At 71.6% G+C, this 56,155-nt stretch carries 51 protein-coding genes and 2 pseudogenes (1 of these 53 cut by a window edge); 24 read left to right on the top strand and 29 right to left on the bottom strand.

What is annotated here, in order from left to right; translation table 11 throughout:
* Positions 1-1,207 carry the 3' portion of a polyprenol phosphomannose-dependent alpha 1,6 mannosyltransferase MptB gene (mptB, locus tag ACFWXC_RS13945; RefSeq protein ID WP_384478066.1) on the top strand. The gene continues 188 nt to the left of window position 1, outside the view, so only the last 1,207 of its 1,395 coding nucleotides appear in the window; the start codon falls outside the window, past its left edge; it ends in the stop codon at positions 1,205-1,207.
* Positions 1,204-2,547: a glycosyltransferase family 87 protein gene (locus ACFWXC_RS13940; RefSeq protein ID WP_384478063.1), complete on the top strand. Its 1,344-nt coding sequence runs from the start codon at positions 1,204-1,206 to the stop codon at positions 2,545-2,547. The genes mptB and ACFWXC_RS13940 overlap by 4 nt, the downstream gene beginning before the upstream one ends.
* A 41-nt stretch (positions 2,548-2,588) precedes the next feature.
* Here the strand turns inward: ACFWXC_RS13940 and ACFWXC_RS13935 are convergent.
* A pseudogene (locus ACFWXC_RS13935) lies at positions 2,589-3,482 on the bottom strand (D-alanyl-D-alanine carboxypeptidase family protein); the annotation flags it as partial.
* Positions 3,483-3,576: 94 nt separating this feature from the next.
* Positions 3,577-4,725, bottom strand: coding sequence for a transcription termination factor Rho (rho, locus tag ACFWXC_RS13930; protein ID WP_384478060.1), 1,149 nt, complete (start codon positions 4,723-4,725; stop codon positions 3,577-3,579).
* 257 nt (positions 4,726-4,982) lie between these two features.
* On the opposite strand from rho, the gene ACFWXC_RS13925 reads away from it, so the two are divergent.
* The 5 genes from ACFWXC_RS13925 to ACFWXC_RS13905 all read left to right on the top strand — a co-directional run bounded on the left by ACFWXC_RS13925 (position 4,983) and on the right by ACFWXC_RS13905 (position 9,136).
* Entirely contained in the window at positions 4,983-5,168 is a 186-nt protein-coding gene (locus ACFWXC_RS13925; protein ID WP_384478057.1) for a hypothetical protein, read from the top strand.
* A gap of 124 nt (positions 5,169-5,292) precedes the next feature.
* On the top strand, positions 5,293-6,063 hold the full coding sequence (locus tag ACFWXC_RS13920) for an SDR family NAD(P)-dependent oxidoreductase (protein WP_384478055.1): 771 nt from the start codon (positions 5,293-5,295) through the stop codon (positions 6,061-6,063).
* 6 nt (positions 6,064-6,069) lie between these two features.
* Positions 6,070-6,492: a VOC family protein gene (locus ACFWXC_RS13915; RefSeq protein WP_384478052.1), complete on the top strand. Its 423-nt coding sequence runs from the start codon at positions 6,070-6,072 to the stop codon at positions 6,490-6,492.
* 13 nt (positions 6,493-6,505) lie between these two features.
* Complete coding sequence (locus ACFWXC_RS13910) at positions 6,506-8,023, top strand: MFS transporter (protein ID WP_384478049.1); 1,518 nt, start codon at positions 6,506-6,508, stop codon at positions 8,021-8,023.
* A 162-nt stretch (positions 8,024-8,185) separates the two neighbouring features.
* Positions 8,186-9,136 (top strand): hypothetical protein, encoded by a 951-nt coding sequence (locus tag ACFWXC_RS13905; protein WP_384478046.1) that lies wholly within the window; start codon positions 8,186-8,188, stop codon positions 9,134-9,136.
* Between the two features lie 3 nt (positions 9,137-9,139).
* Here the strand turns inward: ACFWXC_RS13905 and ACFWXC_RS13900 are convergent, their stop codons facing one another.
* The 8 genes from ACFWXC_RS13900 to ACFWXC_RS13865 all read right to left on the bottom strand — a co-directional run bounded on the left by ACFWXC_RS13900 (position 9,140) and on the right by ACFWXC_RS13865 (position 16,967).
* On the bottom strand, positions 9,140-9,910 hold the full coding sequence (locus ACFWXC_RS13900; RefSeq protein ID WP_384478043.1) for an SDR family NAD(P)-dependent oxidoreductase: 771 nt from the start codon (positions 9,908-9,910) through the stop codon (positions 9,140-9,142).
* Between the two features lie 51 nt (positions 9,911-9,961).
* Positions 9,962-10,945 (bottom strand): LysR family transcriptional regulator, encoded by a 984-nt coding sequence (locus tag ACFWXC_RS13895; RefSeq protein ID WP_384478040.1) that lies wholly within the window; start codon positions 10,943-10,945, stop codon positions 9,962-9,964.
* A 184-nt stretch (positions 10,946-11,129) separates the two neighbouring features.
* Positions 11,130-12,086, bottom strand: a complete 957-nt coding sequence (locus tag ACFWXC_RS13890; protein WP_384478038.1) for a fumarylacetoacetate hydrolase family protein — start codon at positions 12,084-12,086, stop codon at positions 11,130-11,132.
* Positions 12,087-12,089: 3 nt separating this feature from the next.
* Positions 12,090-13,496 (bottom strand): FAD-binding oxidoreductase, encoded by a 1,407-nt coding sequence (locus ACFWXC_RS13885; protein ID WP_384478035.1) that lies wholly within the window; start codon positions 13,494-13,496, stop codon positions 12,090-12,092.
* Between the two features lie 8 nt (positions 13,497-13,504).
* Positions 13,505-14,473 carry a cyclase family protein gene (locus ACFWXC_RS13880; protein WP_384478033.1) on the bottom strand — a complete coding sequence of 323 codons (969 nt, stop codon included), beginning with the start codon at positions 14,471-14,473 and terminating at the stop codon, positions 13,505-13,507.
* Entirely contained in the window at positions 14,470-15,474 is a 1,005-nt protein-coding gene (locus tag ACFWXC_RS13875; protein WP_384478030.1) for an amidohydrolase family protein, read from the bottom strand. The genes ACFWXC_RS13880 and ACFWXC_RS13875 overlap by 4 nt, the downstream gene beginning before the upstream one ends.
* Positions 15,471-16,595 (bottom strand): FAD-dependent monooxygenase, encoded by a 1,125-nt coding sequence (locus ACFWXC_RS13870; protein ID WP_384478027.1) that lies wholly within the window; start codon positions 16,593-16,595, stop codon positions 15,471-15,473. Before ACFWXC_RS13870 ends, ACFWXC_RS13875 begins: the two co-directional genes overlap by 4 nt.
* A 66-nt stretch (positions 16,596-16,661) precedes the next feature.
* Complete coding sequence (locus tag ACFWXC_RS13865; protein WP_351736269.1) at positions 16,662-16,967, bottom strand: antibiotic biosynthesis monooxygenase; 306 nt, start codon at positions 16,965-16,967, stop codon at positions 16,662-16,664.
* A 242-nt stretch (positions 16,968-17,209) separates the two neighbouring features.
* On the opposite strand from ACFWXC_RS13865, the gene ACFWXC_RS13860 reads away from it, so the two are divergent.
* The 6 genes from ACFWXC_RS13860 (at position 17,210) to ACFWXC_RS13835 (ending at position 24,317) form a co-directional block, all read left to right on the top strand.
* The gene (locus ACFWXC_RS13860) at positions 17,210-18,190 is read left to right on the top strand and encodes a fumarylacetoacetate hydrolase family protein (RefSeq protein ID WP_384478023.1); all 981 of its coding nucleotides are present in this window, start codon (positions 17,210-17,212) and stop codon (positions 18,188-18,190) included.
* Positions 18,187-19,122, top strand: coding sequence for a VOC family protein (locus ACFWXC_RS13855; protein ID WP_384478020.1), 936 nt, complete (start codon positions 18,187-18,189; stop codon positions 19,120-19,122). Before ACFWXC_RS13860 ends, ACFWXC_RS13855 begins: the two co-directional genes overlap by 4 nt.
* Before the next feature lie 29 nt (positions 19,123-19,151).
* Positions 19,152-20,453, top strand: coding sequence for a histidinol dehydrogenase (gene hisD, locus ACFWXC_RS13850; protein WP_384478017.1), 1,302 nt, complete (start codon positions 19,152-19,154; stop codon positions 20,451-20,453).
* On the top strand, positions 20,450-21,211 hold the full coding sequence (locus ACFWXC_RS13845; RefSeq protein ID WP_384478014.1) for an SDR family NAD(P)-dependent oxidoreductase: 762 nt from the start codon (positions 20,450-20,452) through the stop codon (positions 21,209-21,211). The genes hisD and ACFWXC_RS13845 overlap by 4 nt, the downstream gene beginning before the upstream one ends.
* A gap of 294 nt (positions 21,212-21,505) precedes the next feature.
* Positions 21,506-23,413, top strand: coding sequence for a hypothetical protein (locus ACFWXC_RS13840; RefSeq protein ID WP_384478011.1), 1,908 nt, complete (start codon positions 21,506-21,508; stop codon positions 23,411-23,413).
* A gap of 145 nt (positions 23,414-23,558) precedes the next feature.
* Positions 23,559-24,317, top strand: coding sequence for a class I SAM-dependent methyltransferase (locus tag ACFWXC_RS13835; RefSeq protein ID WP_384478008.1), 759 nt, complete (start codon positions 23,559-23,561; stop codon positions 24,315-24,317).
* On the opposite strand, the gene ACFWXC_RS13830 is transcribed toward ACFWXC_RS13835, so the two are convergent.
* The 5 genes from ACFWXC_RS13830 to ACFWXC_RS13810 form a co-directional block, all read right to left on the bottom strand.
* A complete protein-coding gene (locus tag ACFWXC_RS13830) occupies positions 24,287-25,030 on the bottom strand; it encodes a GntR family transcriptional regulator (protein WP_384478005.1) in 744 nt (247 codons plus the stop codon). The genes ACFWXC_RS13835 and ACFWXC_RS13830 overlap by 31 nt on opposite strands.
* A gap of 120 nt (positions 25,031-25,150) precedes the next feature.
* Complete coding sequence (locus ACFWXC_RS13825) at positions 25,151-26,317, bottom strand: serine hydrolase domain-containing protein (RefSeq protein WP_384478002.1); 1,167 nt, start codon at positions 26,315-26,317, stop codon at positions 25,151-25,153.
* An 89-nt stretch (positions 26,318-26,406) separates the two neighbouring features.
* Positions 26,407-26,811: a nuclear transport factor 2 family protein gene (locus tag ACFWXC_RS13820; RefSeq protein WP_384477999.1), complete on the bottom strand. Its 405-nt coding sequence runs from the start codon at positions 26,809-26,811 to the stop codon at positions 26,407-26,409.
* Positions 26,812-26,833: 22 nt separating this feature from the next.
* A complete protein-coding gene (locus ACFWXC_RS13815; protein WP_384477996.1) occupies positions 26,834-27,802 on the bottom strand; it encodes an acetylxylan esterase in 969 nt (322 codons plus the stop codon).
* 255 nt (positions 27,803-28,057) lie between these two features.
* A complete protein-coding gene (locus ACFWXC_RS13810; protein WP_384477993.1) occupies positions 28,058-28,645 on the bottom strand; it encodes a hypothetical protein in 588 nt (195 codons plus the stop codon).
* Positions 28,646-29,036: 391 nt separating this feature from the next.
* On the opposite strand from ACFWXC_RS13810, the gene ACFWXC_RS13805 reads away from it, so the two are divergent.
* Complete coding sequence (locus ACFWXC_RS13805) at positions 29,037-29,960, top strand: NADP-dependent oxidoreductase (RefSeq protein ID WP_384477990.1); 924 nt, start codon at positions 29,037-29,039, stop codon at positions 29,958-29,960.
* A complete protein-coding gene (locus ACFWXC_RS13800; protein ID WP_384477987.1) occupies positions 29,957-30,706 on the top strand; it encodes a GNAT family N-acetyltransferase in 750 nt (249 codons plus the stop codon). The genes ACFWXC_RS13805 and ACFWXC_RS13800 overlap by 4 nt, the downstream gene beginning before the upstream one ends.
* Here the strand turns inward: ACFWXC_RS13800 and ACFWXC_RS13795 are convergent.
* Positions 30,667-31,110 carry a MarR family winged helix-turn-helix transcriptional regulator gene (locus ACFWXC_RS13795; protein ID WP_384477984.1) on the bottom strand — a complete coding sequence of 148 codons (444 nt, stop codon included), beginning with the start codon at positions 31,108-31,110 and terminating at the stop codon, positions 30,667-30,669. The genes ACFWXC_RS13800 and ACFWXC_RS13795 overlap by 40 nt on opposite strands.
* A 141-nt stretch (positions 31,111-31,251) precedes the next feature.
* Between ACFWXC_RS13795 and ACFWXC_RS13790 the strand changes: the two genes are divergently transcribed.
* Both ACFWXC_RS13790 and ACFWXC_RS13785 read left to right on the top strand, forming a co-directional pair.
* Positions 31,252-32,310, top strand: coding sequence for a hypothetical protein (locus tag ACFWXC_RS13790; protein ID WP_384477982.1), 1,059 nt, complete (start codon positions 31,252-31,254; stop codon positions 32,308-32,310).
* Between the two features lie 33 nt (positions 32,311-32,343).
* Positions 32,344-33,129: a putative protein N(5)-glutamine methyltransferase gene (locus tag ACFWXC_RS13785; protein ID WP_384477979.1), complete on the top strand. Its 786-nt coding sequence runs from the start codon at positions 32,344-32,346 to the stop codon at positions 33,127-33,129.
* On the opposite strand, the gene ACFWXC_RS13780 is transcribed toward ACFWXC_RS13785, so the two are convergent.
* Positions 33,126-33,845 (bottom strand): hypothetical protein, encoded by a 720-nt coding sequence (locus tag ACFWXC_RS13780; protein WP_384477976.1) that lies wholly within the window; start codon positions 33,843-33,845, stop codon positions 33,126-33,128. The two genes, ACFWXC_RS13785 and ACFWXC_RS13780, sit on opposite strands and share 4 nt — an antisense overlap.
* A gap of 148 nt (positions 33,846-33,993) precedes the next feature.
* Positions 33,994-36,072 carry a SpoIIE family protein phosphatase gene (locus ACFWXC_RS13775; RefSeq protein WP_384477973.1) on the bottom strand — a complete coding sequence of 693 codons (2,079 nt, stop codon included), beginning with the start codon at positions 36,070-36,072 and terminating at the stop codon, positions 33,994-33,996.
* A 273-nt stretch (positions 36,073-36,345) separates the two neighbouring features.
* Here ACFWXC_RS13775 and ACFWXC_RS13770 point away from each other — a divergent pair, with 273 nt between their 5' ends.
* From ACFWXC_RS13770 to ACFWXC_RS13755, 4 genes are all read left to right on the top strand, one after another.
* A complete protein-coding gene (locus tag ACFWXC_RS13770; RefSeq protein ID WP_384477970.1) occupies positions 36,346-37,215 on the top strand; it encodes a hypothetical protein in 870 nt (289 codons plus the stop codon).
* Positions 37,216-37,340: 125 nt separating this feature from the next.
* On the top strand, positions 37,341-37,709 hold the full coding sequence (locus ACFWXC_RS13765) for a hypothetical protein (protein ID WP_351702660.1): 369 nt from the start codon (positions 37,341-37,343) through the stop codon (positions 37,707-37,709).
* A 105-nt stretch (positions 37,710-37,814) separates the two neighbouring features.
* The gene (locus ACFWXC_RS13760; protein WP_384477967.1) at positions 37,815-39,830 is read left to right on the top strand and encodes an FAD-dependent oxidoreductase; all 2,016 of its coding nucleotides are present in this window, start codon (positions 37,815-37,817) and stop codon (positions 39,828-39,830) included.
* Between the two features lie 22 nt (positions 39,831-39,852).
* The gene (locus ACFWXC_RS13755) at positions 39,853-40,395 is read left to right on the top strand and encodes a PadR family transcriptional regulator (protein WP_384477964.1); all 543 of its coding nucleotides are present in this window, start codon (positions 39,853-39,855) and stop codon (positions 40,393-40,395) included.
* 6 nt (positions 40,396-40,401) lie between these two features.
* Here ACFWXC_RS13755 and ACFWXC_RS13750 read toward each other — a convergent pair whose 3' ends face one another.
* Complete coding sequence (locus ACFWXC_RS13750) at positions 40,402-40,950, bottom strand: hypothetical protein (RefSeq protein ID WP_384477961.1); 549 nt, start codon at positions 40,948-40,950, stop codon at positions 40,402-40,404.
* Positions 40,951-41,117: 167 nt separating this feature from the next.
* Complete coding sequence (locus ACFWXC_RS13745; protein ID WP_384477958.1) at positions 41,118-42,080, bottom strand: fibronectin type III domain-containing protein; 963 nt, start codon at positions 42,078-42,080, stop codon at positions 41,118-41,120.
* 384 nt (positions 42,081-42,464) lie between these two features.
* On the opposite strand from ACFWXC_RS13745, the gene ACFWXC_RS13740 reads away from it, so the two are divergent.
* A complete protein-coding gene (locus tag ACFWXC_RS13740) occupies positions 42,465-43,160 on the top strand; it encodes a glycoside hydrolase family 75 protein (RefSeq protein ID WP_384477955.1) in 696 nt (231 codons plus the stop codon).
* A 21-nt stretch (positions 43,161-43,181) separates the two neighbouring features.
* Here the strand turns inward: ACFWXC_RS13740 and ACFWXC_RS13735 are convergent, their stop codons facing one another.
* A complete protein-coding gene (locus tag ACFWXC_RS13735) occupies positions 43,182-43,943 on the bottom strand; it encodes an SDR family NAD(P)-dependent oxidoreductase (protein WP_384477952.1) in 762 nt (253 codons plus the stop codon).
* 162 nt (positions 43,944-44,105) lie between these two features.
* Here ACFWXC_RS13735 and ACFWXC_RS13730 point away from each other — a divergent pair, with 162 nt between their 5' ends.
* On the top strand, positions 44,106-44,741 hold the full coding sequence (locus ACFWXC_RS13730) for a TetR/AcrR family transcriptional regulator (RefSeq protein ID WP_384477949.1): 636 nt from the start codon (positions 44,106-44,108) through the stop codon (positions 44,739-44,741).
* An 84-nt stretch (positions 44,742-44,825) separates the two neighbouring features.
* Here ACFWXC_RS13730 and ACFWXC_RS13725 read toward each other — a convergent pair whose 3' ends face one another.
* The 7 genes from ACFWXC_RS13725 to ACFWXC_RS13695 form a co-directional block, all read right to left on the bottom strand.
* The gene (locus ACFWXC_RS13725; RefSeq protein WP_384477946.1) at positions 44,826-47,099 is read right to left on the bottom strand and encodes a M4 family metallopeptidase; all 2,274 of its coding nucleotides are present in this window, start codon (positions 47,097-47,099) and stop codon (positions 44,826-44,828) included.
* 452 nt (positions 47,100-47,551) lie between these two features.
* Complete coding sequence (locus ACFWXC_RS13720) at positions 47,552-49,324, bottom strand: CocE/NonD family hydrolase (protein ID WP_384477943.1); 1,773 nt, start codon at positions 49,322-49,324, stop codon at positions 47,552-47,554.
* 47 nt (positions 49,325-49,371) lie between these two features.
* Entirely contained in the window at positions 49,372-50,112 is a 741-nt protein-coding gene (locus ACFWXC_RS13715) for an acetate uptake transporter (protein ID WP_384477940.1), read from the bottom strand.
* A gap of 519 nt (positions 50,113-50,631) precedes the next feature.
* A complete protein-coding gene (locus ACFWXC_RS13710; protein WP_384477938.1) occupies positions 50,632-51,042 on the bottom strand; it encodes a PTS-dependent dihydroxyacetone kinase phosphotransferase subunit DhaM in 411 nt (136 codons plus the stop codon).
* Positions 51,035-51,634 (bottom strand): dihydroxyacetone kinase subunit DhaL, encoded by a 600-nt coding sequence (gene dhaL, locus ACFWXC_RS13705; RefSeq protein WP_384477935.1) that lies wholly within the window; start codon positions 51,632-51,634, stop codon positions 51,035-51,037. Before dhaL ends, ACFWXC_RS13710 begins: the two co-directional genes overlap by 8 nt.
* Positions 51,635-51,683: 49 nt before the next feature.
* Positions 51,684-52,676 carry a dihydroxyacetone kinase subunit DhaK gene (gene dhaK / locus ACFWXC_RS13700; protein WP_384477932.1) on the bottom strand — a complete coding sequence of 331 codons (993 nt, stop codon included), beginning with the start codon at positions 52,674-52,676 and terminating at the stop codon, positions 51,684-51,686.
* A 673-nt stretch (positions 52,677-53,349) separates the two neighbouring features.
* A complete protein-coding gene (locus ACFWXC_RS13695; protein WP_384477929.1) occupies positions 53,350-53,781 on the bottom strand; it encodes a hypothetical protein in 432 nt (143 codons plus the stop codon).
* A gap of 603 nt (positions 53,782-54,384) precedes the next feature.
* Here ACFWXC_RS13695 and ACFWXC_RS13690 point away from each other — a divergent pair.
* Positions 54,385-55,113, top strand: coding sequence for a DUF2625 domain-containing protein (locus tag ACFWXC_RS13690; protein WP_384477926.1), 729 nt, complete (start codon positions 54,385-54,387; stop codon positions 55,111-55,113).
* A gap of 151 nt (positions 55,114-55,264) precedes the next feature.
* Here ACFWXC_RS13690 and ACFWXC_RS13685 read toward each other — a convergent pair.
* Positions 55,265-55,496, bottom strand: a pseudogene (locus tag ACFWXC_RS13685) (LLM class flavin-dependent oxidoreductase); the annotation flags it as partial.
* Between the last annotated feature and the right edge of the window lie 659 nt (positions 55,497-56,155).

Genomic DNA, 56,155 nt, shown 5'->3' with positions numbered 1-56,155 from the left:
CCTGCTGGGCCGCCTCGTGCGCAGTGGCGAACCGCCCACCCCCCGCCAGCTGTTGCTGGTCCTCGCAGTCTGGGCGGCCCCGCTGCTGCTCGCGCCCCCGCTGTTCAGCCGGGACGTGTACAGCTACCTCGCGCAGGGCGCGATGGTCGACGCGCACATGGACGTCTACACGGCGGGGCCCGCGCAGCTCGGCGGCCCGCTGGCCGACGAGGTCGCCCCGGTCTGGCAGAACACCGCCGCACCGTACGGCCCCGCGTTCATGGGTGTGGCGTCGCTGCTGTCCGGCCTGACCCGGGGCGAACTCCCGGCCGGGCTCTTCGGGATGCGCCTGGTCGCCCTGCTCGGCGTCGGCCTGATGGCGGCCGCGCTGCCCCGGCTGGCCCGGCACAGCGGCGCCGACCCGTCGGCCGCGCTCTGGCTCGGTGCCCTCAACCCCCTGGTGCTGCTGCACCTGGTCGCGGGCGCCCACAACGACGCGATCATGCTCGGTCTGCTGGGCCTCGGCCTGGTCGCGGCGCTCGGCCGCTGGCCGCTCCTCGGAGCCGTGCTCGTCACGCTCGCGGCACTGGTGAAGGCACCGGCCGCGCTGGGGCTGCTCGCGATCATCGTCGTACAGGCGCGCAAGGGCCGCAGTCCGGTGGGCGCCACCCTGCTGACGGCGGCCGCGTCCGGCGCCACGACGGTGGTCGCGACCGCCGTCGCCGGGACCGGGTACGGGTGGATAAGGGCGCTCGACACGCCCGTCTCCGCGCACAACTGGGCGCTCAGCAGCCTGCTCGGCCGGGCCACCGGCGCGCTCCTGGAACACCTCGGCAGCGATCTGGCGCCGCTGGCCGTGCCGGCCTGGCATCTGCTCGGGCTCGCGCTCACCGCGGTGACCGTGCTGCTGATATGGGTCCGGCTGCGGCCCCGCCCGATCTACGCCCTCGGCCTGAGCCTGGCCGCGGTCGCCGCCTTCGGACCGGCGATCCGGCCCTGGTACGCGATCTGGGGCCTGTTCCTGATAGCGGCGGCGGCGCCCAGCACCTCGGTCCGGCACCGGGTGGCCGCCGTCACCGGAGTGCTCGCGCTCGCGGTGCTGCCCAGCGGCGGCCCCGCCGACATCGGCCAGCTGGTCCTCGCCGTCTCCGGCGGGGTGCTGGGCGTGGTCGTGCTGTGGCAGGCCCACCAGGCCGCGCAGGCCCCGGCCGTGGGACGTACGGCATGAGAGGACCGCGTACCGACCGGGGGAGACTGCTGCTCGTCCTGCTCCTCGTCGCCACCGTGACCGTGTTCACGGCCACCGTGCCGCTGCTGCGCGACTGGTTCGACCTGCGCGTCTACTACGGCACGGTGCACACCTGGGTGCACCACGGCGGGCGGATCTACGACTACCGGGTGCCCGGGACGACGTACGGCTTCACCTATCCGCCGTTCGCCGCCGTCGGCATGCTGCCCATGGCGCTGGTCGGGCTGCACCTGGCCATCGCGGCCTCGCTGCTGGTCAACCTGGCCGCGCTGGCCTTCGTGCTGCGCATCCTGGCCGGTCCTGGCTGGCGGCGCTGGGGCTGGTACCGCTGGGCGCTGGCCCTGTGCGTGCTGGCGCTGTTCGAGCCGCTGCGGGACACCTTCAGCTTCGGCCAGGTGAACCTGGTGCTGCTCGCCCTGGTGTTGGGGGACTGCTGTCTGCTGCGCAGTGGGCGGGGCCGCTGGGCCGGGGTCGGCATCGGGCTCGCCGCCGCGATCAAGCTCACTCCCGCGCTGTTCATCGGCATGCTGCTGATCGGCCGCAGGTGGCGTGCGGCCGGTGTCGCCACGGCCGTGGCGCTCGCCGCCACCGGGCTCGCCGCCTGGACCGACCCGAAGGCGTCCCGTTTCTACTGGACGCAGGCGCTCTGGGACACCAGCCGGGTCGGCCGGCTCGACTATGTGTCGAACCAGTCGCTGCAGGGCGTACTGGCCCGGCTCGGCCATCCGGACAAGCCGCTGTGGGCGACGGTCGTGCTGCTCACACTGGCCGTGTGGGCGTGGCGGACCCGCAAGGCGGTGGCGGCCGGGGACTGGACGGCCGCCTTCGCCCTCACCGGTCTCGCCGCCTGCCTGGTCAGCCCGATCACCTGGGTGCACCACCTGGTGTGGGCGCTGCCCTCGTTCGCCCTGCTGGCCCGCGCGGGGTACCCGCGGATCGCGGGTGCCCTCTACGCGGTGATGTGCACCAGCGTGGTGTGGCTGTGGTTCGACGATGCGTCGGGCATCGACGGGTTCCTCGGCAGCAACCTCTACACCTGGATCACCCTGGGTCTGCTGCTGGGCCTGCCGACCGGTCAGTCCCGAGCGGAGCGGTCGCCCCTGAGCCGCATCGCGAGGGTCACGGCGCCCGCGCCGAGTACCGCGAAGCCCGCGGCCATGGCGGTGTCGGACCAGCCGGAGTCGTCCTCCGGTGCGGTGGCCGCCGCCATCGGCACGGTGCTCGGCCCCGGCTGGGGGCGCGGCCTGGCCCGCAGGGCGTCCAGCGAGCCCACCGGGTCGACCCGTCCGGCCGCCTCGAAACCCCAGTCGAGCAGCTGACGGGCCTCGTCGTACACGCCGCCGTCCTGGGGGTTCAGCACGGTCACGACGAGGGTGCGCCCGCCCCGCCGGGCGGCGGCGACCAGGGTGTTGCCGGCGTTGGTGGTGTAGCCGTTCTTGATCCCGATCATGCCGGGATAACGCGGCACCCCGTCCTCGCCGGTCAGCAGCCGGTTGGTGTTCACGATGCCGAACGACCAGCCGTCGCCGGCCGGGAAGCGGGCCGCGGCGGTGGAGCAGTAGCGGGCGAATTCACGGTTGCGCAGCCCGGCCCGGCCGAACACCGCCAGGTCGAACGCCGAGGAGACCTGCCCCGGTGCGTCGTAGCCGTCGGGGGACTCGACATGCGTGTCCAGGGCGCCCAGGGCACGCGCCTTGGCCTGCATCCGGGTGACGGTGTGGCCCCAGCCCCCGTTGAGCGCGGCCAGGACGTGCACGGCGTCGTTGCCGGAGCTGAGGAAGACCCCGCGCCACAGATCGGCCACCCGGTAGGTGTGGCCCTCCTCGACGCCGACCAGGCTGCTGCCCTCCTCGACGTGCGCCAGCTCCTGGGGCGTCACCCGGTGCTCCAGACCGGCCGGCAGGACCGGCAGCACGGTGAGCGCGAACAGGGTCTTCAGCGTGCTGGCCGGGGGCAGCTCGCGATGTGCCTCGTTCGCCGCGAGCACCTGGCCGCTGCCCGCGTCGGCGACCAGCCAGGAGAGCGCGGAGACGTCCGGGACCTCCGGCACCCCGGAGTGCGGCCGTACCTGGATGCCGGAGTGGTAGAGCAGGGACGGTCCGGGCACCACCGCCCTCGGGGGCGGGGCCGGGTCCAGCGCCCCGGTGCCGGCGGCGGCCGTACCGGACGTCAGCGCCAGCAGGCCCGCCACACAGAGGGCGCAGGTCGACACCGCCGCCCGGCGAGGGAATCGGTCAGAGAATCCGATCGTCATATGATCAACGTAGGAAGGGAGTCGGCGTCCGGCGCGCAGCCTGGGCCGGATGGACGCCCTGAGCAACCCGGATGCCGCACGCCCGGCTCCGGTGTCAGCCCGCCGGCAGGGTCGGCTGGACACGGCGCAGGAAGGTGGCGTTGTCCGGCGTCCCACGCATCCGCTCAAGGAGTGTCTCCAGGCCGGAGGGGGTCCCCTCCCGGCTCTGCAGGGCCCGGCGCAGGCCGCGTACGGCGGTCAACTCGGCCGGGGTGAGCAGGAGTTCCTCGCGGCGGGTGCCGGAGGGGGCGATGTCCACGGCCGGGAAGACCCGCCGGGAGGCCAGCTCGCGGTCCAGCCGCAGCTCCATGTTGCCGGTGCTCTTCAGCTCCTCGAAGAAGTAGCCGTCGGCACGGGAGCCGGTGTCCACCAGAGCGGTGGCGAGGATGGTGAGCGAGCCGCCCTCCTCGGCCTTGCGGGCGGCGCCGAAGAACCGCTTGGGGCCGAGCAGCGCGCCGGCGTCGACGCCGCCGCTGAGGGTACGGCCGTTGGAGGCGGCCGCGTTGTTGTGGGCCCGGCACAGCCGGGTCAGGGAGTCCAGGAGGATGACGACGTCCCGGCCGTCCTCGACGAGCCGCTTGGCCCGCTCGACGACGAGTTCGGCGAGGGCGATGTGCTCCTTGGCGGGCCGGTCGAAGGTGGAGGCGTACACCTCGCCGTGGACCGAGCGCCGCATGTCGGTGACTTCCTCGGGGCGCTCGTCGAGCAGCAGCACCATGAGGTGGCACTCCGGGTGGTTGCCGGCGACGGCGGCAGCGTACTGCTGGAGCAGCACGGTCTTGCCGGTCTTCGGCGGGGCCACGAGCAGCCCGCGCTGCCCCTTGCCGACGGGGGCGAGCAGGTCGGTCACCCGGCCGGCGAGCCCCGAGGCGGGGTGTTCGAGGCGGATCCGCTGGTACGGGTGCAGCGGGGTCAGATCGCGGAAGTGACGGCGGCCGCGCAGCTCTTCGGGCGTACGGCCGTTGACGCGCGTGACCTCGGTCAGGGTGCGCTGGTTGCCCCGGACGCCCTCGACGAGGTCGCCCTTGCGCAGGCCGTGACGGCGGATCAGCGCGGCGGAGACCTGGGGGTCGGCCGGGGAGGACAGGCAGCTCGGGGCCCGCAGCTGCCCCTTCCCGCCCGCGTCGATGTCGAGGACACCGGTGACGGGCCGGACGGCGTTCTGCCCCTGCTGCTGTACGGGAGGTTCGAGTGTGGTGGTCATGAGAGGTGGTCCTTTCGAGGACGGAAGACAGAAGAGAAGGGGGAGTGGGCCGCGAGCGGGAGGCGTACACACAGGCCTCCGGGCGGCGGGAACGACACCTCGGGAACGGCGCGAAAAGCCCTGGTCACGAGGTGGTGCGGAGAAGCCGGCGGGCCGGTCGGAAAGCGACGGCCGAAGCGGCTGGAGGAGAGGGAACGACACCGGCGCCCGACTAGGGGGGCGACCACAGGTGCTGATCGCACTATACCCGCCGTTCCGTGGTCGTCAACATGGCACCGGTCGCCGATATTCCCGGACGCTCCCCGGACCCGAGCGTCCGGGAACCCCGCATCCCGGCGACCCGGGCGCGCCTGCGATCGACTGTGCCCGAGGACGGCCTCGCCCGGGAGGCCGACTTCGCCGGCAACAGCCTCCGCGCCCTCCCGGTCCGCCTGGGCGCCTGAGCCGCATACCAGCCATACGAACCCCCGATGGCCCTTCCCTGACGCATTTCTTGTTCTGGCCATAAGCCCTACCTACGCTGCCACCACCGCACTTCGGCGGCATGGGACAAGGGACTTGGCAATCATGGGTCGACTGGCCGGGAAAATCGCTTTCATCAGTGGAACGGGGGCTGGAATCGGCCGGGCCGCGGCACAGATTTTCGCGGCGGAGGGCGCCACCGTATTCGGCTGTGACATCGACGAGAAGAGCGCCGCCGAAACCGTGGAACTCGTCGAGAAGGCCGGCGGCGTGATGCGTTCCCTGGCACCGGTCGACCTTTCCACCGAGACCGGGGCGCGGGAGTGGATCGACGCCGGGATCGCGGAGTTCGGCGGCATCGACATCCTCTACAACAACGCCTCCGCGCTGCGGAACGGCCCCTTCGAGACGATGCCGGCCGAGGACTGGTACTTCACCATCAGGAACGAGCTGGACATCCCCTACTTCTGCACCCGGGCCGCCTGGCCGCACCTGGTCGCGCGCGGCGGCGGGGCCGTCCTGAACGTCGCCTCGGTGGCCGCCGTGCGCGGCGCGCCCTTCATGCCGATGGTGCCGCACGGCGCCGCCAAGGGCGGAGTGCTGGCCATGAGCAAGCACCTGTGCGCGGCCGGCGCCCCGCACCGCATCCGCGTCAACACCATCGCCCCCGGCATGACCCGCACCTCGGCCACCGCCCCCTTCCTCGACGACCCGGACGGTCCGAAAGCCCAGCTGGAGGCGCGGATCCCGGTCGGCCGGATCGGGCAGCCCGAGGACATCGCCCGTGCCGCGGCCTTCCTCTGCTCCGACGAGGCGGCCTTCGTCAACGGCGCCAACCTCATGGTCGACGGCGGCGACAGCGCGATGGCGGGCTGAGCACCGATGCACGCACGGCTGGACCACGTGGGCGTCAACGTACGCGACCTGCCCGCCCAACTCTCCTGGTACCGGACGGCCTTCGGCCTGAAGACCGTCTTCGAGTTCCGTCTCGACGGACCCGGCCTGACCGGTGTCGTCCTGGAACACCCGCACGGCTGGCGGATCGAACTCCTCGCCAGGCCCGGGTCCGCGCCCGGCCTCAGGGCACCGGACCCGATGACCGCCGCCCTCACCGAGGGGTACGGGCACTTCGCGGTCACCACCCCCGAACTCGACCCCGTGTACACCGCCCTGGTGGCCCACGGGGCGGGCGAGGTGCTGAAACCCGGACCGTCCCCTGAACCGGGGGTTCGAATGGCCTGGGTCAGGGACCCCGAGGGAAATCTCATCGAACTCATAGAACGCGGCACCACTGTTAACCCGTGAGATGGAGTACGGAATGACCAACGCTGTGAGAAAACTGGACGTGGGCACGCTCGTGGCCTGTTGTCTGGCAGTTGCCGCCGCGCAGCTGTGCATTACCGTCCCCTCGCCCATCAACGGGGAAATACAGGCCGCGTTCGGCGCCTCGGGATCGCAGGTCGCCTGGGTCACCTCGGCCTTCATTCTGCCCACCGCGATTCTGGAACTGAATTTCGGTGTGGTGGGCGACCTGTTCGGCCGTAAGCGGCTGCTGGTGCTCGGCGGATTCGTGCTGGCGGTCGGTGAACTCCTCAACGCCACCTCGCAGAACATCACCATGCTCTGGATCGGGCAGGCCCTCGCCGGCGTCGGCGCCGCCGCGCTGTTCCCCAGCTCCCTCGCCGTGATCGCGGCCGCGACCCCCGGGGAGAAGGACCGCGCCAAGGCGGTCTCGATCTGGGCGCTGAGCATTTCCCTCGCCTCCGCCGTGGGCCCGCTCTCCTCCGGCATCCTCGCCACGGTCGCCGACTTCCGCTGGGCGTTCGTGCCGCCGGTCGTCCTCGGTATCGCGGTCGGCATCTCCTGCTGGGCGCTGGTCACCGACTCCAAGGCGCCCGAGGGCCGCGCCCTGGACTGGCCGGGGCAGATCAGCATCGCCGTCGGCCTGACCGCCCTGCTGTGGGGCATCATCGAGGGCGGCGACCGCGGCTGGAGCAGCCCCTCGATCGTCTTCGCCCTCGTGCTCGCCGCCGTCGCACTGGTCGGCTTCGTGGTCGCGGAGAACCGCGCCGAGTCCCCGATGTTCAACCTGGAACTGCTGAAGATCCCGTCGTTCGCCGCCGCCGCGGTGGTCGCGCTGACCGGCATGTTCGGCTTCATCGGCACCGCCTACTGCGTCTCCATCCGGCTCGGCGCGGTGATGCACCTCAGCGCGCTGCGTGCCGGTATGCCGTTCGTGATCCTCCAGCTGATCCCGCTGCTCCTCGCACCCGTGCTCAGCAGGATGCTCACCCGGGTCGAGCCGCGCTGGCTGCTGATGGGCGGTCTGCTGCCGATGGCCGCCGGCCAGTTCTGGATCGCCGCGCTGCCCATCACCACCACCGACCTCGCCGCCTTCATCGGCCCGGTACTGCTGCTCGGCATCGGCTTCATCTGCGTGGTCTCCTCGCTGACGTCGGCCGCCGTGAACGCCGTACCGATCGAGATGACCGGCATGGCGAGCGGCGCGACGAGCCTGGTCCGGGAGTTCGGCCAGGGCCTCGGGCCCGCCGTGATCAGCACGATCGCGATGAGCGCGGCCTCCTCCGCACTGGTCGGCAAGCTGAGCGGCGCCGACGCGGGCATGGAGGCCGCCGCCGGTCCGCTCGCGGTGGTCAACGCGGGCAGCGACAGCGCCAGGGCCGCCGCGCAGGACGCCCTCGCGCACGGCATGGCCCTGGGCGTGGTGATCTGCGGCTGCGCCTCGCTGCTCGGCGCGCTGGTCACCCTGCTGCTGGTCCGCAAGAACACCGCGCGAGCGGCGGCCCAGCTGCCGGTGCAGCCCGCGTCCGCCTGACCGCGGACACGACGAGAAGGCCGGGGCGGGCGCCCCGGCCTTCTGACGTGTAGTCAACTCCCGTACCGTCAGGAGGTCGTGGAACGGCAACGGATGTCCGCAATCCATAACGGTCCTGGCCGGGAGGGGACTTGATGTCGGGCAATGCCTTATCTTCACGACATGTCCACGCCACCGCAGCAGCCGCCGTCCTCGCCGCAGCAACCGCCGTCGACTCCCCAGCAGCCCCAGCAGCCCCAGCAGCCCTCGCCGCCACTGCAGCAGCCGGACCAGCCGTCGGCGGTACCGCCTCAGCAGCCCCAGCCGACCGCGTACCCGTATCCGAACCCGCAGTCGCCGCCCCCGCAGAACCCCTACGCCCAGCCGACCCTCGTCAACCAGCCCGCGCCACCCCCGCAACAGGGCACGCAGCAGGGCAACCCCTATGCCGTACAGCCCGGTTACGGCTACCCGCCCCCGGCCGCACCGCCGTCGGCAGGCGGGAACGCGGCCGGGAGAGCCGTGCTGTGGGCCGTCGTGGGCGCGGTGGTCGCCTCCGCCGCCTGGGCGGGCGGCATCTTCCTGACCGGCGGCTTCGGTACCGGCGCCGATCTGCGCGGCTACCAGGCGCCCGCGAACCTCTGCTCCGGCGCGGACTACTCGTCGTTCACGGACGAGTACCCCGTCGCCGACTCGTCCCCGACGAAGAACGTGCTGAAGGACCCGGCCCTGGACGAGAGTTACTGCAGTCTCAGTCTCAAGAAGACCAGCTCCAGCTACGGGGACGCCTTCCTCACCATGACGGTCGACCTGCACAAGAAGACCGACCCGGGACCGGAGTTCACGGCCACCTGGAAGAAGTACGGCGACAGCCACACCGACTACGACGTGAGCCCGGTGAGCGGCATCGGCGAGGAGGCCTACCTGGTCACCCAGGACACCAGCAACGGCTCCACCACCAGCGGCTCGCGGTACGCCACGCTCGCGGTGCGGGACGGCTGGATGACGTACACCATGTACTACAGCGCTTACTTCTCCTCGTACGACAGCGACACCGACCCGCCGACACTCGACGACGTGACGGACTGGCTGAAGACGGACACCAGGTCCACGCTGGAGCAGCTCAAAAGCTGACGCTCAGCCCCGGTCCAGGGCGTCGGTGATCGCCTTCACCGGACCGTGCGCCGAGTAGCCGCCGTCGACGGTGATCTCGGCGCCGTTGACGTACGAGGCCTCGTCGGAGAGGAGATAGACGACGAGCGGCGCCACCTCGTCGACCGTGCCCGGGCGGCCCTGGGGCGTCATGGCGAGGTGGGCGGCGACGAACACCGGGTTGGCGGTGGCCATCAGCGGGGTCTCGATGTAGCCGGGGTGGATCACGTTCGTACGGATGCCACGTGGGGCCAGCTCCAGGGCCGCCACCTTGGACAGGCCCCGCAGCGCCCACTTGCTGGTCGTGTACGCGACCGCGTGATGGGCGGTGAGCCCGGCGACCGAGCCGACGTTCACGATCGAGGCGCCCGCCGGCATCAGCGGGGCCAGGGCCTGGATGCCGAGCAGGGCGCCGGTGGTGTTGACGGCGAACGCCCGGTTCCAGTCGGCGAGTCCGACCTGGCCGAGCCGGGCCCGCATCGGGATGCCCGCGTTGTTCACCAGTCCGTGCACGACGTCGAGGGAGGCGGCCAGCGCCGCCCAGTCCTCCTGCGAGGTCACGTCCAGACGGACGTACCGGACGTCGAGGCCGTCGGAGCGCAGGTCGGCGGCGTGCTTCTCGCCGGCCTCGTCCAGCACGTCGGTCGCGATCACCGTGGCGCCCTCCCGGGCGGCCGCGGCCGCCTCCGCGGCTCCCTGGCCCTGTGCGGCTCCGGTGACGACGACGGTACGGCCCGCCAGGCGCGTGCGGTTCACGGCTTCCACGATGTCCTCCGAGGGGGCGTGCGGGATGTCCTCCCGTCCACGCTAGGAAGCCGCGGACAGCTGCGGAAACGCGCTCTCGGAATGGCTGGCATCCACGTCGGCGATCTCGTGCGGGGGTTCCTTGCCCAGTGCGGCCCCGACCTTGCGGACCGTGTCCCGCAGCCAGCGGTGGGCCGGGTCGGCGTGCCGGTTGTGGTGCCAGTACATGGCCTCCACCAGCGGCACGTCCGGGAACGGCGCCGGTACGACCGCGCAGCGCGCGAAGCCCTCGTACCGCCTCGCCAGCCGTTCCGGGACCATCGCCACCAGGTCCGTACCGCTCACCAGGAACGGCAGCACGCTGAACCCGGGCGTGCTCACCTGGATCTTCGGGGTGATCCCGAGGGTCTCCAGCTGGCGCTCGGCGGGGGTGTGGCTCTTGCCGATGGCGCAGGCCGCGTGCGGCATCTCCGCGAGGTCCCGCAGGGTGAGCCGGCCGTCCACCAGGCGCGGGTTGTCCGGGTCGACGAGGCACACGAACCGGTCGTGCATCACGGCCTCGCTGACCCCGGGGAGCTGGTAGCCGAGCGGCACGATCATCAGGTCGTGGCAGCGCAGATGCGTCTCGGTCTCCAGCTGACCGTCGACGATCGGGTGGAAGTCGATCCGGATGCCCGGCGCCTCGGCCGCGATGACCCGCAGCAGCGGCTCCACGAACACCGTCATCACGTAGTCCGACATGACCACGGAGAAGCGCTGACGGCTGCGTCCCGGGTCGAAGTGCCGGGTCAGCGACAGCGCCTCCTCGGCCTTCTGCAGCGAGCCCTGGACGACCGGCAGCAGCCGCTCCGCGAGGGGTGTCAGCTCGTACTCCCGGCCCACCCGGATCAGCAGCTCGTCATTGAAGTGCCGGCGCAGCCGGGCCAGCGAGCCGCTCATCGCGGACTGGCTGGTGGACAGCCGTACCCCCGCGTGGGTGACGTTCTTCTCCTCCAGGAGCGCTTCCAGTGCCACCAGAAGATTGAGATCGATCGCTCCGAGACCCACGGGTGTCCCCTTCCGGCCGGCTACGTCATTGAAGCTTCGGTGAAACGGGAGGTTAACCAGCGGACGGCCGTCGAGGAAGGGGGTCGGGGCGACTCTCAGGAAGATGCGATGCCAGGCATCCGGGCACCGGATACCCCCAGGTGGGGGGCCTGCGCGCACCACAGGCCCCCCACAGCTTCGGGTGCTAGGGGCGCGGCGTGCGACCCCTCTTGCGGGCCCGCGGAAGGTAGGCGTCCGCCCGCCCGGGCACGATCCGGTTGGACACCGTGCCGAGCCCCTCGACGCTCAGCGTCACCTCGTCGCCGGGCTTCAGCGGGGGCGGGGTGCGCTCCCCGAGCCGGCCCCAGAACTCCGCCAGCGAGCCCCAGCCGCAGGTGCCCGAGCCGAGGATGTCACCGGGCCGTACCCAGGCGTCCCGGCTGGCGTAGGCGATCATCTCCTCGAAGGTCCAGGAGACGTTGGCGAGGGTGTCCCGGCCGATCAGTTCCCCGTTCAGGGTGACCGTCATCTCCAGGTCCAGGAAGCCGTCCGGATCCCGCCGGTCCTGCACCTCGTCGGCGGTGACCAGGTAGGGGCCGAGCGTGTGGGCGAAGTCCTTGCCCTTGGAGAAGCCCAGACCGAGGTTCTTCTCCGGCTTCTGCAGGTCACGGGCCGACCAGTCGTTGAAGACCAGATAGCCGATGATGTGGTCCCCGGCCCGCTCGGGGGTGAGGTCGCGGCCGCTGCGGCCGATGACCGCGCCGACCTCCAGCTCGAAGTCGAGCACCGAGCAGCCGGCCGGGACCGGCACGTCGTCGTGGGCGCCGTAGGCGGCGTGCGGGTTGGTGAAATAGAAGTTGGGCGCCCGGTACCACTCCTCGGGCACCCGCTCCAGGCCGTCCAGCGACTTCGACACGCCCTCGATGTGCGCCTCGAACCCGACGAAGTCCCGGATCGAGGGCGGCTTCAGCGGCGGCAGCAGCCGTACCTGATCCACCGTCAACCGGCTTGGCACGTCAAGGGCTTCGATGCCGGCCGCGTACAGCACCTCCGCCTCGATCAGCGTCAGGAGGCTCACCCCCTCGGGCAGCGGGTGGATCACCCCGTCCCGCACCACACCGGCGCGCTCCTCGCCCTCGTGCTCGTATGTCGCGAAACGCATGGCTCACTGCTCCCAGTAGTTGGTGTTGGTGACGGTCCCGGCGCTCAGATAGCCGGCGAACACGCCCTTGGGGTCCCGGGCGGCCCGGATCTCGTTCAGCCGTCGCCACTGCTCGTCGCCCATGAACCTCAACTGCCGTACCGTGAAGTCGGAATCGCCCAGGTACTGGCCGGCGGTCACCGGCTCCATCGCCGCCATCGCCCCGTCCAGCCAGCCGCGCAGCTCCGCGTCCCGCCCCGGTCCGTCGTGGACGACATAGCTCGCGCAATAGATCTCCGACTGCAACGAGAACGCCATGTCGGCCAGTTGCCGCAGCGGGGCCATGGAGAACCAGATGGTGAAGGTCCCCCGGGTGGGATGCTCGGTGAACGCCTTGCGGATCGCCGGGACGACCTCCTCCGCGGTGCCGGTCAGCCACGCGTTGTCGACGAAGTAGCGGTGGCCCTCCGGGTTGGCGATGCGCTGCCCGGCCAACTGCTCCGCGAAGGTGGTGGGCTGAGCCTCGACCCGGAACAGCGCCCGGTCGGCGTACGGGCCCGCGTGCAGGGGCGCGAGCGCCTCGGCGGCCTCCTGAGCGGTGTCCGTCATCGCCACCCCCGTCACCAGCAGCACCGGTCCGTCGAGATCGGGCGGGGTCTGGGTGAGAGCGACGATCTCCACCAGGTCGGAGACGGTGTGATGGGTGTGGTGCAGCCAGGTCATGACCTCGTCGAAGAGGTCCAGCGGGTAGGCGTGCACGGTGTGCGCCAGGTGCCCGGGCAGCGGGCGGGTGCGCAGATGGAAGCGGGTCACGACCCCGAAGAAACCCGGGCCCGCACCGCGTGCCGCCCAGAACAGGTCGCTGTGCCGTGTCTCGTCGGCCCGGACCAGCTCGCCGTCCGCCGTGACGACGTCGATCGCCACGATGTTCTCGGCCGCCCAGCCCCAGCCGCGCGCGTTCCAGCCCTGCCCGCCCTGGAGCAGGAAACCGCCGATGCCCACCGACGGACAGTGCCCGCCGTTGAAGAACCGCCCGAACTCACCCAGATACGGATTGAGTTCGTCGCCGCCTTTGACGCTGGGAGTGGCCGTGACGATCCCCGTTCGCGGGTCGTACGCCATCTCGCGGAAGCCGCCGAGGTCGATCAGCAGCGTGTCCCGGCGCACCGACCAGGCGGCCCAGCTGTGCCCGCCGGAGCGCACGGCGACCTGCCAGCCGCGCTCCAAGGCGAGTCGTACGCCTTCGACGACGTCCTGTTCGGTGGCTGCTTCGAGCACGGCCGCGGGGGTGCGGTCGGCCGGGCGGCGGGCGTTGAAGACCCGCCGGTACACGGCCTCCTCGAAGTCCTCGTCACCGGGGAGGTGGAAGGTGCCGGAGAAGCGGTTCTGGTTCGGGGGTTCGGGGGTCGTCCCCCGATTGATCGCAGTCACCGGGCGGCTCACTTGACCGCGATGGGGTTGACGGGGGCACCGACCGCGCCGGTCACCGGCAGCGGCGCCGCGACCAGCAGGAACTCATAGACACCGTCGGCCGCGCAGTCCTCCGCCAGGGCTTCCAGGTCCCACATCTCGCCCAGTGGCAGGCCCATGTTGGGGATGGCGATCTGGTGCAGCGGCGACATCGCCGGCTCGGCGAACTCGTACGGGCGTACCTCGAGGCCCCAGGTGTCGGAGGCGATGGCCGCGATCTCCGTGCGGTGCAGCCAGCCGAGGGTGGTGAAGGACAGACCGGGCGCGTCCCCGGCCGCGTACCCGCCCCACGCGCCGAGCCGCCGCACCCGGCCCAGCTGCCCGGTGCGGACGAGCACGATGTCACCCCGGCGCACACCCGACGTGGCGCCCTGCGCCTCGATGGTGGTGCGCAGGTGCTCTTCCAGGATCGGGAAGCCGTCCGGGAGCTCACCGCGCGCGTCACCGGCCGCCCGGCCGACGTCGAGCAGCACCCCGCGGCCGGTGAACGCGTCCCGCATCTGCTCGATGCCGGTCACGGAGTCGCCGTCGCCGTTGACGATCGTGCACGGACGGCCGTTCCACGCCTGCTTGTTGTCGTAGATGTGGCCCAGCCCGTCCCACTGCGTGGAGGCCTGGAGCGGCATCAGCACGTGGTCGTCGGCGCCGCCGAAACCGTGCGGGAAGCCCTGGGTGCCGGCCGCCGCGTCGGAGCCGGTGTCCCGCATGTAGTGCACCGGGTTGATCCGGCCCCGGAAGCCGCGCTGCGGGCCCGACTCGTTGAACTCCTGCGCCAGCGAGAAGGAACGGCCCCGCCGGACCAGACCGGCGGCGTGCGCGCGGATCGCGTCGTCGACGAAGTTGAGCGTGCCCAGCACGTCGTCGTCGCCCCAGCGGCCCCAGTTGCGGTACAGGGCACGGGCCTTGGCGAGCTCTTCCTCGATGGGACCGACGGTCATCGGACGTGTCCTTTCAGCAGCAGTTCCAGGGCGTTGCCCCCGGCGATCGCGTCCCGCGCGACCGGATCGAGACCGGCCGCGTCCAGGCGGGCCACCGGGTCCGTGACACCCATGTCGAAGGGGTGGTCGGTGCCGAGCACCACCCGGTCCGCGCCCACCTCCTCGACCAGATGGCGCAGCGCGCGCGGGGTGTAGACAAGGGCGTCGAACCACATCCGGCGCAGATAGGCGCTGGGCGGTTCGGCGCAGCCGCGCGCGTCCGGCCGGACCTGCCAGGCGTGGTCGGAGCGGCCGATGTACGTCGGCAGATAGCCGCCGCCGTGCGCCGCCACCAGCTTCAGCCGCGGGAAGCGGTCCAGGACCCCGGTGAAGATCAGACGGGAGAGCGCGACGGTGGTCTCGGCGGGCTGACCGACCGTGTTGCCGAGGTAGTGCGTGGCGAGCCGCTCGCCGAGCGAGCAGCCCCACGGGTGCACGAAGACCACCGCACCCAACTCCTCTGCCTTCAGCCAGACCTCGTCGTGCGCGGGGTCGGCCAGCTCGCGGCCCGCCACGGTGGTGGAGACGCTGACGCCGCACAGGCCCAGCTCGGTGACCGCCGTGTCCAGCAGGGCGACCGCGAGGTCCGGGTGCTGGAGCGGTACCGTGCCCAGGCCGTGGAGCCGCTCGGGCGCGGTGGCGCAGTGCGCGGCCACCGCCTCGTTGACGGTACGGGCCAGTCGTACCGCCAGATCGGGGCCGGCCCAGTAGTGGTGCATGGGCATCGGGCCGACCACCTGGATGTCGACGCCCATCGCGTCCAGGTCGGCGAGACGAACGCCGGCATCCGTCAACTTCGTTGCCAGGCGCTGGAGTTGAGCCCGGTTGGCGGCCAGCGACGCGGGGGAGTGGGCGCGCTGCTCGGCGGCCAGCTCGGCCGCGAAGCCTTCGGTGCCGGCCACCAGGGCGTCGGCCCCGGGGACCGCGAGATGGCCGTGGAAGTCGACGACGGGCGTGCTCATGCGGCCACCGTCAGCGAGGAGAGCGTCTCCGACATGATCCGCGCCGGGTCGGCGCCGGGGGTCTCCGGGTGGATCTCCCACTCGGCGAGCCGGAGGGAGTTGTCCAGCACCATCCGCACCCGCGGCAGCCGCCGGGCCATGAACCGCGCCAGGGCCCGGTCCACCGGCTCGTCGTCGGTGACCAGCTCGGCCAGCAGCACCGCGTCCTCCATGCACATCGCGGCGCCCTGCGCGATCAGCGGCGGACAGGCGTGCGCCGCGTCACCGATCACCATCGCCCGGCCCCGGTACCAGTCCTCGTCTACCAGCACCGCCTCGATCCAGCGGTAGTCCACCGCCGTGTCGTCCGGCAGTGAGGCGATGATCCTCCCCCAGGTGCCGCCGTACCCGGCGCCACGCTCGCGCAGCAGGTCCAGCGAGGCGCGCGGGCCGATCAGGGAGGCGTCGAGGTTCTCGTCGAGGAGGTAGGCGTAGCACTGGTCGCCGGATATCGGGCTGTAGCCGGCCTTGTAGCGGGGGCCGCCGTAGTACACCTCCGCGCAGTCCATCTCGGCGGGGCGCCGAGCCACCACCCGGAAGATCGACATACCGACCGGCTGGGGCTTCGTGGTGATGCCGATGAGCGCGCGCATCGCCGAGTTGATGCCGTCCGCGCCGACCACCAGGTCGTAGCGGCCGGCGGAGCCGTCGGTGAAGGTGACATCGATGTGATCGGGGGAGGGGGCGAGGCGCTCGACGCTCAGGCCCAGGCGGACCGTGACGCCGTGCCCGTACACCGCGTCGCACAGCGCGTTCTGCAGGTCCGCGCGGAGCGCGCCCGCCGTGGACGGCAGGTCCGCACCCCCGGTGTGCGGGGTCTCCAGCTCGGTGATCAGACCGCCGTCCGCCCGGCGCAGCCGCATGAGGTCGAACGGCACCGCCCGGGCCAGCACCCGGTCAAGGACGCCGACCGAACGCAGCGCCTTGAGCGCGTTGCCCTGGATGGTGATGCCATGGCCCACCCCGAACCACTGGGGCGAGATCTCGGCCAGCTCCACCTCGACACCGCGCTGGGCGAGCGCGAGACACAGCACGCTTCCGGTGATGCCGCCGCCGACGACGAGCACCTTGTGAACGGGCATGGGCGATCCTTGCTCAACGTAGAAAGACCTCAAATGTGAAAGGCAGGGGTCAGCGGCCTGCGGCTGTCAGCCGGTGAAGCGCGGGCCCAGCTCGTGGTAGTGCTCGACGGCCGGCGGCGCGGCGAAGAACGGGCCGACCAGGGCCCGCCAGCGCGCGAACCGCTCCGACTCCCGGAAGCCGACCGTGTGCGCCTCGACCGACTCCCAGCCGACCAGCAGCAGGAAGGTCCGCGGCCGTTCGTCGCAGCGCAGCAGCTCCGCCCAGCGGAAACCGCCGGCCTCGGCGAGTACCTCGCGGGCCTTGCCGAAGACCTCCGCGAATTCGGCTTCCCGGCCTTCCTCGACGGTCAGCTCGGCATGCTCGACCACCACGGTGTTCTCCTCGGGTTCGGGGTGGCATCGAGCCTGGTCGGCGGTCCGTGCAGGGTCAACGGATCGAGGCATCGGCAAGGGGGACGGCATCCATCCCGTACGGCGATGGCGGCGCCGCACGTCAGTGCGGGCAGGGGGTGGAACCGCGGGCGATGGCAGCCATCGCCAACGGCCATTTCCGCCGACCGCGTGCGGTGCCTAGCGTCGAAGGCGAGCCCGCACCCGTACGAGGAGAGCCGCCCGTGCCCGAACCTTTTCCTTCCCCTGCCGGCCCCTTCGCGCTCGGCACCTTCAGCGACGGCGCGGCCGCCTTCCCCGGGCTGGTCGCCGACGCGCGGGTCCGCGACCTCTCCGGCCTGGTTGCGTCGGTACGCGCGCTGGTCGAGGACTGGGACAGCTGGCTGCCCCGGCTGCACGAACTGGCCGCCGACGCCGACGCCGACGCCGACGACGGCACCTGGCACGACCTGGCCGCCCTCCGGGTCCTGACACCGATCGAGCCGGGCCAGATCCTGCAGAGCGGCGCCAACTACCGCAGACACGTGGTCGATCTGGTCGCCGCCGAGAAGGAGAGCGTGCACGGCGCCACCCCGCAGGAGGCCCGCGCCGACGCCGAGAAGATGATGGACGAACGGATCCGCGACGGCGTCCCGTACATCTTCCTCGGATCTCCGCGCGCGCTGTGCGGCCCCTACGACGACATCGTGCTCCCCGCGCTCGGTGACCAGCACGACTGGGAGCTCGAACTCGCCCTGGTCATCGGGAAGCCGGGGAAGGACATCCCGGCCGAGGAGGCGATGTCGCACGTCGCCGGGTACACGATCAGCAACGACCTGACGACCCGTGACCGGCTCTACCGGCCCGACCTGAAGGCCATCGGCACCGACTGGTTCACCGCCAAGAACGCCGACACCTTCCTGCCGACCGGACCCTTCCTGGTCCCCGCGGACTTCGTCGGCGACCCGGGCGACCTGCGGATCACGCTGCGGCACAACGGAGTGGTCCGGCAGGACGAGTCCACCAAGGACATGATCTTCGACATTCCGCGGCTGATCGCCTACGCCTCCGCGACCACCACCCTGCGCCCCGGCGACCTGCTGCTCACCGGCTCCCCGGCCGGCAACGGGGCGCACTGGGGGGTCTTCCTCAAGCCCGGAGACGTGGTCGAGGCGGAGATCACCGGCCTCGGCCACCAGCGCAACACCGTCAGGAGCCACCCATGAGCTTCCAGCCCGTCAGCCATCTGCGCCATGTCGACCTGGCCGTACCGGACTTCGCCACCCAGCGCGCCTTCTACGGCACCACCTGGGGTCTGACCGAAGTGGCGAACGACAACGGGATCGCGTTCTTCGCCGCCGAGGGCAGCCCCGAGCAGTACATCGTCCGCATCCGCAAGGACGAGCGGAAGCGGATGGACCTCGTCGCCTTCGGCGCGGTGTCCCCGGCGGCGGTGGACGAACTCGCCGTACGGCTCGGCCGCGCCGGAGTGCGGATCATCCACGAGCCCCGGCCGCTGGACACCCCCGGCGGCGGCTACGGGCTGCGCTTCTTCGACCCCGACGGGCGGGTCGTCGAGGTCTCGGCCGACGTGGCCACCCGCACCCACCGCAGGATCGAGGAGCGCGAGGCCGTCCCGGTGCGCCTGTCGCACTGTGTGGTCAACTCCCAGGACCCGGAACGACTGCGCGACTTCTACGTCCGACACCTGGGCTTCCGGCTCACCGACACCCTGTACTCCACGCACATGGGTGACCTCATGTACTTCCTGCGGTGCAGCCCGCTGCACCACTCCTTCGCCATCGCGCGCGGGCCCCATGTGTCGCTGCACCACGCCTCGTTCGAGATGCGGGGTGTGGAGGAGTACATGCGCGGCACCGGGCGTGCGCTGCGTGCCGGGACCCGGCTCACCTGGGGGCCGGGACGGCATCTGGCGGGCGACAACACCTTCTCGTACTTCCACGACCCGCACGGCAACACCGTCGAGTACACCACCGAACTCGCCGTCCTCGAAGAGGACCTGTGGCACCCGGGCCGGCACGACGTGGACGACCCGGTCACGCAGGACCAGTGGGGCACCGCCGACCCGATGAGCGAGTCGGTCGCCAAGGAGCAGTTCAACGACCCCGATGTGCTCTTCGAAGCGCCCCCGGTGTAACCCCGATCCTCCTGAGAAAGGCCGTAGTTGTGGCAGAGATCCTGAAGCACGCCGTGCCCGGCGCCGAGGTGGCCGCCTCCCTCGACCAGGTACGCACCACCGTGGCCGGCGTCATCGCGGACATCCGCGAACGCGGTGACGCGGCCGTCCGCGCGTACTCCGAGAAGTTCGACCGGTGGAGCCCCGGCTCCTTCCGGCTGAGCACCGAGGAGGTCGAGAAGATCGTCGCCTCGGTGCCCCGGCAGGTCATCGACGACATCACGTTCGTGCAGGAACAGGTCCGCGGCTTCGCCCGCCACCAGCGGGACTCCCTGCGCGCGTTCGAGGTGGAGACGCTCCCGGGTGTACGGCTCGGGCAGAAGCACATCCCGGTGCAGGCGGCCGGCGCCTACATCCCCGGCGGCCGGTATCCGCTCACCGCCTCCGCCCACATGACCATCGTCACCGCCAAGGTGGCGGGCGTACCACGCGTGGTCGCCTGCACCCCGCCCATCCACGGCGAGATCCCCGCCGCCACCGTCGCCGCCATGCACCTGGCGGGCGCCGACGAGATCTGGCTGCTCGGCGGGGTCCAGGCGGTGGCCGCGATGGCCGTGGGCACCGACACCATGGAGCCGGTCAACCTCATCGCCGGACCCGGCAACGCCTATGTGGCCGAGGCCAAGCGCCAGCTGTTCGGCGAGATCGGCATCGACCTGTTCGCCGGGCCCACCGAGATCCTGGTCCTCGCCGACGAGCAGGCGGACCCGTTCGTCTGCGCGGTCGACCTGCTCTCCCAGGCCGAGCACGGCCCGGACTCCCCGGCCGTGCTCATCACCACCTCCCGCGAGGTCGCCGAGAAGACCATCGCCGAGGTCGAGCGGATCCTGCCCTCCATGCCCACCCGCGACTACGCCGGACCCGCCTGGCGCGACCACGGCCAGGTCCATGTCGTCGACACCCTCGACGAGCTGTACGCCCTCGCCGACGCGTTCGCCTTCGAGCACGTGGAGGTGCTCACCGCCGAGCCGCGCCTGGCCCTGGAGAAGATGACCCAGTACGGCGCGCTGTTCCTGGGTGAGGGCACCTGTGTGTCGTTCGGCGACAAGGTGATCGGCACGAACCATGTGCTGCCCACACGTGGTGCCGCCCGCTACACCGGCGGCCTGTGGGTGGGGAAGTACCTGAAGACGGTCACCTACCAGGAGGTCACCGACACCGCCTCGCAGACCCTGCTCGGGCGGTTGTGCGGACGCGCCTCCCGGGTCGAGCTGTTCGAGGGCCACGCCCGCTCCGGCGACGTACGGGCCGCGAAGGCCGCGGGCGACGAGCTGCCCTGGAACGAAGGGTGAGCCTGGACGGCCGTACGGCCCTGATCACCGGCGGCGGAGGCCCGCTGGGCCGGGCGTTCGCGCTGGCGCTCGCCGACGCCGGTGCCCGGGTGGTCCTCGTCGGCCGGAACGAGCAGGCCCTCGCCGAGGCGGCGGCCAAGGTGGGCGAAGCGGCCCGCACGGCCGTGTGCGACGTCTCCGACCCGGCATCGGTGCGCACCCTGGCCCGTCAACTCGGCGACGAGGACGTGTCGTTGCTCGTCAACAACGCCGGCGTCGCGGGACCGGTGCGGCCGCTCGTCGACATCGAACCCGACGAGTGGGACGACGTGTTCGCCGCCAACGTCCGCGGCGTCTACCTCATGTGCCGGGCCTTCCTGCCGCCCATGCTGGCTGCCGGACGCGGTGACATCGTCAACGTGGCCTCGGTCAGCGGCAAGCGCCCGCTGCTCCACCGCACGCCGTACACCGCCTCCAAGATGGCCCTGATCGGCCTCACCCGGACCCTCGCGGGCGAGGTCGGCCCCCAGGGGGTCGCGGTCAACTCCCTCTCCCCGGGCCCGGTCCGGGGACCCCGGATGGACCGCAACTTCCGGCTCACCGCCGAACTCACCGGCTCCACCGTCGAGGAGGCGGAACGCGACTTCGTCTCCCGGGCCGCGCTCGGCCGGCTGGTCGAGGAGGACGAGGTCGCCCAGGCCCTGGTGGCGATGCTCGCGATGCCCGGACTGTGCGGGGCGGACATCGACCTGTCGGCGGGGATGGTCGCACCGGCGTAGTCACCCCGAGGAGTACGGCGAGGAGTACGGCGAGGCGAACGGCGCGCAGGCCGTCCGCCTCGCCGTCGTGCGTGCCCACCGTCGCGGACTGTGGCCACTCTGTGTGATCGCCATGAAGTGGGCGGCACGATCGAAGGCATCGGGTTCCGGGATGCGTGTGTGCCAGGCCTGTCCCAGGTTTCCCCTGGCTGCTTCACTCCCACCTGCACACCTCAAGTGCCTTCGTCGCCTCGGTCTCGACGGGCGACTCGTGACTCTGCGCGACGGCGCACTCCACCCGTGGAAAGGCCCGCAATGACGCTGACATCCCGACGCTCCTTTCTGATCGCCGGTTCCGCCACCGCGGCGGCCGTGCTCGTTCCGGTCGCCTCCGGCACCGCCACCGCCGCGCCGAACGCGTCGGGCGGCACGCTCTCCGTCGGTGCGGGGGAGACCTGTGAACTCGCCGCGACCACCAGGGTCAGCCTGCTGACCATCGGCGACGGCGGCAGGATCGTCGCCCCGGACGGGTACGCCATCAGTCTCACCGTCGACGGCGTGGAGACCGGGCAGCTGCTCACCGCGACCGGCGGCACCGCGACCCTCATCCAGGCCGGCACCTACCGCGGCGACGTCGTCCTCACGGTCGCCGGGTCCAACGACGTCACCTACCAGACGCTGACCTTCCCGTTCCGGCAGGCGCTGTACGTCGGCTCCGACGGGGTCGACTCCGCGAAGTCCGTGCTGTCCGCGGTCCGCGGCGGCAAGGTCACCGACGCCGCCGCCCGGAACGTGTCGATCACCTCCACGGGCGAGTGCTTCAACGGCGTCTACGTCGAGAACGGCAGCTACACCCTGCAGAGCCCCACCATCTCCCTGACCGGCAACGGCCGTTCGGACTTCGCCGGGTACGGCGCGGCCGTGGTCGGCGACGGCTCCTCGACCAGGCTGGTCGTGGACGGCGCCCGGATCGGCACCAAGGGCGTGGTCCGTACCACCGTCATCGCCGACGACGGCGCAAACGTCCTGGTCAAGGACTCCTTCCTGCGCGCCCGCAACGGCGTGCTGCCCGCCGACTACCAGGCCACCGTCGAGACCCCGTACATGGAGTCCGTACCCTGGATGCTCGGCCTCGACGGCAACGTCCGCGCCACCAACCTCATCGGCAAGAACAGCATCGCCACCTACCTCAACTCGACCGTCTTCTCCGAGACGTGGGGTGCGCTGTCGGTGGAGGGCGGCAGCGGCCTGAAGCTGACCGCGATCAACAGCCATGTCGGCAACACCGGCGAGTACGGCTACGGCACCTACGCCATCGGCGACGCCACCGTCCGTGTGCTCGGCTCCCGCTTCGACGTCGGCTCCTACGCGACGATCATCGCCGGACCGGCCGCCGTCGTGCACTACGGCGACAGCACCCGCGAGGCGGTCGCCGCGCTCAACACCGAACTCGAACTCGGACTGTCGAAAGCGGAGTTGGCGAGCGTGCCGGTGCGCAGCACGGTCGTGAACTCCGGTCACTTCGGCTACATGTTCTTCGGCGCCGGGCAACTCACCCTGGACGGCGGCACCGTCGTCAACTCCGAGCGGGCCACCTTCCTCAACAAGGGCCAGCAGACGACGATCTCGGTCGACGGCTCGCAGGGCGCCCGGCTCAACCCGCGCGACGGGGTCATCCTCCAGATGATCGAGCTGGACGACCCGGGTCCGGTCAACGTCAACGGCAAGATGATGAACATCGGCGTCTACACCGAGCCCACCACCGACCCGGCCAAGGACTCCTCCTTCGACGTCACCGCCGTCCACTCCACCGACGGCGCCGCCACCTTCAGCTCCATCGAGGTGAAGGGCGACTTCTACAACGGCGTGCGGGGCGGCAAGAACATGGTCCTGACCTTCGAGGACTCCGGCGTCGAGGGCGTCATCTCGGCGACCAGGGCCAGGCACCGGGTGTCCTCGATCGACTCGTCGACCTTCTACGAGCTGGGCATCGTCACCAACACCGTGCAGGCCGCCGTCAACAACGGCGTCGTCGTCCGGCTGAACAGCGGCTCGACCTGGACGGTCACCGGCACCTCGCACCTGACCGGCCTCTCCCTCGCCGCCGACGCGGCCGTGCGGGCGCCGCGCGGCAGGACGGTGAAGCTGACGGTGGACGGCACCGAGACCGCCCTCACCGCCGGCTCCACCTATACGGGCGCCCTGACGCTCACCGTGGCGTGAGACCCGACGCCGTGGCGTGAGACCTGGCGCGCCGCGGTCTGGCATCCGGTGCTGTGGCGTGACACCACCCGGCCGAGGGCGCGGTCCGTTGTGCGGGCCGCGCCTGCGCCGTGTCCGGTGCCGGTCGCTCCCGTAAGCTGGCGGGATGTTCAGCCCCGATGGCCCGAGCCTCCGCGAGCTCACCGTCCAGGCCCTGTCCTCGGTCGAGCGCGGCTACGACCTGCTGGCCCCCAAGTTCGACCACACCCCCTTCCGGACCCCGGACCCGGTCCTGGAGGCGGTCGCCAAGGCGCTCACCCCGCTCGGCCCGTTCACGGACGGCCTCGACCTGTGCTGCGGCACCGGCGCCGGTCTGGACGTGCTGGCCCCGGCGTGCCGGAACAGCGTCACCGGCGTCGACTTCAGCGCCGGGATGCTCGACATCGCCCGGCGGCTGCCCCCGCCCGACGGGCCGGACGTGCACTGGGTACGCGCCGACGCCCGGGCCCTGCCGTTCGGGCCCGCCTTCGACCTGGTGGTCAGCTTCGGGGCGTTCGGGCACTTCCTGCCCCGGGAGCTGCCCGGTCTCTTCGGCCAGGTCCACTCGGTACTGCGACCCGGCGGCACCTTCGCCTTCCCGGTGCTGGCGCCGCCCCGCCCCACCGGCCTCGGGTTCTGGGCGCTGCTCGGCTTCGACGCCGTGATGCGGGTGCGCAACGCCGTGTGGCGGCCGCCGTTCGTCATGTACTACCGGGCCTTCCGACTCGGGTCCGTGCTCGGGGAGTTGGAGCGGGCGGGGTTCTCGGTGGAGCTGTGCGGGCTGCCCGAGTTCGGCCGGCGTGACGACGGCAGCCCTCGCGCCCGGCTCGTCGTGGCCAGGAAGGCCGGCGAAGGTCAGCCGGCCGCCGGCACGGTGAACTCGTAGACCAGCGTGTCCTGCTGGGCGTCCACCACGAGGTCGGTGATCTCCAGCGGGCGGGCGTACTGGTCGTGCACCCGGCGGGTCACCCGGACCGAGGCCGCGTCCGCGATCTGGCTGATCGAGTCCCGGTGGTGCAGGGTGAGGCCGGCCTTGCGCATCCAGTCGTAGGCCCGGCGCAGTTGTGCGGCGGCCGTGCCGTCGGCCCGGTCCCGGTAGCGGCCCAGTTCCTCGACCTCGGTCAGGGCGACGGCCGAGAAGGAGGTCACGGCGGTGCGCAGGGCACGGCCGTCGGGAAAGGCGGATTCGTAGCGGTGGACCAGGGTCGGCCGGTGCGGGGCGAGACCGAGGGCCGCCGCGTGCTCCGGCGGTGGCTCCTCCCAGGTCACGGTGGCCCGGTCGACCGCGCCGTGCTCCGTGGACCCGGCTCCCACCGGGAACGCCAGGGAGACCGGGCTCTCCACCGGCCGGCCGCGCAGCGTGGCGTGACTGCCCCGCCGGTCGGTGGCGACCAGACCGCTGTGGCGCAGCACCTCCAGCGCCTGCCGGACGGTCTCCCGGCTGACGCCGAAGTGCTGTGCCAACTGCCGTTCCCCGGGCAGGCGTTCGCCCGGCGGGATGGTGCCGTCGCGCAGCTCCCCGAGGAGCTGTGCCGCGATCCGCCCGTACAGGGGCTGCTCTTCGCTCTCGGAGTGGTCGTGCTGGGTGGTGCGGGCCATGCCGCGCCTCCTGTTGGTGACAAGACGTAGCCGTGCGGGCTCATTGCGCGACCAGATCTAGCATTGGTCTAAACCATCAGGGAAGGGCGGCTCACAGGTTCGGCCGAAACCGAACCGGCCTCACAGGCTCGCGTAGACGGCGTTCACCAGGGCCGTCTTCCGTGGATCATCCGCGATCCGCGGCCCCATCCGGTTCATCACGTACCCCAGCGAGACCCCCGCCTCCGGGTCGGCCAGCCCGCACGAACCGCCGAACCCGTCGTGCCCGAAGGCCCGTGGGTTCGGTCCGTAGGAGCCGTTCGCCCCGCTCAGCCACAGGCCGAGCGCCACCTCGGTCTCGTGCTCGAAACCCGCCCCGAGCACCAGGTCACGGCAGCTCCCCTGCCCCTCGCGCACCCGCTCGGCCGCCTCCGGCGACAGCAGGCGCAGGCCGCCGTACTCGCCCCGGCCCGCGAACACGCCGTACAGCGCGGCGACCGCCCGGGCCGTGCCGTGACCGTTGGCCGCCGGGATCTCGGCCGCCCGCCACTCCGGCGTGTTCGCCGCGCTCGCGCCCACCCCCGGGTTGGCCAGGGCCGCCACCGCCGCCGGCGCCAACTGGCTGAAGATCGCAGCCTGTTCACTGTCCGACACGACCCGTGGATGGTCCAGTACCGCCGCCCGCCCGGCCTCCTTCTCCGGCAGCCCGACGGTGAAGTCGATGCCCAGCGGCCCGGTCACCTCCCGCTCCAGGAACGCTCCCGGCAGCAGCCCCGACACCCGCCGCACCACCTCGCCGACCAGGAAGCCGTAGGTCAGCGCGTGGTACCCCGACCGGGTGCCCGGCTCCCACCAGGGCTCCGTCGCCGCCAGCCGGGCGGTCGTCAGCTCCCAGTCGTACAGCTGCTGGAGCGAGTGCGGCTCCCGCAGGCCGGACAGGCCGGCGCGGTGCGAGAGCAGATGCCGGACGAGGACCCGCTCCTTGCCCGCCGCCGCGAACTCGGGCCAGTAGTCGGCCACCGGCGCGTCGAGGTCGAGCAGCCCCCGGTCGGCCAGGATGTGTGCGCACAGGGCGACCGGGCCCTTGGTCGTCGACCAGACGTTCACGAGAGTGTCCCGCTCCCACGGCCGGCCGCGCCCCGGATCCGCCCAGCCGCCCCACAGATCCACGACCGTCTCGCCGCCGACCGTCACCGCCACAGCGGCGCCCAGCTCCTCCCGGTCCCGGAAGTTCTCCTCGAAAGCCTCCCGCACCGCCGCGAAACGCGGCTCGCAGTGGCCGTGGACCGGTGGCTCGTGCTCGGACATGCGTCCTCCGTCGTACGCCGGAAAACCCGGACCGCGACGCTGCGGCCCGGGCACCCTGAACGTACCGACTGGTCGGACTGGAGGGAAGGTCAGTGGAGGAAGAGACCCCCGTACGGCTCCTGGTGGCCCTCCGCGGTGTGCCAGTAGTCGCGGCTCGCCACCGCCAGGCCCTGCCCGTCGAAACGCACGAACACACACCCGGCCAGCGTGGCCGCCGTACCGCTCTCCTCGGAGAGCACCCGGAACTCGGCCACCGCGACCCCGTCGGCCCCGACCAGGGGCGCGGAGAACCGCACGTCCGTCACCCGCTCCGCTTCGAACGACCAGCGCAGATACGCGGCGAGTCCGTCCCGCCCCCGGTGCGGTTCGCGGAACGGCATTGAGCGGTGTTCGCAGTCCTCGGCGTACAGGGCGAGCAGCGCGTCCACGTCGTGCGTGGCCCAGCTCCGCTCCCAGACCCGGACGAACCGCTCGGCAGCGTCGCGCGTGTCCATCTCCGGCACCTTCTCCGTCTCCTCAGGCGTAGGTGCGCAGCCAGCGCAGCTTCGCCGCCTCGTGGTACGGGCCGCCGCCCTCGTGGTCGTTGAAGTCGTACACCTCGATCTCCTTGTCCTCGTGCGCCCAGGCGTTGAAGGCCGAGAACACCGTGGACGGCGGGCAGGTCTGGTCCTCCAGGGCCGCCGAGAACAGCGCCGGGGCCCGGCCGCGCGCCGCGAAGTGCACACCGTCGAAGTACGACAGGGTGCGCTGGACGTCCGCCGAGCGGCCGCGGTGCGTCTTGAGGAACAGGGCGATCTCACGGTACGGGTGACGGTCCGTCAGGGTGACGGCGCGCGGGAAGTCGCACAGGAACGGCACGTCCGGCGCCACCGCGACCAGGTCCGGGACCAGACCGCCGACCGCGATGGTGATCCCGCCGCCCTGGCTGGCGCCGAGCGCCACCGTCCGCGCCGCGTCGGTCAGCGGGTGCGAGCGGGCCGCCTCGATCGCCCGGACCGCGTCCGTGTACACCCGGCGGTAGTAGTAGTTCTCGGGCGCGTCGATGCCCCGCGTCATGAACCCGGGGAAGGCCGGCGCGCCGCCCACCGGGTCGGCGGTGCCGCCTCCGCCGCCCCAGGCGCTGCCCTGGCCGCGGGTGTCCATCACGAAGTGCGCCCGCCCGGTGGACGCCCACAGCAGGTTCTCGTGCGCCAGTCCGCGCCCGCCGCCGTAGCCGATGAACTCGACGATCAGCGGCAGCGGTCCGGTGGCCCCGGCCGGCAGCCGCAGCCAGCCCTTGACCGGGTGGCCGCCGAACCCGGCGAACGTCACGTCGTACACGTCGACCGTGGACAGCCCGGTGTCGACCGGCTCGAAGCGGGCGTCGAGGTCGTGCTCGCGGGCTTCCTGGAGCGTCTTGGACCAGAAGGCGTCGAAGTCCTCGGGCGCCACCGACGCGCTGCGGTGTTCGCGGAGTTCGTCGAAGGGAAGGTCGAACAGAGCCATCAACAACCGCCTTTGGCGAAGGGATCGTGCGGATGATCACACCGTACGTGGGTGGTCGGACGAGTCGCCAGGCCTCCGCGCCGCCCGGCGCCTGCCGTGACTCCCTGTCCTCGGCGGTCGATCCGCTGGTCAGGGACACCGGACTGCCCTTCTTCGGCGGCGTTCGGGAGATCCCGGTCGGCCGGGCCGCAGTCATAGGTGGTCGGGTCACTGCGGACGCGGACGCGGGCGGCGGAGCAGGGGATCCCCGGGGCCTCAGGCGCGCCCGCGGGTCCAGTCCGGGCCGGTGCGGGCCCACTCCTGCTCCCACTCGGCGAGCCGGTGCCGCAGCGCGACCCGGCGGACGACACCGTGGCCGAGCAGCACCACGGCCGCGGCGCCGCCCGTTCCGCACAGGCCCACGGTGACCGTGTGCTGCCAGACGGCGACCTCGTCGGGCGGCGGAGCGACACCGTGCCCCCGACGGTCGAACCACACGTCGACCGTGTCACCGGCCCGGGTCCCCGCCGGCACCCGGGCCAGGGCGGTCTTCGTGCCCTTGCCGGGCTCGGTCCAGCGGACGTCCGCCTGATAGGCGTGCTCCCGGTCACCGCCCTCCACCGACGGCAGCTGCTCCGGCGTGTTCCCGACGACCACCGCCCGCACCTTGTGCCGCTCGGCCCGCTCCACCGTCGCCACCGACCGCGCCTGCTCATGGGCCCACAGCCCCACCACCGCCCCCACCAGGGGCGCACCCAGGCACAACAGGACCGCGACGGTCAGCGCGATCCATGCCTCCACCAGGTCGGACCTGCGCCGCAACGGGTTGTGCCGCCAGCGCCAGCCACGTACTCGGGTACGCATGTCGACCTCCTCGCCGCCACGGGAGCCGTAGGGCCGGACAGCCGGTCCGCAGCTCCCAGCGTGCCCCCCTTGCACGCGAGCGTCCACATCGGTCTGTTACCCCGTACGGGGTACCTGGCCCACCTGCGGGAACCACGAAGGCGACATCGGCTGAAGCACGGGTTCCGCCGCGCGCCGCACTCCCGGCCCCGGCGCCCCGAGGCACCCGGCCCGCACGCCCCCGCGAGGCCGGCCGGCAGCCGGTCAGCCCGATGCGGCCCAGGTCAGGACCTCGATCATTGCGGCCGTATGAACGATCCGAGGACGCGGGAATAGCGGCCGGGCGATCGTCCTTGCCGCAGAGGGCCGGTAGCGGGACACCGGTGACAGCATCAGAGAGCGAGGGAGAACGATGCCCAAGGCGTACGTCTACACCAGGCACGGCGGGCCGGAGACCGAGGCCTTCGCCGATGTGGCCCGGGCCGTTCCCGGCCCCGGTGAGCTGCTGGTCGCGGTGCGTGCGGCGGGGGTCAACCCCGTCGACTGGAAGCTGCGCAACGGTTTCCGGCGCCCGGGCGAGGGCGAGGCGCGCTTCCCGGTCGTCCTCGGCAGCGAGGCCGCCGGAGTGGTCGAGGAGATCGGCCAGGGCGTCACCGGGTTCGCGGTCGGCGACGAGGTCTTCGGCAACACGCCCGCCGGTGCGTTCGCCGAGTACGCCCTGCTGACGGCCTCCGTGACGGCGCACAAGCCCGCCGCGCTGTCCTTCACCGACGCCGCCACCCTGCCGGTCGCCGCGGCCACCGCCTACGACGGGGTGCGCCAGCTCGACCTGCCCGAGGGCGCGACCCTGCTGGTCACCGGTGCGGGCGGCGGAGTCGGCGCGGCGGCCCTGCAGATCGCCCGCGCCTGGGGGCTGCGGGTCGTGGGCGTGGCGAGCGAGGCCAAGAAGGACTTCGTGGAGTCGCTCGGCGCCGTGCACGTGCCCTCCGGCCCCGGCCTCGCCGAGCGGGTGCGGGCCGCCGCGCCCCAGGGCGTGGACGGCGTCTACGACCTGATCGGGGGCGAGGTGCTCGCCGAGGCGGCCGGCCTGCTCGCCGACCGCACCAAGCTCATCACCGCGGGCGCCGCCCCGGACACCGTGGCCGCGCTGGGCGGCAGCCGGGTCGAACGCGCCCGTACCGCCGCCGTCCTCGACGAGGTGGCCGAGCTCGTCGTGGGCGGTGAGCTCGACCCGTACGTCTCCCGGACCTTCCCGCTCGACGAGGCCGGCGAGGCACTGCGCACCGTCGAGGACGGGCACGCGCGCGGCAAGATCGTGATCGAGGTGGCCGCATGAGCGTCCCGAATCCCGGTGCGGGCGCCCCGCACGTCCTGGACAACCCCGCCCTCGCCTCGCTCACCGGCCCGCACGCCCTCTTCGCCGAACGGCGTGGACGGGTGCTGCGCTACCCGGTGGACGTCTCCCCGTGGCTGGCCCTGCCCGACGATCCCGGCGCGGAGGACTGGGCCGACCTCGCCGCCCTGGCCGGACCGGGTGCGGAGGTCGGGCTGGCCGGCTTCCGGGGTGAGCTCCCGGACGGCTGGGAGCTCACCATGAACATCGCGGGCGTGCAGCTGGTGGACGAGGGCATGGACGCCGTCCCGGAGCCGCAGGCGGTCCGCCTCGGCCCCGCCGACGTACCCGAGATGCTCGACCTGGTCGAGCGCACCAGGCCCGGTCCGTTCCTGCCCCGAACCGTCGAGCTCGGCACCTACCTGGGCATCCGCCGAGACGGCAAGCTGATCGCGATGGCGGGGGAGCGGCTGCACCCGCCGGGCTGGACCGAGATCAGCGCGGTCTGCACGGACGCGGCCTACCGCGGTGAGGGTCTGGCGACCCGGCTCATCCGGGCGGTCGCGTACGGCATCCGGGCGCGCGGCGAGACCCCGTTCCTGCACACCGGCGCCGAGAACACCACCGCGATCCGGCTGTACGAGTCCCTCGGCTTCCGGCTGCGCCGCCGTACCGCCTTCCTCGCGGCCCGGGTGCCGCAGACGCTCGGTCAGTCCTCGCCGGTGCCCGCGGACGTCCCGGCGTTGTAGCGCTCCAGGTATCCGGCGAACCTGACCAGGTCCTCCTCCGGCCAGTCCGCCAGCCGCTCCCGGAACGCGGCCCGGCGGCTGCGCGTGACCTGGGCCAGGATCGCCTGCCCCGCGTCCGTGAGATGCAGCACCTGGACCCGGTGGTCCTCCGGGTCCAGGCGCCGCTCGATCAGCCCCGCCCGCTCCAGCGCCCCCACCTGCCGGCTGACTGTCGACTTGTCCAGCGCGTAGTGCGCGGCCAGGTCGGTCGCCCGGCAGCCGCCGCGCTCCTCCAGATGCCCGAGGAGCGTGTACGACACCAGCGACAGCTCGGGGTGCATACGCCCGGCGGACGCCCGGGCCCGGCGCGCGAAGACCGTCATCTCGTGCTGGATGGTCTCGACAGCCACCTCCGCCGCCGTCATGGGAGGACCTTCGACGGCGGCACCTGCACCAGCAAAACCCTCACGGGAATACCTCCTCCGACGTTCTAGTTGTATAGTACAACTTGAATATGAGTTGTATAAGCCAACCAGTTTGGCCGGAAGGTATGGAGGTCGTACCCGATGAGGTCACCGGCACTGCGCCATGTGCTCACGCACCTGATCACCCCGCTGCTGATGTGCCTGGGCATGGGGCTGGCGTACATGGGTGCGTTCGTCCACCCGGAGCCGAACCACCTGCCCGTCGCCGTGGTCGGCGCCGGACCGAAGGCGAAGGTGTTCGCGCAGACCGTCAAGGACACCGCGGGTGACCGGCTGGACGTCCGTACCGTCCCGACCCGTACCGCGGCCGTCCACCTGCTGACCTCCCGTACCGTGACCGGCGCCTATGTGCCGAGCGCCAAGGCGCCGGAACTGCTGGTCGCGAGCGCCGCCTCCGACATGGGCGCCACCGCCGTCCAGAAGGTCTTCACCTCCGTCGCCGCCCAGGAGGGCGTCCCGCTCAAGGTCACCGATGTGGCCCGGCCGGTCGCCGACGACCCCACAGGACAGGGCCTGTTCTTCCTGCTCATCGCGGTGAGCATCGGCTCCTACGCCTCGGTCGCCGCGCTCGGCGCGGCCGGCGGCACACTCCCCATGCGGATACGCGCCCTGCTCGCGCTCGGCGTCTCCGCCGTCGTCAGCGGCATCGGCACGCTGCTCGCGGGACCGGTGTTCCACCTCGCCCACCACGACCTGGCCGGTGTCTGGGGCATGGCCTGGCTCTACTCGGCGGGCATCCTGCTCATCGGTGTCGGCCTGCACACCTTCCTGAAGCGATGGACCACGCTGGCCATGATGGTGCTGTTCGTGATGCTCAACTTCACCAGCTCCGGCGGGCTGTTCCGGCCCGAGCTGCAGAACGGCTTCTTCGGCACCCTGCACGCCTTCTGGAACGGCGCCGGCTTCGTCGAGGGCATCCGCAGCCTGCTCTACTTCGGCGACGACGGCCTGGGCCGCAACGTGTGGACCCTCGCCGTCTGGCTGCTGGTCGGCCTCGTGGTCACCGCGGTCGCGGCGGCGTACGAGCGGGCCAAGGCCCGGGCCGCGCGCATGGCCGTACCGGACTCGCCCGCCGCTCTCACGGCGGAGGCGGTCGAGGCCGAGGCCGAGATGGAAGCGGAGGAAACGGTCGGCGTGTGATCGGCGGACCGGTGGCCGGATAGGCTCTCGGCGATGCTCTCACTCTCCGACACCACCGCTGTCGTCTCCGCGCTGCGCGCCGCGGGCTGCGTCTTCGCCGAGGACGAGGCGGAGCTGATCCTCGCCACCGCCGGCACCCCGGACGAGCTGACCACGATGGTGGACCGGCGCGCCGCCGGACAGCCCCTCGAACACGTCCTCGGCTGGGCCGGCTTCCACGGGCTGCGGGTGCTCGTGGAACCGGGCGTGTTCGTGCCCCGTCGCCGTACCGAGTTCCTGGTCGGCGAGGCCCTGGCACAGGCCCCGGGCGCGTCCGTCGTCGTGGACCTGTGCTGCGGCTCCGGCGCGGTGGGCGCGGCCCTCGCCGCCGCCCTCGGGGACACCGAACTGCATGCCGCCGACATAGACCCGGCCGCGGTCGACTGCGCCCGGCGCAACATCGCCCGCTACGGCGGTCACGCACACCTGGGAGACCTGTTCGACGCGCTGCCCGCCGCCCTGCGCGGCCGGGTCGGCATCCTCGCGGCCAACGTGCCCTACGTCCCCAGCGGCGAGGTGGGCCTGCTGCCCGCCGAGGCCCGCGACCACGAGCCGCTGGTCGCCCTCGACGGCGGCGGGGACGGCCTCGACGTGCTGCGCAGGGTCGCCGCCGGGGCGCCCCGGTGGCTCGCGCCCGGCGGCTGTGTCCTCGTCGAGACCAGCGAACGCCAGGCCGGGGCGGCCGTCGAGGCCTTCGCCCGGGCCGGTCTGACCGCCCGGCTCGCGGTCTCGGAGGAGCTGTACGCCAACGTCGTGATCGGCGTCCGGGACCAGGACTAGGTCGTCGCCCCGCTGTCCGAGGGGCTCGGTGACGGGGTGCGGTCGCCGGGGCGCTGCCACGGGCCGCCGTGGTCGTGCATGCCGCCCCGGCCCATGAAGTCGCCCGAGAACGCGCCCGTGGCGGTCGGCTTGCCGTCGTCGCCGCGGGTGCCGACCAGGAACGCCGTGGCGTCCTTCTTGAGCGAGTCGTCGTCGCCGCGCACCTTGACGTCCGAGCCCACGGTCCACGTCCACGACGTGCCGTCGTCGCTCTTCACCGTGACCTGGTCGCCGTCCGCCTTCTCGACCGTGCCCCGCTGCCAGACCCGTACCACGTACTTGCCGGTGTCCGGGTCCTTGACGGTCGCCTCGCCGTGCACACCGAGGCCGCCCATGCCGAACCAGCCGTGCCCGGGTCCGTGCCCGTCCGGCGCCGATGGCGCACCCGAGGCCGCGGGCGGCGTGTCGGGGCCGTTCCCGCCGGAACCGGCGGCGAACGCCACCGTGCCGCCCAGGGCCAGCGCGCCGACGGCGAAGGCCACGGTCACGGCACGCGCGCGGGCCGGCTGCCGGCGCCACAGATCGCGCACCCGCGCACCCGGTTCACGGTCGGGTCCCGGTCCGGCGAGCACTTCCCACCCCGGGCCGGTCTGCGGGGGACGGTCCGGCATCGGCGGGACCGTCGGGTCGGTTCCGTCGCCGTCACGACGGTTTTCCTGCTCCGGTTCGTGCGTCACGGCTCGCTCCCATCGGCGAACGGCACGCGGCACAGCGATGCATGCCTCTCTGTGAATTGTGCTGGTTCGCCGATAAGAACCCGGTAATCAGTCCCTGTGAATTCGATGAATCCGCGTACGGCGGACCCGGGGCTGTCGACCGTTGCGGCTACGGCAGTTCCTGGGCCCGGGCGATGAGCAGCGCCACGTCGTCGTGGTTGTCGGGGTGGTGCAGCTCCCGCAACAGCAGGTCGCAGACCTCCTCCAGCGGGCGGGCGGGGGCGTCGAGGAGGGCCAGCAGCGCGTCCAGCCGCTCGTCCAGCGAGTGGCGGCGGGTCTCGACCAGACCGTCGGTGTAGAACACCAGCTCGTCGCCGGGCTCGAAGTCCACGGTCGTCGTGGCGAAGGGGATGCCGCCGACGCCCAGCGGGACCCCGGTGGGCAGGTCGAGCAGTTCCGGCGGCCGGCCGGGGCGGACCCGGACCGGGGGCAGATGGCCGGCATTGGCGATCCGGCACTGCCGCAGCAGCGGGTCGTGCACGGCGTACACGCAGGTCGCGATCGAGTGGTCGAGGCCCGAGGTGGTCTTGTCCAGGTGCTCCAGCAGGACCGCCGGATCGAGGCCCAGCGCGGCCAGGGTGGTGGTCGCGGTGCGCAGCCGGCCCATCGTCGCGGCCGCGTTGATGCCGCTGCCCATCACGTCGCCCACCACGAGGGCCGTTCTGCCGCCGTCCAGCGGGATGACGTCGAACCAGTCGCCGCCCACCTCGACGGTGGCGCCGGCCGGCTGGTAGCGGGAGGCGACCTCCAGGCCGTTGGTGACCCGGGGGTGGGTGGGCAGCAGGCTGCGCTGGAGGGTGAGCGCGGTCGTGCGGGCGTTCTGGTACCAGCGGGCGTTGTCGATCTGCACGGCCGCGCGGCCGGCCAGTTCCCGGGCCAGCAGCAGATCGTCGTCGTCGAAGGGCGCCGGATTGCGGGTGCGCTTGAGATCGAGGGCGCCCAGCACCTCGCCGCGCGCGATCAGCGGCACGGCCAGGTACGAGTGCAGCCCGGCCCGGGCCAGCAGCTCGGCCGCCTCGGGGGAGCGGGCGATCCTCGGCAGGTCCTCGTCCTTGACCTGCGGCACCAGGACCGCCTCACCGGTCCGTACGCACAAGGTGACCAGCCGGTCCGGGGCGTACCGGGCGACCGTGCCCGGCGTGTCGGCCGCATGCACCGCGTCCGCGTCCAGCTCCGCGCGCACGGCGAGAGCGCGGAGCATGGCCGGCTCGGCCGGTCCGAGCGTGCTGCGCCGGCCCTCGACCACCGTGTCCAGCAGGTCCACGACCGCCACGTCGGCCAGCTCCGGCACGGCGACGTCGGCCAGCTCGGCGGCGGTGCGCTCCAGGTCCAGGGTGGTGCCGATCCGGGCCGAGGCGTCGGCGATCACGGCGAGGCGCCGGCGTGCGTTCTCGGCCTCGACACCGGCCCGGTAGGGCTCGGTGATGTCCACCACCGAGGCCGCCACGCCCAGCACGTTGTCGGAGGCGTCCTCCAGCCGGTACACCGACACCGACCAGATGTGCTCCTCGTCCGGGTCGGCCGGCGTACGGCCGACCGTGGACCGGTCGATGGCCGGCTCACCGGTGCGCAGCACCCGCAGCGCCGCCGTCTCCAGGGTGTCGGCGTCCAGATTCGGCAGCACCTCGCGGACCGTCCGCCCCACGTGCTCCCCAGCGGGGACGCCGTTGATCCGCTCCAGCGCCGGGTTGACCGAGACGAACCGCAGCTCGGTGTCGAGGACGGCCAGCCCGATCGGCGACTGCTGCACGATCCGCTCGGACAGCGCCACGTCCTGCTCCAGCCGGCGCACGGTCGACTGGTCGGCGGCGAGCCCCAGCGCGAACACGTCGCCGTTGGCGTCCATGAGCCGCATGTTGCGGAACTCCACCACATGGGTGGAGCCGTCCTTGTGCCGGATCGGGAAGCCGCCCGCCCAGCTCTGCCCGGTGCTCATCACGTCCGCGAACAGCTTGCCGACCAGCTCGATATGGCGTTCGTGGACCATCAGCCGGGCCGCGTACTGCCCGAGCGCCTCGCGGGCCGAGTAGCCGAACAGTTCCTCGGCCTGGGGGCTCCACAGCACGATGCGCCCCTTGGCGTCCAGCACGACGGAGGCCATGCCCAGGACGTCGAGCAGTCCGCCCGGTCGCACGGGTCCGCGCACCGGCTCCTCGTCCTCGGCCGCTGAAGCCTCGGCTGGACTCATCCCACGCACCGCCTTCGAACCTCCGCACGGCACGCCGTCCCCCGTGCCGACTCCCCTTGTTCTATCGCGCTCACACCTGACTCTCCGACGCCGCCGCCGACTTTTCCACCATCTCTCAACACGGCGGCTTCCGTACGGCGAAACAACCACAGGGGCCGCTGGGGCGTGAGTTCACCTTCCCGTTCCGTCATTGGTCTGTACATGCCTGTCAGGCGCACGCCAGACTGACCGCCGCACGCGCGTCCCACCCCCCGAACCGAGGAGTAGGCTTCCATGCCCGCGTCCACCCGGCAACGTTGTCGCGCAGGCCTGACCGCCCTGGTCGCCCTCGCCGCGGCCTTCGCCCTCTCGACCGGCACGGCGTCCGCCGCCGACACCTGGACCGAGACCGGCTCCGACCGCGCCGACCCGCTCTCCGAGAGCCAGGGCCTGACCTCGGTCGAGGTCCCCGCCAACAGCGCCAACCGCTACACCGGCGTCGGCACCATCCCGATCGGCGTCTCCAGCCGCGGCTGGAACCACGTCGGCGACCCCGACGAGTCGTACGACGGCTACTACGTCGAGCCCTACCAGGCGGACTCCGGCACCGCCAAGATGTACCGGGTGCAGGCCCCCGACGGCACCTGGTCGGAGCACGTCCACACACTCGCCTCCGGCGAGGCCCTCAACAACTCCTGGGACGCGATCTCGCCCGACGGCCAGTACATGCTCTCCGGCGAGTACGGCACGATGACCCGCTTCCTGGTCTTCCCGACCCCGGGCGCCAACAAGAGCACCTCGCCGTCCGCGAACCTCCCGCTGGCCTCCGTCGTCAACCTGGACCACGCGGTACGTGACGTCCAGGGCTGCGACTTCTCCAGTGCGACCACGCTGCTGTGCTCCTCGGACGACCCGGAGGGCAGCCTCTTCGGCTACACCAAGCCGCTCCTGCAGATCGACCTGTCCGCCCAGCCCGGCACGAGCAACGTCACCGGGCATGTCACCGCGCTGCGCCAGCTCCCGCTGCGCAGCTCCTGCTCGGGCACCTTCGAGGCCGAGGGCATCGACTACGACCGGCGCACCGGCACCCTGCGCGTCATCGTGATGTCGCCCGGGTTCTGCATCCTCACGGACAGCAAGACGTACAAGTTCACGCGGGGCTGATTTCCTCTTCCCGGGTGGTGCGCCGGGTAATGCACCACTCGGGAATCGGTGCTTTTCTGTTGGCATGGCGCGGTTCGCGGGGGAACCCGTGAGACCGCGCCATCGCCATGAGAGGAGCGATCACCATGGGTCCTGAGCGACTGCACGAGGAACCCGTCTCGCTTGAGATCAGCGGATGCAGCAAGGAAGACGCCCGGATCGTGTTCGACGCGCTGTGCCAGTGCTTCGAGTCCGACCGGGAGGCCGAGGACGTGCCCCAGCAGCTCCACGAGTCCCGCCCGATGGTGTGGCTCGGCACGTTCGAGGTCACCGACGCCCACGAGTGCACCCCGCCGCCCCGGCTCGCGGCCTCGGTCGAGGCCGACGCGCAGGGCGGCTACTGGGCGATCAGCCGGCTCCATACGACCCTCGATTCCCTGTTCACGGTGCGCAACCTGTCCTCCGCCTCCGGTGACCAGGAGAGGGAGCTGCACGTCCTGCTCGAAAGCCGGTGACCGGTGATCTGAGACACGTCACACCGGAGCCTTTGTGCAACTAGTTGCATAATCCGTGCGCGGTCCTTTAGAACTGATGCGAAGACACCGCGCACGGAGGTCCCGATGAGCCGTTACCCGCACCTGCTGAAACCCCTCGACCTGGGCTTCACCACCCTGCCCAACCGCGTGCTCATGGGCTCCATGCACGTGGGCCTGGAGGAGGCCGAGCGCGGTTTCGAGCGGATGGCGGAGTTCTACGCGGCCCGGGCCCGCGGGGGAGTGGGCCTCATCGTCACCGGCGGCATCGCGCCCAACGAGGAGGGCCGGCCGTACGAGGGCGGAGCGAAGCTCACCACGGAGGAAGAGGCCGAGCGGCACCGGGCCGTCACCGAGGCCGTGCACCGCGAGGGCGGCCGGATCGCGATGCAGATCCTGCACTTCGGCCGGTACGCCTACCACCGTGACCTCGTCGCGCCCAGCCCGCTCCAGGCCCCGATCAGCCCCTTCCCGCCCCGTGAACTCACCGACGACGACATCGAGCGGACCATCGGCGACTACGTCCGCGCCGCCCGTCTCGCCCGGCAGGCCGGCTACGACGGCGTCGAGATCATGGGCTCCGAGGGCTATCTCGTCAACGAGTTCATCGCCGCCAGGACCAACCACCGCACCGACCGCTGGGGCGGGTCCTACGAGAACCGGATGCGGTTCCCCGTCGAGATCGTCCGGCGGGTGCGCGAGGCCGTCGGCGCGGACTTCATCATCGTCTACCGGCTGTCCATGCTGGACCTGGTGCCCGGCGGCTCCTCCCTCGACGAGGTGATCACCCTCGCCAAGGCCGTCGAGGCCGCCGGGGCGACCATCATCAACACCGGCATCGGCTGGCACGAGGCCCGGATCCCCACCATCGCCACCTCGGTGCCGCGCGGCGCCTACACCTGGGTCACCAAACGGCTGATGGGCGAGGTCTCCGTCCCGCTGGTCACCACCAACCGCATCAACACCCCGGAACTCGCCGAGGAATTGCTCGCCCAGGGGGGCGCGGACATGGTCTCGGTGGCCCGCCCGATGCTCGCCGACCCCGACTTCGTCGCCAAGGCCGCGGCCGGCACGCCCGAGGCCATCAACACCTGCATCGGCTGCAACCAGGCCTGCCTCGACCACACCTTCAGCGGCAAGATCACCTCCTGCCTGGTCAACCCGCGCGCCTGCCACGAGACCGAACTGGTCCTGACCCCGACCCGGCTGAAGAAGCGCGTCGCGGTCGTCGGCGCGGGACCGGCCGGCCTCGCCTGCGCGGTCTCCGCCGCCGAACGCGGCCACCAGGTCACCCTGTTCGACGCGGCGGCCGAGATCGGCGGCCAGCTGAACGTGGCCCGCAAGGTCCCCGGCAAGCAGGAGTTCGACGAGACCCTGCGCTATTTCCGCCACCAGCTCGACGCCCACGGCGTGGAGGTACGCCTGAACACGACCGTCGAGCCCGAGGACGTCACCGGCTACGACGAGGTCGTGGTCGCCACCGGCGTCACCCCGCGCACCCCCGACATCCCCGGCGTCGACCACCCCCGCGTCCTCGGCTACCTCGACGTGCTGCGCGACGGCGCCCCCGTCGGTGACCGTGTCGCCATCCTCGGCGCCGGCGGCATCGGCTTCGACGTCGCCGAGTACCTCACCGACGGCGGTGACAAGGCGAGCGAGGACCCGGCGACGTACTTCAGGCACTGGGGCGTCGACATGGACTACCGGGCACCCGGTGGCCTCGCCGACCCCGAGCGCCCCGCGCCCCCGCGCACCGTCCACCTGCTCCAGCGCCGGACCGGCAAGGTCGGCGCCGGCCTCGGCAAGACCACCGGCTGGATCCACCGCGCCGAACTCAAGCACCGGGGCGTCACCATGGTCCCGGGCGTGCGCTACGACCTGATCGACGACGCCGGACTGCATGTCACCGTCGACGGCGAGAGCACCGTCCTGGAGGTCGACACCGTCGTGCTGTGCACCGGGCAGGAACCGCGCCGGGACCTGTACGAGGAACTGGTCGCCGCCGGCTGCAGCGCGCACGTCATCGGCGGCGCCGACATCGCCGCCGAGCTGGACGCCAAGCGGGCCATCAAGCAGGGCACCGAACTGGCGGCCGCCCTGTAGGGGCCGTCCCTAGGATGAGCCCATGTCACTCCCGCACGCGATCCTCACCGCCCTGCTAGAGAAGCCGTCGTCGGGGCTGGAGCTGACCCGCAGGTTCGACCGGTCGATCGGCTACTTCTGGTCGGCCACGCACCAGCAGATCTATCGCGAGCTGGGAAAGCTGGAGGCCGAGGGCTACATCCGCACCCTGCCGGCCGAACAGCCGGCCCGCGGGCAGAAGAAGAGCTACGAGGTCCTGCCCGCGGGCCGCGCCGAACTCGCCCGCTGGACCGCAGCATCCCAGGACCCGAAGCCGCAGCGGGACGTGCTGCTGCTGCGGCTGCGCGCGGCGGCGGTCGTCGGCACCGACGGACTGGAAGCCGATCTGCGCCGCCATCTGGAGCTGCACCAGAGGCAGTTGGCCGAGTACGAGGAGATCCAGCGACGCGACTTCCCGCCGGGCAAGGACGCCCCCGAGGACCGGCTGCGGCACCTGGTGCTGCGGGCCGGCATCGACCTGGAGTCCTTCTGGACGCAGTGGCTCGGCCAGGCCCTGCGGGAGTTCGGCGAACTCCCCGAGACCTGAGCGGGGTCAGAGCCGGTACGGCTTCGAGCGCTTGCGCAGGTACCAGCCGGTGGCGATGACGCCCGAGCCGACCAGCGCCGCGCCGATGCCCAGCGTGAGCGGGCCGTAGTCGCGGGCGGCACCGCCCAGGCCGCCCATCACGCCCCGGGACGGCGCGGCCGACCTGGTGGTGGAGGAGGTCGTCGGCGGCGCCGCGGCGGTTCCGGACACGATCACCGACTGGGTGCCCGCCGTACCGCCGTTGGAGCAGACGACGACCACCGTGTAGGTGCCCGGCGACACACTCGACCAGGCGGCGGACTGGCTCACCGTGGTGCCCGCCAGGGCCGCCTGCCGCCCCTGGGCGAAGGCGGTCTGACCGCTGTTGAGCAGCGAGGCGTTGCCCCAGCTGCCGCCGCTCTGGGTGCAGGCGCTGGTGACCACCGAGACCTGGGTGCCGGTGGTGCTCACCGAGATGCCCGAGATGGCGGCGGACGGCCCGGCGAGCCAGGTCGGGAGCGCGGCGGCGGCCGCCAGGGTCAGGCCGGAGCGGAGGAGGAGTCGTGAGTTTCGCATGTGGCTGCCCTCCGGCGGCACGGTAGGCGGAACGTCCCTTGCGCCGCCGAGGATCGGAGACTCCCGTGCTGCCTCAGGGCCAGCCAAAGCGGCCCCGGCCCGCGCCGCACCCGGGGGCGGCCGTCCAGGTGATCAATTCCTCCGTCCGGCCCAAGCCGGGATGCGGATCACGCGCCCGTCGTCACGGCCCGCTGCACCGACCAGCCGCCCCAGGTCCCGTCCGGCAGCCGCGCCCGCAGCCGCACATGGTGCACGACTCCATGTTCCCGCCCCACATAGAAGCTGTAGGTCGAGTGGCCTTTGGGCGGGGTGCCGCCCCAGACCAGCGAGGTCGTCGTACCGCTGTCGAGCCGGATCTGGTACTCCGTGATCACTCCGTCCAGGCGCGGCGGATCCCAGGCCAGATCGAGGTAGTACGCCCCGCTCTCCTCGTGGCTCTTCGCCGTGAACCCGGTCGGCGCGGTGTTCCGGCCGCCGTCGCTGCCCGGTGTGGCCAGGCGCACCGCCGCGCCGGCCGGCGAGAGGTTGTCGGCAGCGTCCCGGGCACGGACGGTGAACACATAGCGCGTACCCGGCCGCAGCCCCGTGACCACGGTCGCGGTCTGGCTCCCGCCCACACTGTGGATCTTCGCACCGCCCTGGTAGATGTCGTACGACACCACCGCCCGGTCGTCCTTCGCGGCGCCCCAGGACAGCTGCACCGCACGGCTGCCCACGGCCCGGCCGCTCGGGTGCACCGGACGGGTCGGCGCCGAGCGGTCCGCCGCGACCACCGCCGGCGTCGTCGCCCGCACCGCACGGCTGCGCGGGCCGAGGCTGCCGTCGTCGCCGCGCGCCCGGACGGTGAAGGCATACATGGTGGACGGCCTGAGCCTGGTGACGTCCACCATGTGCTGCGACCCCGGCACTTCGACGACCTTCGTAGTGCCGCGATACACCTCGTAGCCGCGGACGCCCGAGCCGGCCGGCAATGCGTTCCACATCACATGCACGCTCGTCGCGCTCCCGGCCGCCGCGGTGACCCCCGTGGGGGCGCCGGGCAGCCGGCCGCTGTCGCCGTCGGCGGCCCCGCCCCAGCCGCAGGAGGTCACGAACAGCAGGGCGCAGACCAGGACGGCAACTCGGCGCACGGTTCCGCCTCCCCGGGGACGGCAGCACGGCAAAGGTCCGGACCAATATGACCTGCCCGGGATGCGGACATCAAGAGGGCCGTATTGGAGACAGCGGGGGAGAGTTACGTATGCTGAGGGCTCTACGGCCGAACTTCCCGAGAGGGAAGGGGAGTTCGTGCCCGTGGCGCGGAACGCTGTCGTCGCTGATCCCGCGCCGACGCGGGCGGCCGGGGCGACTGGGCTGACATCGGCTCAGCGCCCCGGCCCCTGACGGATTCTCACGGAGTGTCAGTTCGTTGCGCCGAACGGCCCTGTACGGCCTTCTCTTCCTGGCTCGGCGGCCCTGCCCCCACCACATTGGACCGGTTGACTCCATGTCCCCCACGGAGAGGGTCCCTCATCGTGCGTCTCCAGACGCTCACGCTGGCCACGGCCGGCGCCGCCCTGCTCGCCCCGACCACACTGCCCGCCCCCGCCGCCTCGCTCACCGCCCCCGGAGCCCGGCACCGGATCACCGCCACCGACCTGCTGGACCGGCTGGACCGGCTGCGCGACTGCACCGAGGTCTCCAAGGGCCGCTATCGCACCGACGCCGGAACCGCCGCCACCGTCCCCGTGTGCGGCACCGAGCAGGCCGTCTTCTGGGAGGCCGACCTCGACATCGACTGCGACGGCCAGATCACCGACCACTGCAACCGCACCGCCGACCCGGCGTTCTCCGCCGCCACCGCCTTCCAGCAGTCCGACGGCAGCCATCTGAACGCCGAGACGCTGCCCTATGTCGTCGTACCAGGCCCCAGCAGCCGCTGGGACTACCAGGACCACGGCATCCGGGGCGGTGCGATCGCCGCCGTGATCTACAAGGACCGGGTGCAGTACGCCGTCGTCGGCGACACGGGACCGAGCGACATCATCGGCGAGGCGTCGTACGCCACCGCGAAAGGTCTGGGCATGAACCCGGACCCACAGGCCGGCGGAGTGCCGTCCGGTGTCACCTACATCGTCTTCAAGGACTCCGAGGTCAAACCCATCGAGGACCACGACGCGGCGCAGGCGGAGGGAGAGCGTCTGGCGGCGCTGTTCGCCGAGGGCGGCTGACCGGCCGCCCCCGGCGGGGGGTCAGACGGCCGCCCAGCCGTTGTCCACCGGCAGGATCGCGCCGTTGATGTTGCCGGCCGCGTCCGAGGCCAGGAAGACGATCGCGGCCGCCTGCTCCTCGGGCTCGGAGACCTGGCCGACGTTGCCGAAGTACGGGCCGAGCGCGGCCGGCCCGTGGGCGCCGTCCGCCAGGTCGATCTCGATCCCGGTCCTGGTGCCGCCGGGCGCGATCGCGTTGGCCCGGATGCCCTGGTTGCGGTACATCACCGCCAGGCTCTTGGTCAGACCGACGACACCGTGCTTCGAGGCCGTGTAGGCCGCGCCGGCCGCGCTGCCGCGCAGACCGGCCTCGGAGGCGGTGTTGACGATCGTGCCCCGGCCCGCCGCCAGCATGTGCGGCAGCACCGCGCGGGTGAGCAGGAACGGCGCGGTGAGGTTCACCCGTATCACCCGCTCCCACTCCGCGTCGCTCACCTCGCCCAGCGCCGACATCCGGTCCATGATCCCGGCGTTGTTCACCAGCACGTCCACCGCGCCGAACCGCGCCACGGCGGTCGCGACCACCTCGTCGACCACGGACTGCTCGCTGAGGTCGCCGGTGACGGCGACGGCCGTACCGCCCGCCTCCTCGATCTCGTTGACCGCGGCGCCCGCGCCCTCGGCGTTCAGGTCGGCGACCACGACCCGGGCGCCCTCCCTGGCGAAGGCCAGGGCGGCGGCCCGCCCGATCCCCGATCCCGCGCCGGTGACGATGACGGCGCGCCCGTCGAGTCCGCTGGCCATGTGGTGCTCCCATCAGGTGGTTCGAGGGCGCCCAGCGCCCCGTGACGGGCACACCATACGACTTAATGTCGGTGACTGACATAAAGTCGTGGCCGGATTTTTTTGTGCTCCGGCTCCTCGGAGAGAATCTCGGTGCAGCAGTCGCCGGAACCGGAGGGACAGATGACCGCAGGGGGACGCACGGGACGGCCGCCGCTCACCGAGGAGCGCAGGGCCGAGACCAGACTGGAGATCGCCCGTGCCGCGGTGGACCTGTTCGTCGCCCAGGGGGTGGCGGCGACCACGGGCGAGCAGATCGGCCAGGCGGTCGGCGTCTCCGCACGCACGGTGTGGCGCTACTTCCCGAGCAAGGAGGCCTGCGTACGGCCGCTGTTCGCGGCCGGCATCGAGGTGGTCGCCGACTGCCTGCGGGCCTGGCGGCCGGGCCGGCCGCTGGAGGAGGCCTTCGAGAGCGCCGTACCGACCGACAGCCGCCTGGTGCGCGGTCCCGACCGCGCCACCATCGGCGCCCTGGTCCGCCTGACCCGCACCGAGCCGGGCCTGCGCGCGGAGTGGCTGCAGACCTACGACGAGGCCGAACCCGCGTTCGCGCGCGCCCTCGCCGGGCGCGCGGGCCTTCCCGCCGACGATCTCCGTCCGACCATCCAGGCGGCCATGTTCAACGCGGCCCTGCGCGCGGCCGTCGAGCACTATGCCTGGCGGGTCGCCGACGGGACGGCGGACCCGGCCATGGCGGAGGCCGAACTCGCGGCGACCTTGCGCGGGGCCCTCGCGGTCGTGGCGGACGGCCTCGCCTAAGGGGAGCACAGCGGGGCAGGAGCCGCTGCCCCGGCACGCGGTGGGCGTGCGGGGGCAACGGCTCCTGGGTGAGGCCGGCCGGGCTCAGGGAACGAGCCGCCACTGCTCGATGTAGCCGACGTCGATCGCGGCCCGGTCCTGGACCCGGAGTTTCCAGGTGCCGTTCAGGGACTGTGCGGAGGCGTTGACGGTGAACGTCTGGTCGACGTTGTCGGCGGAGCCGCCGCTGCGGTTCAGGAGGGAGTAGACGGTTCCGTCGGGGCCGACCAGGTCGACGGTCAGGTCGCCCCGGTAGGTGTGGATGATCTTGACGTAGACCTGGGTGGTGGCGGAGGCGTTCCCGGTGCGGCCGGTGACGGTGACCGGGGACTCCACCGCGGCGCCGTTGTCGGGGATGTCGACCCGGGTGGCGCTGGCGTAGATGTAGGCCACCTGCCAGGAGAACTGCTCGGTGGCGGTGGCGCCCGTGTCGTCGGTGACCGTGACGGTGACGTCACTGGTCCCGAGCGTGGTGGGGGTGCCGGAGATCAGACCCGTGTCGCTGATGGTCAGTCCGTCCGGCAGACCGGTCGCCGTGTAGGTCAGGCCCGCGCCGGAGTTCGTGGTGTACGCGTTCGTCTGGAACGACACCGCCTGCCCGACACCGCTGATCTGGTCCGCGATCGGGGCCACGTTGACGCCGAGCGCGATCCGGTTGCCCACGTTGATCGCCGCCCACGCGTTGGCGACGGCGAGGTAGGAGGGGCTGTAGGCGCCGAAGAGGTCGGCCGCGGCCTGGAGGGTGGCCGTGCGGGCGCCCGCGTAATTGGTGCTCGACGTCATGTAGGTGGAGAGTGCCCGGTACCAGACCTGCTGGGCGTTCTCGATGCCGATGCCGGTCACGGGCTGGCCGTCGTAGGTGGGGCTGTCGTAGTCGACCCCGTTCACGGTCTTCGCTCCGCTGCCCTCGGAGAGCAGGTAGAAGAAGTGGTTGGCCGGGCCCGAGGAGTAGTGGACGTCGAGTCCGCCGAGGGACGAGCTCCAGTTGTCGCTGGACGCGCCGTCCTTGGAGGGCTTGTCCATGTAGCGCAGCGGGGTGCCGTCACCGTTGATGTCGATCTTCTCGCCGACCTCGTAGTCCGGGACGTCGGCGGGCAGGTTCTCGTAGAACTCGACCGCGGCGGCGAAGATGTCGGAGGTCGCCTCGTTCAGGCCGCCCGACTCGCCGGAGTAGGTGAGGCCCGCGGTGGCGGCGGTGACGCCGTGGCTCATCTCGTGCGCGGCCACGTCGAGCGCGGTGAGCGGGTGGGTGTTGCCGGAGCCGTCGCCGTACGTCATGCAGAAGCAGGCGTCCTGCCAGAAGGCGTTGACGTAGTTGTTGCCGTAGTGGGCGCGGCTGTAGGCGGCGACGCCGTCGTTGCGTATGCCGTTGCGGCCGAAGACGTTCTTGTAGAAGTCCCAGGTGGCCGCCGCGCCGAAGGCGACGTCCACGCCCGCGGTCTGCCGGTTGGCCGGGGTGCCGTCGCCCCAGACATCGTTGTCGTCGGTGAAGAGGGTGCCGGTGCCGGAGCTGCCCTGGTTCAGGTCGTAGGTGCGGTGTCCGGCACGGTCGCCGTCGACGAGCTGGTAGGTCGAGCCGGAGAGTGTGGTGCCGAGGGGCACGCTCCCGTTGAACTGCCCGGTGCCGGTGCCGGTTTCGACGCCCTGGTACCGGAACAGCTGCTTGCCCGACGCCGCGTCGCTGATCACGTGGAGTTCGTTGGGCGTGCCGTCGTCCTGGAAGCCGCCGATCACCGACTCCCAGGCCAGCGCGGGCTTGCCCGAGGCGGCCCAGACGACGAGCCGGGGGGCGCGGTCGGCCTTGGGCTGCTCGGCGCCGGCCTTCACGGCGGTGCTGAGCGCCCGGGCCTTCGCCGTGGCGGCGGAGATCTTCGCCGTGGTGGACGGGAGTGCGAGGGCCGCCTTCGTGGCCTTCGACACGGTGAGGCGGCCGCCGTTCGCGTGGACGACCAGGTCACCGCCGAGGACGGGCAGACCGGCGTAGGTGCGTTCGTAGCGGGTGTGCGTGGTGCCGTCGGCGTCCTGGGCCACGTCCTTGACGACGAGCTTCTCGCGGGTGCCGAGGCCGAGGGTCTTCGCGGTGTCGGGGGCACCGGCCGTGGCGCTCTTGAGCAGCGCGGTGCGCTTCGCCGGCGAGAGCGCGGCGGGGGCCGCTCCGGCTCTGGGGGTGGCCTGGATCCTGGCGGGGCCGCGCTGGTCGCCGGCCGCGGCCAGCGCGGTGCCGTTCTGGATACCGGCCGCGAGCAGGGTGGTTGCGGCGGTCAGCGCCAGGGTGACGCTGTATCTGACGCGACGATGGTGACCGTCCTGCCGGGACATGGCGTTCTCCTTCTGTGGGGTGGTCGGGCTCGGTGGAGCCCGGGAGAGCGGGTCGGCTGGGTCGAGCCGTCCGGCGGCGCGCGGGTGGGAGGGGGTTGGGGGGGAAGGGCACGGCGTGACGGGATGACGTCTGCTCGGCCGTGCCGGAGAAGGGGCGGCGCGATGTGGGTTTTACGTGAGCCGGCTGTGAGGGGGCGGTGAACTTTCGGAGAGCAGATTGGCACCTCGTGATCGCGGCTGTCATGACCGCATCAGAACAACGGCTGGAACTCGTGGTTGCGAGCTAGGGTTTCGAGCACCGCGACAACGGTTTCAGGCCGCCCGGAGACGACGGCTCCCCAGGGAGGCGCCACAACTCCCCTTCCGGTGCCGGGAGTCCGCCGGCTGACCGCATGCCAGAGGGGCCCGGCACCGGATTCCGGTACCGAGCCCCTCCAGAGCACTTCAGCTCCTCAGGAGGACGGCCCCCAGCTGACGGGGCTGGTCGTGAGGGAACCGGGAGAGGTCAGCGGCAGGTTCACGAACGACGCCGCCCACGGAGAGCGCTCGACCGTGTAGGTCCCGCCCGCCAGATCGGCCTGCTCCTGCGGGGTGGGCATGAGCGAGGCGTGGAAGCCGGCCGGCGGCCGGCTGTTGACGACGATCTGGATGCGGTAGCCGACCGGGATCCGGGTGAGGTTCGACAGCAGCGAGATGTCGTGGCGCGTGGTCCTGCCGGGCACCACGGCCTGCTGGGAGGCCTGGGTGAAGGGGTGGCTCGGCTTCAGCAGGGTGCCGTTGGCTCCGTACCAGCTGTCCCGGGAGTCCAGCGCGCGCCGGCTGCCGAGCAGGATCCCGTCGGCCTGCTTGGTCACGGTGCCGTCGGGCGCGACGATGTTCAGCGTCGCGGTGAGTTCCGTCTCGGGTGTCGTCGACTCGGCGTAGAGGGTGACGTCGGTCGGTCCGTCGAGGACGGCGGCCCGGGTCAGCGGAGCCGTCGTGTACGTCAGGGTGTTCGCGGAACTCGCGGCTGCCCAGGCCAGGCTGTCCCGGCCGGCGGCCGACGGCTTGCCCGGGGTGAGGGAGCCGTCGCCGAGGTAGAAGGTCCGGGCGTGGTCCGACGGGGGCCACGCGGCACTGTCGACCCAGCGGTTCGCGCCGTTCTCGAACAGGTGCAGGGGCGTGGAGGTGGACGCCATGCCGGTGGGCTCGTTCTTGAGCCAGGTGTCGAACCACTCCAGGCGGATGGCCTGAAGAGTGCTCTCGTCGACATGCTCGCCGTGCGTCCAGGGCCCGACGATCGCCTGGTAGCGACCGGTGACCGGCTGACCGGCGGTGACGGGGGTGTTCAGCGGCCGGTGGTGGTACGCGTTCTGCGCGGAGACGTAGGCACCGAGGTTGCCGCCGGGGAACAGGTCGTTCCAGCCGCTCTCGGTGAGCGCGGGGATGCCGTTGGCCACGATCCGCGGAAGGAGCTTCTGCACGTTCCGCGCCTGCCAGTACGCGTCGTTGTACGAGCGCGAGCCGCCGTTCGCCTGCTGGGCGATGGTGACGGACTGGGGGTCGGTGGCGGGGTCGTCCTCGGGTCCGCGCGGCTCGGCCCGTGCGATGCCGGCCACGAAGGTGGTGGGGATACCGCCGTCGGCGGTGAGGTCGTTGTAGAAGTCGGAGTCCGTGCAGAACGGCGTGATCGCCTTGAGGGGAGAGTGCCTGCCCACCGCGGCCGCGGTGAACCACTGGTTGACCCCGAGGTACGAGCAGCCGTCGAGACCGACCTGGCCGTCGCCGCCGGACAGCGTATGGGCGGCCCAGTCGACGAGTTCGGCTCCGTCCTTGCCCTGGCGGCCGCCGAACCAGTCGAGTTGGCCACCGGAGGCGCCGGTGCCGCGTACCGCGGAGGCCACGTAGATGTAGCCGCGCCGCACGAAGTAGTCACCGGTGCCGGTCGGGTCGGAGCGGGCCGTGCCGTACGGGTTCTGCGTCAGCAGCACCGGATAGGTCCCGGTCGCCCGTGCGCCGGTCGCCGGGTCGGTCGGGTAGGTCACCTCGACGGAGATGCTGACCCCGTCGTCCATCCTGACGGTGGTGTGCTCCGGCGTGCTCACCCCGTAGGAGGAGGCCTCGGGCTGCCACCGGGTGCCGGACGGGGCTGCGGCATCGGCCGCCTGCCCTGAGGTCAGGGCGCCGAGCAGACCCAGCACGGCCGCTCCGGCGCGTAAGCGCTTGTTCCACATGGGTGTGTTCATGGGCACGTTCCTTGTCATGCGGGCCGACGGGCGGCGCGCCGTACGGATCACGCAGACAACACGGGCTGTGCCGCCCCGAGCAGCGGTCGGCGGTTCAGCGGGAACAGCGGCAGGAGGTTCCGGCCGAAGTTCTCGTTGGTGAGCTCGGCCAGCACGAGATAGAAGGCGACCGCCGCCAGGACGATCTCCAGACAGCCCGCCGACTTGAGGGCGAAGTCCTGCGGCACCCCGGCGCCGGAGGCGCCCAGGTAGGCGGTGATCAGCATGACGATGGTCAGCGTGAGCAGGCCGAACGCGGTCAGCACGACCCCGTTGGTGCCGGTGCTGGCTACCGCGAAGACGACCGTGACGACCAGCCAGGCGATCAGGAACATGCCCAGCGACTGCGCGACCGAGTGTCCGGCCGCGGCCCCCGCCTCCGGTCCGCTCGCCCCCTTGGCCGTCGCGGCGCTCATCGCCTGGGCCACGATGTGCGGGGCCACCCAGAACTCGATGGCGGTGTAGCCCAGCCAGAACGCCCCGTAGGCGGTCAGGAAGGCGGCGGCGAAGCTCGCCCCCGCGGCCAGCGCGAAGAAGCCCGCGATCAGCTGGACGAGGCCGCCGTAGAAGAACGTCCCGACCAGGATGATCGAGCCGTTGACCGCGCTGAACGCGCCGATGGTGGTCAGCCCCAGGGCGAGCGAGCACCAGGCGAAGCCCGCGGCTCCGACCGCTGTGGCCTGACCGATACGGGAGCCGCCGGCTCTGGCCGGCGGCTGCTCCGTATCGGGGATTGTTGTCTCTGACACCTTGATCACCCCTTGCTCCAGGAGGAGTCGGTGGGGTCGCCGAAGGCACGCCACCGACCGAATGTTCGGTAGCTTCAAGTAAGTGGGAAGTGCCTGTCAAGGGATCGCGCACAGTGGTCAGTTCCGGTTTCGAGGCAGCCGGGACCGCGGTGGTACGGCGTACGGGGACGGACGCGCGGTCCGGGCCGCGCCGACCTGGAGCGACGGTGTGGCGGCTGACGCGGCGACCCTCGGACGCTGCCGGAACCGGCGCTTCCGAGGGGTCGCCTTCGGCCCGCTCCGGCGGGCTGGGAGCACTGCGGTACCAGCGCCGGTCCCGCGGGCCGGACCACTGCGGTACCAGCGCCCGTCCGGCGGGCCGGGACCAGCGGCACCGGCGCGCCCGCTCCGGCGGATCGGGTCGGCCGCGAGAAGGTGTGTTTCTTGGCCGCGCGGGGTGGGGCGGGGCGGTGGGGTGAGGGAGCGGGCGACCGGCGGCGACACCGCCGCCATGAGCCGCCGGACACCCTCAGGGGATGGTCAGACCTTGCGGTAGGAGTACGCCTCCGCGGCGGCCGCCTCCACCGCGCCGAGGTCGGCGCCGGTGGCCGCCGTCACGACCGCGGCGACCGCGCCCTCGACGAACGGGGCGTCCACCAGGCGGGTGCCGTCCGGGAGTTCGTCGCCCTCGGCGAGCAGCGCCTTCACCGTGAGCACCGCGCTGCCCAGGTCGGCGAGGACGGCGACCCCCGCCCCCCGGTCCACCGACGCGGCGGCGGCGGCGATCAGCTCCGCACTGGTGCCGAGGCCGCCGCCCTCGGTGCCGCCCGCCGCGGCGACCGGCACCGCAGTGCCGCCGCCCACCAGGCCCTTGGCCAGTTCCGCGACGGAGGCGGCGACCTCCGCGCTGTGCGACACCAGCACGATCCCGACCAGCTTGTCGTCACTCATCGGCAGCCTCCTGAAGTCCCGCGACGAGCAGCGCCGACGAGGTGGCGCCCGGGTCCTGGTGACCGATGCTGCGTTCCCCGAGATAGCTCGCCCGGCCCTTGCGGGCCTGCAGCGGGATGGTCGCCAGGGCGCCCTCCTCGGCGGCGGCCCGTGCCGCGCCGAAGCCGTCGCCGAGCGCGTCGACGGCCGGCACCAGCGCGTCGATCATCGTCTTGTCGCCGGGCGCGGCCCCGCCGAGCGCCATCACCTTGTCCACCCCGGCCCGAAACGCCTCGGCGAGCTGCGCCTCGCTGACCTCGGCCGCGTCGCCGAGTGCCTTGCCGGTGCTGCGCAGCAGCGTCCCGTACAGCGGCCCCGACGCGCCGCCGACCGTGGAGATCAGCCGGCGCCCGGCCAGCGTCAGCACGGCACCCGGGGTGTCGGGCGCCTCCTCCGCCAGCGCGGTCATCACCGCCCTGAACCCGCGCTGGAGGTTGCTGCCGTGGTCGGCGTCCCCGATGGGGGAGTCGAGGGCGGTGAGCCGCTCCGCCTCGCGGTCGACGGAGGAGGCGGTCGCCGCCATCCAGCGGCGGAAGAAGTCGGCGTCGAGCACTGGGTCTCCTTGCGTTGCGGTACGGGCGCGGGTCGCTGCGGTCTCTCGCTCACATTCCCCAGCGCAGGGCCGGCGTCTTCACCGGCGCGTCCCACAGCCGCAGCAGTTCCTCGTCCACCTGGCAGAGGGTGACCGAGGCGCCGGCCATGTCCAGGGAGGTGACGTAGTTGCCGACCAGCGTGCGGGCGACGGTGACACCGCGCTCGGCGAGCACCCGCTGGACCTCGGCGTTGAAGCCGTACAGCTCCAGCAGCGGGGTCGCGCCCATGCCGTTGACCAGGGCGAGCACCGGGTTGCGCGGGGGCATGTCCTCCAGGATGGCGTTGACCGAGAAGTCGGCGATCTCGCCCGAGGTCATCATGGCCCGCCGCTCCCGGCCCGGTTCGCCGTGGATCCCGATGCCCAACTCCAGCTCGCCGGACGGCAGATCGAAGGTGGGACTGCCCTTGGCCGGGGTGGTGACGGCGCTCAGGGCGACACCGAAGCTGCGGGAGTTCTCGTTCACCTGGCGCCCGATGGCCTCCACCCGCTCCAGCGGCTGTCCCTCGGCCGCGGCGGCGCCCGCGATCTTCTCCACGAACAGGGTGGCGCCGGTGCCGCGCCGGCCGGCCGTGTAGAGGCTGTCGGTGACGGCGACATCGTCGTTGACGAGCACCTTTCCCACCTGGATGCCCTCGTCCTCGGCGAGTTCGGCGGCCATGTCGAAGTTGAGTACGTCGCCCGTGTAGTTCTTCACGATGAACAGGACGCCGGCCCCGCTGTCCACGGCCGCGGCGGCGCGCGCCATCTGGTCCGGGACGGGGGAGGTGAACACCTCACCGGGACAGGCCGCCGACAGCATCCCCGGGCCCACGAATCCGCCGTGCAACGGCTCATGCCCGGAACCTCCGCCGGACACCAGCCCGACCTGCCCGGCGACGGGGGCGTCCCGTCGTACGATCACCCGGTTCTCCACGTCGACGGTGAGATCGGGATGAGCGGCCGCCAGGCCCCGCAGCGCATCCGCCACCACGGTTTCCGGGACGTTGATCAGCATCTTCATGGCTGTCTCCCAAGTAGCCTAGCAGGTAGTTCTCTGACCGGCATTTTCCCTGTTCAAGCGAGGTATGTCCGGGTGTTGACCTTGACGGTCTCGGGCGCTCGGCGGCGGGTCCTGGCGGTACCGATGCTGACCAGATGCTGACTCAACTGACGGGCCATCAGTCTCTCCGGGGATCCCTTGGGGGCGGTGGGCGGGCGTCCTGCTCATCAGTATCGACCTTGAGGCAGCGAAGGTCATGTGCGCTGCGGGTCCCCGTTTCGCCGGCGCCGCGACTGTGCCGCTGCTGGAGCCCCACGGCTTGGTGGGGCGGATATGCGGGGTGTGTAGTGATTCCGGACTGAACCCGACGTACGGTCCGGCTCGTCTTCTGATTTTCATTTCCGCAGGTCAAAGTCCATGTTGTTCTGTTGAACAAACTGGCCGGGTCCAATTCGGGCCGCGTAGGTAGGCGACGGCGCGGAGATATACGGCTCGTATCGTCCACTCTGGCTGACTGATACGGGATGGCCGGGGCAGATCGGACCTCTGTGAGGCGCAGGGTGCGGCCAGAAGCCAGTGGCCAGCGAGTTGTGGCTGGGTGCAAGTCGTTCCGTCCGCTGCGACTCGCCGACAGAACCGCTCTCTGGGGGCGCCGCCCGCACGCGTTGTGCTGAGCCGAGGTTCACCTCGATCGTCACGTTCTGGCGGTTGTCGTTGATTCTCGCGGCGAGCGCCTGGATGGAGGTGGCGTCGAACCGGTATCGCGGTGGCCAGTCGAGCAGGGGATTGGCCGGCGAGCGAGGTCTCCCTCATAGAAGGGGATGAGGACCTGGAACGCGACCTTGACCACCGAGAAGGTGATGCACAGGCCGAGGAAGTCGTTACTTGAATCGTCCCCCGGTATGTAGATCGGGCGCGACACCCAAGTCAGCGGGTTCACGTCGCGGTATGCGGCGATCCAGACGCGCATCCCATGGTGAGGTTGGCCGAAGATCTCCAGGCCCTGTCCGGCGCCGTGAGGGACGGTGTTACTGCCTGTCGCATCGAGGAGGATGGCCATCTTGGGGGCCCACAGGGCAAGTCGTCCTTGGGCGTGCTCGTCCAGCGATCTCACGTGGAAGAACATCGGGACGAGGATGTCCTTGACGTCGTTCTCCAGCGTTGAGATCCAAGTGTTGTTGCAGTGCCGGCAGACAGGCGTTGTCGGCCAGTTGGGCTCTGCCTGTGCGGAGGAGGCACGTTCGGTGAGCCGCCCCCGGCATGTAGAGCGGTTCGTCGTTCGGAGGTGGAAGGGGATCCGCGAACGCGCGGCCTACGTCGACGCGTGTTCCGATCAGCTAGCTCCCGAAGCGTGTGCCGCCGATCTCGCCCGATGAGTCAAGTGTCTCTGTGACGGAGCACAGGATTAGGCGAAGGCTGCTCTCGCGTCAGGCACTCAGCCAAAAACGTCAGCAAGTTCGAGACCACGTTCGACTGCAGACGATAAGCGGCAAGCTTAGGTTCGAGCACGTGTTGGCGCCGTCTTCGGGACTGGAGTCGGGAACAACTATGGCCCCGAACAGTTTTGAATCCCTGATCTGCCGTCAGCCCGCTAGGCTCGAAATCACGCCTCTGACCAGCGGTAATGGTGAAGTCCCACTGGAGTATCAAGAGGTCATCTCGATTGGCGGATCCAGGCGCGGGCGACCCGGCGGACTGAGCCACTGGGTGCTGGTGCGACGATGCGGGGATGCGCGAGGTCAATGAGCTGATCAACGTTGACGATCCAGCCTGGCCGCTCCTCCTCCAGGAGCTGTCCGGCAGCGGCGTACCAGTTGAGGTGCTGCCCCGCGATCCCGAGACGGGCCGTGCCTCGCTGCTGCAACTCCAGGTCTCCGCCCGATCAAATCTGGGCGGCATCGTACTGAACTGCGGCGGTCTGCTCGTGGACAGCGGATGGTTGCGGATTTTCGGAAGCCCGAGTGGTGCCGACGCCGACAGACTGCCCGGCCTGGCCGAGATCAACGCGATGCCCGCGACGTTCGATCCCGCATGGCCTTCGGGTGCGGGACTCGTGGTCGCGCATGATGTGCTGGGCGGGGTCTTCACCCTCAACGGGGGCAACCCCCGTGAAGCCGGTCGGCCCGGCGAGCCGGGTGAGATCCTCTACTTCGCCCCCGATGCCCTTGGCTGGGAGGCCCTGGGCGCCGGCCACTCGGCATGGCTGTCCTGGATTCTCTCCGGGGGGCTCCAGGAGTTCTATGAGGGCCTGCGGTGGGACGGCTGGCGCGACGAAGTCTCTGTGCTGCATGGCCGGCAGGGGCTGTCGTTCTTCCCGCCGTTGTGGTCGGCCGAGGCCCGCCAGGACCTGCTGGCGACCAGCCGTCGCGCGGTGCCCATGGCGGAACTCCTGAGCCTGAGCCGCGACTCGTGCCTTCAGTTCGACGGCACCGATCCGGGGTTTCTCGGAGTCGTATGAACTGGCTCGCCCACCCAGACGCCGGTAGCAGATGTGGATGGCGGCGATGCCGGCGAAGGCGACGAAGTGCTCGGTCTTGCCGCTCGTAGCGCCGGTGCAAACTGGCGGCACCCGGCACGTCAGGCCACCGTTCCGTTCCACAGTCCAGCGGTGGCGGCCCAGGCGCTGCCACCGTGCCGAACCAGGGGGAGACGGGGCCGGTGTTGCCTCGGCCCCGTCATCAGATCGACGCCTCCGTCGGCGAGGTGCTGGAGGGCCGCGTAGTCCTAGGTGATCTTCACCGGGCCGTCGGTGGTGATCAGTGTGGTCGACGCCGACAGGGCGAGGCGGTCGGCCACGGCGGCGACATGGCTGAGCAGGGTGCTTTCGGTGACCGACGCTGGTTCCCGGATACGAACGGTTTTGACTTTCTTGTGCTCTGCGTCCGATGGATTGCCTCGCGTCCGTTCGTAGCGTGGTGGACAGCACGAAGGATGTGCTCACGATTCTGTGGCCTTGGCTACGTGAACCCCCGTCCTCGCGAAAGCAATGGAGGCGTGGCCGAATGTGCGGTCGACGCGGTGGTGGCGATGGTTGGGGTGGGGGGCGGCTACTGAAAATATGTCAGGTGTTCCCGGCCGGGGCTTTCCGGTCGGGAACGCCTGCTGTTTTGTGAGCCGTTGAGGGCCAAGGCAGCTGTGTGGTGGCCTGTTGGTCAGTTAGTACAAACTGAAAATGAGCGGTGGTGTTCCGCGCCCAGTGGCTTTCGTGTCCGGTAGGCCTAGCGTCGGGTTCATGGATTCGATCCGATTCCGCAAATACCTGAAGGAGCGGGACATGAACGCGACTACGTCCGCGGACGCACCACAACGGCCAGCTCTCGAGGCGTCCCGCGCCTCTTGGAGCCCGGTCGCCCAGCACGCTGTGGAGGTGGCAGTCCGTTGTCGGCCTGCACGATCGGAGACATCGGGCGACTGGGTCGAGCTCGTTGCGCTGCCCGAGAATCGCGTGGCCATGGCCGTGGGCAGTGTTGTGGGCTGCGGCCCGCGTGCCCGGGCCTGGA

Source organism: Streptomyces sp. NPDC058683 (assembly GCF_042716195.1).
In the GTDB taxonomy this organism is placed as follows: Bacteria; Actinomycetota; Actinomycetes; order Streptomycetales; family Streptomycetaceae; genus Streptomyces.
The sequence above is the reverse complement of the archived record's forward strand: the minus strand, read 5'-3'. Positions and strand labels throughout refer to the sequence as shown.

Excerpts from the sequence above, each read along its gene's own strand:
- ACFWXC_RS13875 (WP_384478030.1), bottom strand. The coding sequence starts at position 15,474 with ATGAGCACGCCCGTCGTCGACTTCCACGGCCATCTCGCGGTCCCCGGG.
- ACFWXC_RS13725 (WP_384477946.1), bottom strand. The coding sequence starts at position 47,099 with ATGTCCCGGCAGGACGGTCACCATCGTCGCGTCAGATACAGCGTCACC.
- ACFWXC_RS13880 (WP_384478033.1), bottom strand. The coding sequence starts at position 14,473 with ATGACCGTCGGTCCCATCGAGGAAGAGCTCGCCAAGGCCCGTGCCCTG.
- ACFWXC_RS13940 (WP_384478063.1), top strand. The coding sequence starts at position 1,204 with ATGAGAGGACCGCGTACCGACCGGGGGAGACTGCTGCTCGTCCTGCTC.
- ACFWXC_RS13835 (WP_384478008.1), top strand. The coding sequence starts at position 23,559 with ATGTTCAGCCCCGATGGCCCGAGCCTCCGCGAGCTCACCGTCCAGGCC.
- ACFWXC_RS13830 (WP_384478005.1), bottom strand. The coding sequence starts at position 25,030 with ATGGCCCGCACCACCCAGCACGACCACTCCGAGAGCGAAGAGCAGCCC.
- ACFWXC_RS13735 (WP_384477952.1), bottom strand. The coding sequence starts at position 43,943 with ATGGCCAGCGGACTCGACGGGCGCGCCGTCATCGTCACCGGCGCGGGA.
- ACFWXC_RS13795 (WP_384477984.1), bottom strand. The coding sequence starts at position 31,110 with ATGACGGCGGCGGAGGTGGCTGTCGAGACCATCCAGCACGAGATGACG.
- ACFWXC_RS13915 (WP_384478052.1), top strand. The coding sequence starts at position 6,070 with ATGCACGCACGGCTGGACCACGTGGGCGTCAACGTACGCGACCTGCCC.
- dhaK (WP_384477932.1), bottom strand. The coding sequence starts at position 52,676 with ATGAAGATGCTGATCAACGTCCCGGAAACCGTGGTGGCGGATGCGCTG.
- ACFWXC_RS13720 (WP_384477943.1), bottom strand. The coding sequence starts at position 49,324 with ATGAACACACCCATGTGGAACAAGCGCTTACGCGCCGGAGCGGCCGTG.
- rho (WP_384478060.1), bottom strand. The coding sequence starts at position 4,725 with ATGACCACCACACTCGAACCTCCCGTACAGCAGCAGGGGCAGAACGCC.
- ACFWXC_RS13910 (WP_384478049.1), top strand. The coding sequence starts at position 6,506 with ATGACCAACGCTGTGAGAAAACTGGACGTGGGCACGCTCGTGGCCTGT.
- ACFWXC_RS13820 (WP_384477999.1), bottom strand. The coding sequence starts at position 26,811 with ATGGACACGCGCGACGCTGCCGAGCGGTTCGTCCGGGTCTGGGAGCGG.
- ACFWXC_RS13905 (WP_384478046.1), top strand. The coding sequence starts at position 8,186 with ATGTCCACGCCACCGCAGCAGCCGCCGTCCTCGCCGCAGCAACCGCCG.
- ACFWXC_RS13775 (WP_384477973.1), bottom strand. The coding sequence starts at position 36,072 with ATGAGTCCAGCCGAGGCTTCAGCGGCCGAGGACGAGGAGCCGGTGCGC.
- ACFWXC_RS13760 (WP_384477967.1), top strand. The coding sequence starts at position 37,815 with ATGAGCCGTTACCCGCACCTGCTGAAACCCCTCGACCTGGGCTTCACC.
- ACFWXC_RS13890 (WP_384478038.1), bottom strand. The coding sequence starts at position 12,086 with ATGCGTTTCGCGACATACGAGCACGAGGGCGAGGAGCGCGCCGGTGTG.
- ACFWXC_RS13710 (WP_384477938.1), bottom strand. The coding sequence starts at position 51,042 with ATGAGTGACGACAAGCTGGTCGGGATCGTGCTGGTGTCGCACAGCGCG.
- ACFWXC_RS13855 (WP_384478020.1), top strand. The coding sequence starts at position 18,187 with ATGAGCTTCCAGCCCGTCAGCCATCTGCGCCATGTCGACCTGGCCGTA.
- ACFWXC_RS13870 (WP_384478027.1), bottom strand. The coding sequence starts at position 16,595 with ATGCCCGTTCACAAGGTGCTCGTCGTCGGCGGCGGCATCACCGGAAGC.
- ACFWXC_RS13790 (WP_384477982.1), top strand. The coding sequence starts at position 31,252 with ATGAGGTCACCGGCACTGCGCCATGTGCTCACGCACCTGATCACCCCG.
- ACFWXC_RS13730 (WP_384477949.1), top strand. The coding sequence starts at position 44,106 with ATGACCGCAGGGGGACGCACGGGACGGCCGCCGCTCACCGAGGAGCGC.
- ACFWXC_RS13840 (WP_384478011.1), top strand. The coding sequence starts at position 21,506 with ATGACGCTGACATCCCGACGCTCCTTTCTGATCGCCGGTTCCGCCACC.
- ACFWXC_RS13770 (WP_384477970.1), top strand. The coding sequence starts at position 36,346 with ATGCCCGCGTCCACCCGGCAACGTTGTCGCGCAGGCCTGACCGCCCTG.
- ACFWXC_RS13765 (WP_351702660.1), top strand. The coding sequence starts at position 37,341 with ATGGGTCCTGAGCGACTGCACGAGGAACCCGTCTCGCTTGAGATCAGC.
- ACFWXC_RS13805 (WP_384477990.1), top strand. The coding sequence starts at position 29,037 with ATGCCCAAGGCGTACGTCTACACCAGGCACGGCGGGCCGGAGACCGAG.
- ACFWXC_RS13920 (WP_384478055.1), top strand. The coding sequence starts at position 5,293 with ATGGGTCGACTGGCCGGGAAAATCGCTTTCATCAGTGGAACGGGGGCT.
- ACFWXC_RS13750 (WP_384477961.1), bottom strand. The coding sequence starts at position 40,950 with ATGCGAAACTCACGACTCCTCCTCCGCTCCGGCCTGACCCTGGCGGCC.
- ACFWXC_RS13755 (WP_384477964.1), top strand. The coding sequence starts at position 39,853 with ATGTCACTCCCGCACGCGATCCTCACCGCCCTGCTAGAGAAGCCGTCG.
- ACFWXC_RS13785 (WP_384477979.1), top strand. The coding sequence starts at position 32,344 with ATGCTCTCACTCTCCGACACCACCGCTGTCGTCTCCGCGCTGCGCGCC.
- ACFWXC_RS13815 (WP_384477996.1), bottom strand. The coding sequence starts at position 27,802 with ATGGCTCTGTTCGACCTTCCCTTCGACGAACTCCGCGAACACCGCAGC.
- ACFWXC_RS13810 (WP_384477993.1), bottom strand. The coding sequence starts at position 28,645 with ATGCGTACCCGAGTACGTGGCTGGCGCTGGCGGCACAACCCGTTGCGG.
- ACFWXC_RS13690 (WP_384477926.1), top strand. The coding sequence starts at position 54,385 with ATGCGCGAGGTCAATGAGCTGATCAACGTTGACGATCCAGCCTGGCCG.
- ACFWXC_RS13825 (WP_384478002.1), bottom strand. The coding sequence starts at position 26,317 with ATGTCCGAGCACGAGCCACCGGTCCACGGCCACTGCGAGCCGCGTTTC.
- ACFWXC_RS13695 (WP_384477929.1), bottom strand. The coding sequence starts at position 53,781 with ATGTTCTTCCACGTGAGATCGCTGGACGAGCACGCCCAAGGACGACTT.
- ACFWXC_RS13800 (WP_384477987.1), top strand. The coding sequence starts at position 29,957 with ATGAGCGTCCCGAATCCCGGTGCGGGCGCCCCGCACGTCCTGGACAAC.